Below are 57671 nucleotides of genomic sequence, written 5' to 3'. Positions count from 1 at the left end.
ACACACATTATGCGCCGAAAGCACCACTTAGTATTGTTGAGGGCTCACGTGAGTTTATTCAGCATCTTGTAGATGAGAAAAAGGAAGAAGGATTTAAAGTAGGCGTATTAACGACAGAAGAGTATCAGCATGTATATAGCGCAGATGTTATATTATCTTGTGGTGTTCGAAGTGACTTAGCTAGCGTTGCGACTAAATTATATGATGTACTTAGAACATTTGATGCAAGTGAAGTGGATGTTATTTTTAGTGAATCGTTCCCTAATGAAGGAATAGGAAATGCTATTATGAATCGATTAACAAAAGCGGCAGGACATCATATTATTATTGAATGATAAGGTACGATTAGCAAACAGAATATTTCTCCTTGGATAAGCATATTGTGAAGTAGCACGTCCAAGGAGGGGCATGAATGACGTTTGAACAGCTAATACCTTTAATAATTATGGCATTCGCCTTAGGGATGGATGCGTTCTCGGTGAGTCTTGGTATGGGGATGATGCCCCTAAAGTTAAGACAAATCCTGTATATTGGTATGACGATAGGGATATTTCATATTATTATGCCGTTTATAGGAATGGTACTAGGTCGTTTTTTATCAGAGAAATATGGAGATATTGCACATTTTGCGGGTGCTATTTTATTAATCGGACTAGGTTTTTATATCGTATATTCGACCATTTTACAAAATGAAGAGACTAGAACTGCCCCTATTGGAATTAGCTTATTCGTATTTGCATTTGGCGTTAGTATAGATAGTTTCTCAGTAGGGCTTAGTCTTGGTATTTATGGGGCACAAACAATCATTACAATATTACTTTTTGGCTTTGTTAGCATGTTATTAGCGTGGATTGGTTTATTAATTGGGAGACATGCGAAAGATATGCTCGGTACATATGGTGAGATAGTAGGTGGTATCATTTTGGTTGGATTTGGATTATATATCCTTTTTCCTATATAATTTTATGTAGGAGGGAATTATGAACAAGCTATTGGAATGGTATGTTAAGTTTTTAACCTTCTTTCCTCGATGGCTAAGAATACTTATAATTTGGGGTATTATTTTGCAAATTTCGATGTTAGGTTGGATTAAGTTAATTCGTGAATGGTGAGATGGTTCCTTTCTGTGAATATTTTGTTTGTACTATATTTATTGCACTAAAAATTACAGATATAGAAAGGATGAGATGAATGACGAGATTGAAGCAAGTTTTTGGTGTTATTATTAGTTTTTTTGTTTTTTGGTTTAGTATGCTCGGTGTACAAATGTTTGCTGAGTTTTTAGATATTGAGTCATTGAAATTTGTTGCGGGAAAGACTGAGGCGGCGCGTGCCTTTTACTCTCCGTACCCGTTTTTAATTGTTTTTCTTATTACACTGCTTTCCCTATACTTCTTCGTAATTAAGCTAGGGAAACCGAAAAAAGAAAAACTGCCTACTTTAGAGGAAAAGAAGGAAGAATTACAATGATAAAAATCCCCTGCTAAAAAGCAGGGGATTTTTATGTTTAAGTGATGGCAGGAATCGATTCTGAGCGAGCCGCTTCCGCTTTTAGATATTATCCAGTTCCAGCGGCTAGAATCTCCGGTCATTTCGCTCTCTCGCATGAAGCAAAAAGCGCTTCAAGGTCGAGAGCTCCAATGCCCTGCGATTCTGAGCGAGCCGCTTTCGCTTTTAGATATTATCCAGTTCCAGTGGCCAGCTCTTCGCATCTAAGAACCTCCCGCACGAAAGGTAAAAAGCACCTTTTGTGCGAGAGAACCTTAGCTGGTCAGAGCTAAACGGGCCACTTCCACTTTTAAACTGGCCTAACCAATTCAAATTGTTCTCCTAATTTTGCATAGTTGTGTCCTGCTAGGCGGCTTATTGGTTTGAGTCCTTCTGCGTGAATGCGCCCTTTTTCATATAGATGTTCGGCAACGTGGAAACGAACGACGCGTCCAATTAGTAGATCACAAGCTGGTGAGCCTTCTGTTCCACCAAGTGGAATTGCACGTTCTAATACGCATTCCATTCGAATATTTGCTTCTTTTACACCTGGAACGGAGATGACTTCACTTTCAATTGGTGTTAGTTTTGCTAGTTCAATTTCACTTTCATTTGGCGGGAGATTAGCTGCTGTTTCATTAATTGCTGCTACATATGATTCGTCAGAAATATGTACGACAAATTCACCTTTTTCAATTGCGTTTCGGGAAGTGTCCTTTCTTTCTCCGGCTTTTCGTTGTACAGATACTGAGATAAGTGGTGGATTAGCAGCGACAATATTAAAATAACTATATGGTGCGCCGTTTAATACACCGTCTTTTGTTAAAGAAGTAACGAATGCGACAGGGCGAGGGATGATACTTCCAGTAAGTAATTTGTAATTATCTTTTTCAGTTTGTTCATTTGGATTAATGGATAACATGCTTGTAATCCCCTTTCTAAATATGAATACTTATTGTTTGTTTACAAGATAACGATGAGAAAATCCTGCTGGAAATAATATTTTGTTTCATAAAAAGAACTTACTTCAATTGTAATGAAGTAAGTTCTTTTTCAAGAATCTCAAATCTGAGATAAAAATTAAAGTAAAACGTATGCGCCAGGTCCGATTAAAGCTACACCAACAGCAACAGCGATTAACATTAAGTTATATTCATATCCATTTTGTGTTACCCAGTAACCATTTTTTCCGTGAACAGTGAAGATAGCCATTAACATTGTTCCAACGATAAATAATGAACCAACTACAATGAAAATACCTGATGCGAATAAGAAACCACCTAGTAATTCAGTTGCGCCAGCCATAAATGCCATAAATACACCAGGGCGTAAACCGATTGACTCCATCCAGCCACCTGTTCCTTTTAAACCGTAACCGCCGAACCAACCAAATAATTTTTGAGCGCCATGACCCATGAATGTAATTCCTATAATAAGACGAATAATAAGTAGACCGAAATCCATCATTTTTAAAAACCTCCTAAAAGTTATTAACTTACCTTACGTAAGTAATAATAAAATAGTTACTTACTTTAGTCAAGTTGATTTTGAAAAAAGTTTGAATTAAATTTTACAAATTAACAACAAAAAATAAAATGTGGTAAAGACCTCTAGACAAGTTGGGCAAAAAAAGAGAAAATATAAATAGAAGTTAACTTCTTATTGTTATTCAGACAATCAGAATTGACTGGAATTTTGTGAAGCGCTACAATAAGAGTCTATTAGTAATGACGTAATTTATTTCGAAAGCGTTTTTACAGTATAATATTCGAAGTATGAAGTCTTACATGTATCCCGAGCTTTACTAGGGATTGCCCTATAAACTTTTAGGTAAATTATAAGGAGGACTATCCTATGTTTAAAAAATTATTCGGTCTTGGTTCAAAAACAAATGAAGAAACAATCGTAGCTCCATTAACTGGAGCAGTGAAAAATATTGAAGAAGTACCAGATCCAGTATTCGCTGGTCGTATGATGGGTGACGGTGTTGCAATCGATCCTACTGAAGGTGTAGTTGTATCTCCAGTTGATGGTGAAATCGTACAATTATTCCACACAAAACATGCTATCGGAATTAAAGCGAAAAATGGCACAGAAATTTTAATCCACGTTGGATTAGAAACTGTAAAAATGGAAGGCGAAGGTTTCGAAGCTCACGTTTCTGAAGGCCAAGCTGTAAAAGCTGGAGATAAATTAATCTCATTCGACTTAGAATTAATCCGTGAAAAAGCGAAAAGCACAATTACTCCAATCGTTATTACAAACACAGATGCAGCTGAGTCTATTAAGACAACTGTAGGCGTAACAGCTACAAAAGGTTCAACAGAAGTAATGAAAGTTACAATGAAATAATTGCTGTATAAGAGGAATCCGTTTCGTATGAAATGGATTCCTTATTTTTGTTGCATATTCAGTAGGTATGTTAAAATACTCTGGGCACTTGGAAATAGGGTTTCACATATATGTGGATAAGGCGCATTTTTCTTAGAAAAAATATAAGAGAAATGCGCCTTTTGTATATTCACATTTCTTTTGTTCTATTCTAATGTAAGTTATGATGAGTGGTAAGAAATCGAATATAGGGGTGGGTTTGGATGAAACGAGTATTATTTGTTTGTACTGGCAATACATGTCGTAGTCCAATGGCTGAGGCGTTGCTTCGTCATCACGGAGGAGATAGGTTTGAAGTACAATCTGCCGGTGTTTTCGCCTATCCTGGGAGCGATGCATCGGTACATGCGAAGGAAGCTTTAGCTGAAAAAGGGATTTCAATTGACCATACCGCGCAGCAAGTAAACGAAACTTTGCTTGATTGGGCTGATATTGTCGTAACGATGACAGAAAATCATAAACAAATTGTACTTGGGCATTATCCGAGTGTTGAAAAGAAATTGAATACGTTATATGGATTAACTGAAGGTATAGGCAAGGACATTTCAGATCCATTTGGAGGCTCGCTTTCTATTTATAAAGAAACGTTAGATGAGATGGAAAAACTTGTACAAACTTTACTGAAAAAACATTCGGTAGGTTGATGTTTCGTGTATAATACGATATTGGAGATCACTTCGTCCTATTGAGGTAGCGAGTGTGAAATGAAGATAATTGATTGAAACTTTGGAGGGGTAAAAATGAAAGTAGTAATAGCATCTGATCACGGCGGTATGAATATCCGCAAAGAACTTGTAAATTTATTAGAAGAGTTAAATATTGAATATGTTGATTTAGGTTGTGAATGTGAAGCTGGTTCTGTTGATTACCCTGACTTTGCGTTTCCAGCAGCTGAAATGGTAGCGAATGGTGAAGTGGATCGTGGTATTTTAGTTTGTGGGACAGGCATTGGTATGTCAATCGCAGCAAACAAAGTAAATGGTATCCGTTGTGCGTTAGTGCATGATACTTTCAGCGCGAAAGCAACGAGAGAGCATAATGACACTAACATGCTAGCAATGGGCGAGCGTGTAATTGGTGCTGGTCTAGCGCGTGATATCGCGAAAATCTGGTTAACAACTGACTATGAAGGTGGTCGTCACGAAAACCGCGTAGGAAAAATTAAAACATACGAAACAAAGTAATACATTCTAACTATCAGTAGTGTGAAATATAATTTGGTGAACCAACCTGTGAAAGGAAGAGGCGTAATGACAGAAATCGTAAAGATAAGAGAACAGCTACAAATGTCGCTTTCTGATTTCCAAGAACAAGCTTCATTACAAAGCGGTCAAATTTTTGTAGTGGGTTGTAGCACGAGTGAAGTGCTAGGCGAAAGAATTGGAACATCAGGAACGATGGAAGTAGCAGAGGCGATTTTTTCTGAGTTAAAACAATTTCAAGAGCAAACAGGTATTGAATTAGCGTTTCAATGTTGTGAGCATTTAAACCGTGCTTTAGTGGTTGAGAGAGAAGTAGCGATAAAATATCAATTTGAAATTGTAACAGTTACGCCTGTTAGATCAGCAGGTGGTGCATTGGGGACATATGCGTATCACAATTTGAAAGATCCGGTAGTAGTTGAGTTTATTAAAGCAGATGCAGGAATGGATATTGGTGATACGTTTATTGGTATGCATTTAAAACATGTAGCTGTTCCGGTTCGTACAAGTGTGAAGGCAATTGGAAGTGCACATGTAACGATGGCCAAAACACGTGGAAAACTAATAGGTGGAGCACGTGCTGTTTACGCGGTGGCGGAAGAGACTACCACTTGCAGTTAAATATGAGAAATTAGGAAGTCATATAGTAGCTGTTTATCATAAGATAAAAGGTATGTTGTCTGACTTTATAGTAGAAGAAAGAAAAGACCGATTTTCGGTCTTTTTTTTCTTTTATGATATAGAAAGTCATGTTAGAATGTAGTTGAAAACATGAAGGTTCGAAAGAATTACAACCTGAATTTTCGTTTTTTCTGAATAAATAAGAAAAAACTGTTGGGAATTGATGTAATTCGTTCAGAAAAGGGGGATTTTGGTGGATCATTTAAAACGTCAAGATGAAAAGGTATTTGCTGCAATTGAGGCAGAACTAGGAAGACAGCGTTCGAAGATTGAGTTAATTGCTTCGGAAAACTTCGTAAGTGAAGCAGTAATGGAGGCGCAAGGTTCTGTTTTAACGAATAAGTATGCTGAAGGATATCCTGGAAAACGTTATTATGGTGGCTGTGAACACGTAGACGTAGTAGAAGATATCGCACGTGATCGCGTGAAAGAAATTTTCGGCGCAGAGCACGTAAATGTTCAACCACACTCTGGTGCACAAGCGAACATGGCAGTATACTTCACGATTTTAGAGCAAGGCGATACAGTACTTGGTATGAATTTATCTCATGGTGGTCACTTAACACACGGAAGCCCTGTTAACTTCAGTGGAGTACAATATAATTTCGTAGAATATGGCGTGGATGCTGACTCTCACCGTATTAATTACGATGATGTATTAGCAAAAGCGAAAGAACATAAACCAAAATTAATCGTTGCAGGTGCAAGTGCATACCCTCGTGTTATCGATTTCAAGCGATTCCGTGAGATTGCAGATGAAGTGGGCGCTTATTTAATGGTTGATATGGCACATATCGCTGGTTTAGTAGCTGCTGGTTTACATCCGAATCCAGTACCACATGCACATTTCGTTACAACGACAACACATAAAACGTTACGTGGCCCGCGTGGTGGTATGATTTTATGTGAAGAGCAATTTGCAAAACAAATTGATAAATCAATCTTCCCTGGTATTCAAGGTGGTCCACTTATGCACGTAATCGCTGCAAAAGCTGTTGCGTTTGGTGAAGCACTTCAAGATGATTTCAAAACATATGCACAAAATATCATTAACAATGCGAACCGCTTAGCTGAAGGTCTTCAAAAAGAAGGACTTACACTTGTTTCTGGCGGAACAGACAATCACTTAATCTTGATTGATGTTCGTAACTTAGAAATCACAGGTAAAGTAGCAGAGCACGTATTAGATGAAGTTGGTATTACAGTGAACAAAAATACAATTCCATTTGAAACAGCAAGCCCATTTGTAACAAGTGGTGTACGTATCGGTACAGCAGCTGTAACATCTCGTGGTTTCGGTTTAGAAGAAATGGATGAAATTGCGTCACTTATTGCTTATACATTAAAAAATCATGAAAATGAAGCTGCATTAGAAGAAGTACGTAAGCGTGTAGAAGCGTTAACTAGCAAATTCCCAATGTATCCAAATCTATAATAGATTGAAGAAGACTGCCGAGACTTAATTGTTTTGGCGGTCTTTTTTGTGGACATATATTATTTTTAAAGTATGTATACAAATGATGAATAAATTTTGGCGATATAATGAAGGATACAGCTCCCATAATTGGTAAAGATACTAGATAGATTCATCGTAAAATCATGATTTTGCCAAATTTGCCCTTGAATATTAGTAGCGTTTTCTTTACAATCGTAAATAGTGTAAAAAAGCGTGCAAACGCATGAATATCATCTAAAGGAGAGATTCACATGGGAAAACTGTATGTATTTGATCACCCGTTAATTCAACATAAGATTACATATATTCGCGATAAGAATACAGGTACGAAAGATTTTCGTGAATTAGTGGACGAAGTAGCAAGCTTAATGGCTTTCGAAATTACTCGCGACCTTCCGCTTAAGGACATCGAAATTGAAACGCCTGTAAGCAAAGCGACAACAAAAGTGATCGCTGGTAAAAAACTTGGTTTAATTCCGATTTTACGTGCAGGTTTAGGAATGGTTGATGGAATTCTGAAATTAATTCCAGCAGCAAAAGTAGGACACGTTGGTTTATACCGTGACCCTAAAACATTGCAACCGGTAGAATACTATGTGAAACTTCCAACGGATGTAGAAGAGCGCGACTTTATCGTACTAGATCCGATGCTAGCAACAGGTGGTTCTGCGGCTGAAGCGATTAACTCTCTGAAAAAGCGCGGTGCGAAACAAATTAAATTAATGTGTATCGTTGCAGCTCCAGAAGGGGTAAAAGTAGTACAAGAAGAACATCCTGATGTTGATATTTATGTAGCAGCATTAGATGAGAAATTAAATGACCACGGATATGTAGTACCAGGTCTTGGTGATGCTGGTGACCGTTTATTCGGAACGAAGTAAGACAACTGACGAGCAGGGGAGATTCCCCTGCTCGTTTTTTTTTTGCTGCAAGCAAGTAGGGGAGGGGGAGGATAAATATACATCGTATATACAACATAAGTTGCATACACATCACATATAATATAGAAGTCTTACGTCTGAGGAACACTATATTATGGAAGGAAAGCGTTATATCTCGAAAATATAATAGTGACAAACTTGTGAACATTTCCTTCTATTATAAAGAGAAAACTGTTAGAAATTGCATATATGTAACCAGTATTTAGAAGGGGAACGTTTTCATTTTTGGGAGGAAATGCCTAATACTCAAATTTTTAGATTTTTTACGATTTCTCGTTGACACTGTTAATACCCTATTGTATGCTAACAACGGGGATAGATGGTAGGGCTTTCAGTGACAAAATTACATCTATTCCGTGACGAAAATGTAAACTTTTTGTTTTGTATAGGATTTATGCAAAAAAATGAGTTATTATTAACACATCGTGAATGAGGGTTACATATTGGAGGGATGAATCCTTGCAAAAAAACGATCGCAGCCATATAAAAGCATATGCTTTAATGTCAGGAATTCTTGCTCAGTTAGTCGGTTCTATACTTGTTGGAATCTTTGGTGGGCAGTGGATTGATAATAAGGTTGGAACGTTTCCATTGTTTCTTATTATAGGGTTATTACTCGGGTTAGGAACAGGGGTATACGCAATGATTCGACTCATTCGACATTACTATTCGGGAGAGCAATGATGATAGACGTACATGGACTTGTCCAAAGACAAAAGAAATATATGTACTACTTGCTTGCGCTTCTAGTGCTAGGATGGGGATTTACCTCTTACAAGGATGTATTTCTTGGGCTGATTATCGGAACGATTTTCAGTTTTCTTAGTTTGCGCATCATTGCACGTAGAACAGACAAGCTGTTAGATCGCGTAACAAATGGAGAAAACGTGAAGTTTAAGGCGACAGCTGTAAGTACATATTCAAGATTCGCCACGATTGGGTTATTAATTTTATTTGCAGCCAAATATCAAGAGTTAATTGCGATGTGGGGCTTAGGTGTAGGATTGCTGACAGGATACCTTGTCATGATCATAGATTTTCTTTATTTAGAGTATAAGAGCAGGGAAGAGAGGTGAATTACTAGTGGAACACGGTAAATTAGTTGAATTTCTAGGTTTAACGTTCGATTTGTCATCAGTTATGATGGTTACTGTAGCAGCAGTTATTGTTTTCTTAATCGCTGTTATCGGAACTCGCAGCTTAGCCCTTCGCCCAACCGGGATGCAAAACTTCATGGAATGGGTGTTTGACTTCGTGAAAGGGATTATCAATAGTACGATGGACTGGAAAACAGGTGGACGTTTCTTAACGCTTGGCGTTACGCTTATCATGTTTATCATCGTATCGAACTTCCTTGGTTTACCATTCATGTATTCAGCAACTGAAGCTGGCGAACATATTGCATGGTGGAGGTCACCAACGTCTGATCCAGCAGTTACATTAACATTAGCCGTGATGGTAGTTACCCTCACCCATTATTATGGAATTAAGATGAAGGGTACGAAAGAGTATGTTAAAGGTTATTTCCAACCTATGAAATTCTTATTCCCATTAAAGGTTATTGAGGAGTTTGCTAACACATTAACGTTAGGTCTTCGTTTATTCGGTAACATTTATGCAGGTGAGATCTTATTAGGATTACTTGCTAAGTTAGGCGGGGCATCATTCCTTGGAGCATTAGGTGCGCTTGTACCAATGTTAGCATGGATGGGATTCAGTGTATTCGTTGGATCAATCCAAGCATTTATTTTCGTTATGTTAACGATGGTTTATATGGCTCATAAAGTAAGTCATGACCATTAATATAATTTAAGTAAGAAAAAATTTATTTTTTTATAATACAAAGGAGGACAAATTAAATGAGTTTAGGTGTAATCGCAGCTGCAATTGCAATTGGTTTATCAGCATTAGGTGCAGGTATTGGTAACGGTCTTATCGTATCACGTACAATCGAAGGTGTTGCTCGTCAACCAGAATTAAAAGGCGCACTTCAAACAATTATGTTCATCGGGGTTGCTTTAGTTGAGGCACTTCCAATCATCGGTGTAGTTATTGCATTCATCGTAATGAACAAATAAGGGAGACTCCCCTTACATAGATGGCGAAGAGTGTTTTTCCGAACTTTCTTCGCCATTGCTTTATGAACGAAACGTATGTCTTTTTTTTTCATATGATCAATTTAGATATTTTGAAGGGAGTGAATCCTTGTGCCAACTTTATTATTAGGAGCTGCCATTCCATTTGGAACGATTGCTTATACATTGTTCATTTTCTTAATTCTATTAGTAATGCTACGCAAATTTGCGTGGGGTCCTTTAATGGGAATTATGAAAGAACGTGAAGAGCATGTTACTAATGAAATCGACGCTGCAGAAAGAAGTAACGCTGAAGCGAAGAAGTTAGTAGAAGAACAACGTGAAATGTTAAAACAATCACGTGTTGAAGCACAAGAGTTAATCGAAAGAGCGAAAAAACAAGCTGTAGATCAAAAGGATGTTATTGTTGCTGCTGCGAAAGAAGAAGCAGAATCAATTAAAGCATCTGCTGTACAAGAAATTCAACGCGAAAAAGAGCAAGCGATTGCTGCTTTACAAGAACAAGTCGCTTCTTTATCTGTTCAAATTGCTTCTAAAGTAATTGAAAAAGAATTAAAAGAAGAAGATCAAGTTAAGTTAATTCGCGATTATATTAAAGAAGTAGGAGAAGCGCGATGAGCAATGGGATTGTAGCAAAACGTTATGCTGTCGCTCTTTTTAAAATTGCAAAAGAAAAACACGTATTAGAAATGTTTGAAGAAGAATTACGCCTTGTACAAAACGTTTATGTAAAGAACGGAGAACTACATAGCTTTTTAACGCAACCGAACATTTCAAAAGAGCAGAAGAAAACGTTTCTTGCAAACGTATTCGGATCTGTTTCTGAATCAATTTTAAATACGTTATATATTTTAATTGATAACAAGCGTATTGATATCTTACCTGAAATTGCAGATGAATATGTTGTTCTTGCTAATGAAGAACGTAACGTAGCGGATGCAACTGTATATTCTATTCGTCTTCTATCTGAAGAAGAGAAGCTTAACATTGCAGAAGCATTTGCAAAGAGAACGGGAAAAGATGCAATTCGCGTGAAAAATGTTGTAGATGAAGATTTACTAGGCGGAATTAAAGTACGCATTGGAAATCGCATTTATGACGGAAGTTTACAAGGAAAATTAGCACGTATTCAGCGTGAATTAATGAAGAATAGATAGGGGTGAAGCACATGAGCATCAGAGCTGAAGAAATTAGCGCACTGATAAAGCAACAAATCGAGAACTATCAGTCTGAAATCGAAGTTAGTGATGTTGGTACAGTTATCCAAGTTGGTGACGGTATTGCGCGTGCTCATGGTCTTGATAACGTTATGGCTGGTGAGCTTGTAGAGTTCTCTAACGGCGTTATGGGACTAGCACAAAACTTAGAGGAAAACAACGTAGGTATTATCATTTTAGGACCTTACACAGAAATCCGTGAAGGTGACGAAGTTCGTCGTACTGGTCGCATCATGCAAGTACCAGTAGGAAAAGAACTAATTGGTCGTGTTGTAAACCCATTAGGTCAACCAGTTGATGGTTTAGGCCCAATCAATACAACAAACACTCGTCCAATCGAAAGTCCAGCACCAGGTGTAATGGATCGTAAATCTGTTCATGAGCCACTTCAAACAGGTATTAAAGCGATCGACGCTCTTGTACCAATTGGCCGTGGTCAACGTGAGTTAATTATCGGTGACCGTCAAACTGGTAAAACAGCAGTTGCACTTGATACAATCATTAACCAAAAAGATGAAGATATGATTTGTATCTATGTAGCTATCGGACAAAAAGAATCAACTGTACGTAACGTAGTAGAAACACTACGTAAGCACGGTGCATTAGAGTACACAATCGTTGTAACTGCATCTGCTTCTCAACCAGCTCCATTATTATACTTAGCTCCTTATGCTGGTGTAACAATGGGTGAAGAGTTCATGTACAATGGTAAACACGTATTAGTAGTATATGATGACTTATCAAAACAAGCAGCGGCTTACCGTGAGCTGTCATTACTATTACGTCGTCCTCCAGGTCGTGAAGCTTATCCAGGGGATGTATTCTACTTACATTCTCGCTTATTAGAGCGTGCAGCAAAATTAAGTGATGCAAGAGGCGGCGGTTCTTTAACTGCACTACCTTTCATCGAAACACAAGCAGGGGACGTATCAGCATACATCCCAACAAACGTAATTTCTATTACGGATGGACAAATCTTCTTACAATCTGACCTATTCTTCTCTGGCGTACGTCCAGCGATTGATGCGGGTACTTCTGTATCTCGTGTAGGTGGATCTGCTCAGATTAAAGCAATGAGTAAAGTATCAGGTACACTTCGTCTTGACCTTGCATCTTACCGTGAGTTAGAAGCGTTCGCTCAGTTCGGTTCTGACCTTGATAAAGCAACTCAAGCGAAATTAAACCGTGGTGCTCGTACTGTTGAGGTATTAAAACAAGGATTACACAAACCGTTACGTGTAGAGAAACAAGTTATCATTCTTTACGCTTTAACACGTGGATTCCTAGATGATATCCCAGTAGTAGATATCACTCGTTTCGAAGAAGAATTCCATGCTTGGTTAGATTCTAATGCGACTGACTTATTAGAAGAAATCCGCACAACTAAGAAACTTGCGGATGACGACAAATTTGCAGCAGCAATTAACGGATTTAAAAAAGTATTCGTAGCTTCTGAATAATAATAAAAGTGAAGCCGACTGTTCAGCCCCATCGGCTAAGAGGCGGAACTAGATTAATAAAAGCGGAAGCGGCTCGTACAAGCCGCCGACGCTAGATAATATATAAGGCATCTCAGCCTCTGAGATTGCTGACGGTTATGTAAAGGAAAAGAGTAGGTGCACCTATTCTTTTCCTTCAATCATGAGCAAGAATATCTTGCAACGTAGATTAGGAAGAGGATTCTTACTAATCGTGCCAACTTCCGGAAAAAAGGTGGTGAAAACCTGTGGCATCTTTACGCGATATAAAAGCGAAGATTACCTCGACAAAGAAAACGAGTCAAATTACGAAGGCGATGGAGATGGTATCTGCATCTAAGTTAAACCGTGCAGAGCAAAATGCTAAATCTTTCGTTCCGTATATGGAAAAGATTCAAGAAGTAGTAGCGAGCATTGCGCAAGGAAGTAAAGGAATTAATCATCCAATGCTAAATGCGCGTCCTGTAAAGCGTACAGGATACATCGTTATTACATCTGATCGCGGACTAGCAGGTGGTTATAACAGTAACGTATTACGTACAGTAAGTAACGTAATTCGTGAACGTCATAATATGGATTCAAATCAATATTCAATTATTGTACTTGGACGACTAGGACGTGATTATTTAAAACGTCGCGGCTTTAACATCATTGATGAAGTAGTTGGATTATCTGACCACCCATCATTTACTGATATTAAAGATCTTGCTTCTCGAGCAATTGCGATGTTCGCAGATGGTGCTTATGATGAGCTGTATATTTACTACAACCATTACGTAAGTAAAATTTCACAAGAAGTAACGGAAAATAAAATTTTACCGCTTACTGATGTGGCGTCTGACAAACCGACGACAGCTTATGAATTTGAACCTTCTGAAGAAGAAATTTTAAAAGTATTATTGCCACAATACGCAGAAAGCTTAGTGTACGGTGCATTACTAGATGGTAAAGCAAGTGAGCACGCAGCGCGTATGACAGCAATGAAGAGTGCTACAGACAACGCAATGGAAGTTATCGATTCACTTACACTTTCATTCAACCGTGCGCGTCAGGCAGCGATTACGCAAGAAATTACGGAAATCGTTGGTGGAGCAGCAGCGTTAGAATAGTAATAAAAAGTGGAAGCGGCTCGTCCAGAACAGGAGGGCATTGGAGCTCCTGACGAAGAGGCGTAGTTTGCCTCACAGGAAGGCGCGAAATGACCGACTGTTCTAGCCGCTGGAACTAGATTCAATAAAAAGTGGAAGCGGCTCTTTCAAAAGAGTCGCGTAAGCTAAACTAATAAAAAATTAAAAGCCGACTTCGCTTAGAGAGCTGGCTAATTAAAAGAAAGCTAGGAGGGAACCCGATGAATAAAGGGCGCGTTACGCAAATCATGGGTCCGGTTGTAGACGTTAAGTTTGATGGCGGAAAGCTACCAGAAATCTACAACGCCCTTACGGTAAAACAAAGCAACGAAAACGGAAGCATGAACTTAACATTTGAAGTTGCACTTCATTTAGGTGATGATACAGTTCGTACAGTTGCGATGTCTTCCACAGATGGACTTGTTCGTGGCACAGAAGTAGAAGATACTGGTAAAGCAATCTCTGTACCAGTTGGTGATGCAACACTTGGTCGTGTATTCAACGTATTAGGTGATGCAATTGACTTAGATGGTGAACTTCCTGCGGATGTACACCGTGATCCAATTCACCGTCAAGCACCTGCATTCGAAGAATTATCTACTAAAGTAGAAATTCTTGAAACTGGTATTAAAGTAGTAGACTTACTTGCTCCTTACATTAAGGGTGGTAAGATCGGCCTATTCGGTGGTGCCGGCGTAGGTAAAACAGTATTAATTCAGGAATTAATTAACAACATCGCACAAGAGCACGGTGGTATCTCTGTATTCGCTGGTGTAGGTGAGCGTACTCGTGAGGGTAATGACTTATACCATGAAATGAGCGATTCTGGCGTAATCAAGAAAACTGCGATGGTATTCGGACAAATGAATGAGCCACCTGGAGCACGTCAACGTGTTGCATTAACAGGTTTAACAATGGCTGAGCATTTCCGTGATGAGCAAGGACAAGACGTACTTCTGTTCATCGATAACATCTTCCGTTTCACGCAAGCTGGTTCTGAAGTATCTGCCCTTCTTGGTCGTATGCCATCTGCGGTAGGTTACCAACCAACACTTGCAACAGAAATGGGTCAATTACAAGAGCGTATTACATCTACAAATAAAGGGTCTATCACGTCTATCCAAGCGGTATATGTACCAGCCGATGACTATACTGACCCAGCACCAGCTACAACATTCGCTCACTTAGATGCAACAACAAACTTAGAGCGTCGTTTAACACAAATGGGTATTTACCCAGCCGTAGATCCATTAGCATCTACATCTCGTGCACTTTCTCCAGAAATCGTAGGAGAAGAGCATTATGAAGTAGCACGTCAAGTGCAGCAAACTTTACAACGTTACAAAGAACTTCAAGATATCATCGCTATCTTAGGTATGGATGAGTTATCTGAAGAAGATAAGTTAGTTGTACATCGTGCTCGTCGTATTCAATTCTTCTTATCTCAAAACTTCCACGTAGCTGAGCAGTTTACAGGTCAAAAAGGTTCTTACGTACCTGTAAAAAATACAGTTAGTGGCTTCAAAGAAATTCTAGAAGGAAAATATGATGACCTTCCAGAAGATGCATTCCGCTTAGTTGGTAGCATTGAAGAAGTTATTGAGAACGCGAAGAAAATGATGGCGTAAGGCCTTAGGAGGGACGAAGTATGAAGACATTTCCAGTCAGTATTGTAACTCCTGATGGACCGGTTTACGAAAAAGAAGTAGAAATGGTAAGTGTAAAAGCAGAGAGTGGGGAAATGGGGATCTTACCAGGTCACATTCCAACTGTTGCACCATTAAAAATTAGTGCAGTTCGTCTGAAAAATGGTGGACACACTGATTATGTAGCAGTAAGTGGTGGCTTTATCGAAGTTCGTCCAGATAAAGTAACTGTATTATCATCATCTGCTGAAGAAGCAAACCATATCGATATCCATCGTGCAAATGAAGCGAAGCGTCGCGCTGAGCAACGTATGCAAGACAAACAAGCACATGTTGACTTTAGACGTGCAGAAATGGCATTACAACGTGCTGTGAACCGTTTAAATGTTTCTGATATGAAGTAAAAAAATCCGTAAGGGCCTTGCCTTTACGGATTTTTTTTGTGTATTTTATGGATAATTTTACAAAACTGGTATAATTATATTGATGCTTGTATAAGTAGAAGTGTACAACAATTTATATTTTATGAAGGGGATGAATCAATGATCGGTGAAATGAAACGAGAAGCATTGTACTCTTTAAAGGGGAAATGGGGACTAGGTGTTGGATCAACGATTTTATATTTTATTTTAAGTTATGTCGTTTCGATGGCTGCAATGCTTATATTATTAATTCCAGGAATTATTATATTTTTCTTAGTTGTTAGCTTAGCTGGGTCAGTTGAGGCGGAAACGATGTCAATTGGAGCAGCTATTACATTTGGGATTTTCTATTGCATAATGATTATTTTGAGTAATGCATCTTATGGTATTACCTCATACGGTTACACGAATGTGTTTCTACAAATTAGTAAACGAGAAGATGCTAAAGTAGATTACTTATTCGAAGGATTTCGTGGCTTTAAAAGAATGATGAAAACAATGTGGGCAATGCTTGCGATTTTGTTATATACGGGTACATGGATTCCGATGCTGTTAATAGGCTTATTTGCATTGTTAGGTGAAGAAGGGAATACGTCATTTGCAATAGCTTTCTTCGTACTATTAGCAATTTCAATTGTTGGTATGATTGTGATGTATTTTTCTTATGCACTGACGTACTATGTGATGATTGAAAATCCAGAATATAGTGTTTCGCAGGCGATGAAGGAAAGTAAGAATCTTATGAGGGGTCATAAGTTAGATTTGTTTCTTTTATGGCTGAGCTTCATAGGTTGGGTTGTTTTAGCGCTTCTTACTTTTGGAATAGGATTTCTTTGGCTTAGTCCGTATATGAGTACAACGACAGCACACTTTTATCGCTACATTTCAAAAGGTGAATTTCAATAGGAACATGCTATACTAATAGAATTATTGTGTATAGGAGGCGAGGCTACGCATGATTAGTGATCTAAAAGGAGAAGCACTAGATTCATTAGAAGGGAAGTGGGGATTAGCTGTTGGAGCTACACTGCTCATTTCAATTCTTATCACGGCTTTTAGTTTTAGTGTTGATTGGGGATTTTCTTTAATTTTCGGTTGGCAAAAAACAAATGGTTCACTTTCAACGAATATTCTTACATTTTTTGTTACTGGGCCGTTAACTTTAGGTGGATATTACCTTGGTTTAAATATCCTTCGTGAAAATCAAGCTAGTATCGGTAATGTATTCATTTGGTTTTCAGAGGGAAAGAGATTTCTAAAATCATTTTTATTATATTTATTAGTAAATCTTTATCTTTTCTTATGGACGTTATTGTTCATTATTCCAGGTATTATTAAATCATTTTCTTATGCGATGACATACTTTATTATAAACGATCATCCTGAATATTCACTGAACCAAGCTATTACAGAAAGTCGTCGTATGATGGATGGACATAAGATGGAGTATTTTATTTTATGTTTAAGTTTTATCGGTTGGTTTATATTAAGTTGTATTACATTAGGGATTGGATTCTTATGGTTAATTCCATATTTCTACACAACATCTGCGGCTTTTTACGAAGAGATCGCAGAAGAATATTATGAGAAAAATATTTAGCACTAAAAAACCCCCAGTATGAATTATTTGTTCATACTGGGGTTTTTTTGTAGAAACTTTATAAATTGATTGCTAGTAAGTGGTTTACTGAAATAGTAACCTTGCATATATTTACATTTATGTTTTTGCAGAAACTTAAGCTGTTTTTCGGTTTCAATTCCTTCGGCAACGACTGAAAGATTTAAAGTATTTGCGAGGGAAAGGATTGTAGAAACGATGGCTCGTTCTTCAGGACGATGATCAGCTAATTGTGTAAATTCTCTCGGTACTTTTAATGTGTCGATTGGAAAAATTGATAAATAAGCAAGAGAAGAATACCCAGTACCGAAGTCATCAATGGAAGTTTGGATACCGTATTCTTTTAATTGCTTCAGTCTTAATAACGTTTCTTTCTCGTCAATCATTGCAATTCTTTCTGTTAACTCAAGGGTTACATATTTTGGATCGACTTGCACGTCGTTTAATATTTGTGAAATGTTTTCGATTAATTGATCTTGCCGGAACTCTTTTGCAGATAAATTAACACTTATTTTTAAATTTTGGTAGCCAAAGGTATGCCATATTTTTAATTGGAGACAAGCTTCTTGTAATACCCAATGTCCAAGTGGGACTACTTGTGGCGTCTCTTCTACAATTGGAATAAACTCACATGGTGAAATGTCACCTAATAGCGGGTGTTTCCACCGTATTAAAGCTTCAGCACCGATAATTTTATTTGTTGTCGTATCAATTTGTGGTTGATAAACGAGATAAAATTCTTTGTTTACTAAAGCGATTGGCAAATCTTTTTCAATTCGAGCTTTTCGCTCCATTTTTTTATATAGTTCTTTCGTGTAAAGAGAGCTACCGTTTTTTCCTTTATTCTTTGCTTCGTACATGGCCATATCAGCATGCTGCAAAATGGATAGTGGATCTTCACCTGCTTCAGGATATATTGCAATTCCGATACTCGGTGAGATTTGTAAATGTTGATTTTCGATTTCAAATGGCTCATTCATGGCCGCTACAATCATATCAGCTATTTTTTGGACATCTGGCTTTTTTTTGTAATTCTCGATAAGGATTGTGAACTCATCTCCAGCTAGCCGCGCGAGTTTCATATTTGATGTTGATATTCTTTCGAGCCTTTTTGCTACTGCGATAAGCAATAGGTCTCCTACTCGATGACCGAGGGTATCATTAATAACTTTAAAACGGTCTAGGTCGAGAAACATAACAGCAAAAGACTTTTTCGATACTTTTGCTCGTGCAATTGCCTGTTCTAAATGTTTATGAAATGCACGACGATTTGCAAGCTCTGTTAAAGTATCATGGTATGCTAGGAAATTAATTTGTTCTTGTTGTTGTTTGCTTTCCGTAATATCTTTAATCATTAAATAAACTCCAGAAATTTTCTCCTTTAAAAAGATCGGTACGGCGGTAACGTGCAAGTAGTAAATATCTCTGTTTTTATGGTACGCCCGTATTTCTAAAGAGATAGAATATCCCTTTTTTACACGATGAAAGGCGTTAATCATTTCTTCTAAATCTTCTTCGTATATGAGTGAGTAGTAAGGCTGGTTTAATAATTCATTCGTTTGATAACCGAGTAAAGTAGTACCAGCGTTATTTACTTTGAGAAAATTACCGTACAAATCTAATGTGAAGATTGGATCTGGATGATGCTCGTATAAAGATTTAAACATTTGTTGATTATGATAGAGTTCATTTTTCTGTTCTACTAAATCTTCTGTACGTAGTTCAATTTGTTTCTCGAGTTCTGAGTTGAATTGCATTTGAGCTAGCAATAATATTTTATTTTGTTTTCGAACTAAACTATGACGTATGAGAACGAAAGAGAAAGTTATTATCAGTCCGATTACTATAATAGGCGCAAAAACGTATTCGACTAATATAAAAACAATAAGCATTACTACCGAAATATACGGTAATGATAATCGGATTGCTTCACCAATTTTAAGTGTTAGTAGTACTTGTTCTTGTTTTTCAGGTTCTTTTGTATGGAGAATACAGGCAATTGCTACTAGTACTAAGGTTACTTGATAGAAAGGAGTAACTGTAAACATAGAATACTCTGGTATGAAGTATTTTATATAAGCATAAATCGCATCGGTAGTAGCATATAAAATTAAAGCACTGCCAAGAAGCGCACCAACCTTTTTAGGTAATAAGGATAGTGGTTTGAATAAAAGATTGATTCCTATTAAGAGAAAGAGTAAATCAGCCATTGGATAGGTAAGTTGAACAAATATGTCGATATAGGATGTTGTAAAGATGTGAATGGTTCGTTCAATAAGTAAGTAGTAACTTAAAGTAAATTGGGCTGTAACGATAATACAAATATCACATAGCATAAAAAGTTTTTCTAATAAATCTCGGTTGTAAATGATTTCGTATAGAAAGGCAAAGGCAAAACTAACTAAAAAAAGTAAGTAAAAAAAATCAGACGGATCAACGAACGTATAGAAGTCCTTTACAATTAAACGCTGATAGGCAACGACTATATCACCGATAAAATAAGAGAGAGCTCCAACAGATAATATGATCCAAAATAAACGAGGTAGCCCTTCTTTCATGTTTGAAAAGTAAAGAATATAACTACAAGCGATAATATCAATTAATAGGGTACTCGTTCCGATTAATAGCTGAAAAGGAAATGAGTATTCATATAGAAAAGGCATCGCTACGTAGTGAAGCGTTATGGACAGCAATACAATGCTTATAAGAATACTTACATGTGTTTGTTTTTTCATTTATATCACCTACGGTTCCTTGAAAAGCATATATAAGTTTTATATTTATTTTGCACAATTATAGCAAGTTGTAAAGATAGATTTTAATAATTCTTGTTTCTGTCTCCCAACATATCGACATAGGAATTTGAAGTTTGCTATAATGATTAGAATAGTTGCATTATTTAGAAAAATTTAAAAATAATAATTACTGCAACTAGGACATATTGTTTACTATGTGAACTTGTTCTTAATTTAGGGGGGGAGGGTTTCACAATGGCAAGTGTATATGAAAATAGTTATATGATCGTTTTGATTTTCTTGCTATTAGGTATATTGCTGCCGGTAGTGGCTCTTACATTAGGAAGGATGCTGCGCCCAAATAAACCAAGTGCAGCAAAGGCGACGACGTATGAGAGTGGAATTGAGCCTTTTCACGATGCAAATATTCGGTTTCATGCTCGTTATTATATTTTCGCTTTATTGTTTGTGATCTTTGATGTAGAAACTTTATTTTTATATCCTTGGGCTGTTGCGTATGACAAGCTAGGTTTATTTGCATTAATTGAGATGCTCATCTTTGTTGTAATGTTGCTAGTTGGATTAGCGTATGCTTGGAAAAAGAAGGTGTTACAATGGTTATAAATTTTGAGGAATTACATCCAAATGAGCGAGCAGAATTAGAACGAAATATCTTTTTTTCTACATTGGAACAGTTGAAAGGATGGGCGAGGAGCAATTCTTTATGGCCGATGACATTCGGACTGGCGTGCTGTGCAATTGAAATGATGGGAGTAGGCTCATCACATTATGATTTAGATCGATTTGGGTCATTTTTTCGAACTTCACCAAGGCAATCGGACGTCATGATTGTATCGGGAACAGTAACGAAGAAGATGGCTCCTATTGTTCGGCGTTTATATGATCAAATGCCTGAACCGAAATGGGTTATTGCGATGGGATCTTGTGCGACAGCAGGTGGTCCGTATGTAAATTCATATGCTGTTGTGAAAGGTGTAGACCAAATCGTACCAGTTGATGTGTATATTCCTGGTTGTCCCCCAAATCCGGCTGCTTTAATTTATGGAATTAATAAATTAAAAGAAAAAATTCGTTACGAAGCAAAGACCGGGAAGCAGGTGACGAATAAATGAGTAATCCAAACAAAGATTTAGAGGATTTGAAAAAAGAAGCAGCTAGGCGTGCAAAAGAAGAAGCGAGAAAACGCCTTGTAGAGAAACACGGGGCGGAAATAAGTGAGCTTGAGGCAGAAGATCAAGAAAAAGAGAAAGCGCTACCAAAAAATGAAGATATTACTATAGAAGAAGCAAAGCGACGTGCGGCAGCGTTAGCGAAGCAGAAAAGAGAAGGAACAGAAGAAGTAACGGAAGAAGAAAAAGCGAAAGCGAAAGTGAAGGCGAAGGCAGCAGCGGCAGCAAAAGCAAAAGCGGCAGCGTTAGCGAAACAGAAAAGAGAAGGGACAGAAGAAGTAACGGAAGAAGAAAAAGCGAAAGCGAAGGCAGCAGCGGCAGCAAAAGCAAAAGCGGCAGCGTTAGCGAAGCAGAAAAGAGAAGGAACAGAAGAAGTAACAAAAGAAGAAAAAGCGAAAGCCAAGGCGAAGGCGGCAGCAGCTGCAAAAGCAAAAGCGGCAGCGTTAGCGAAACAGAAAAGAGAAGGGACAGAAGAAGTAACGGAAGAAGAAAAAGCGAAAGCCAAGGCGAAGGCGGTGGCGGCGGCCAAGGCAAAAGCGGCAGCATTAGCGAAGCAGAAAGCCTCGCAAGGTGATGGGGATTCGGGAGATGAAAAGGCCAAGGCAATTGCAGCGGCAAAAGCGAAAGCAGCAGCGGCTGCAAGAGCGAAGACAAAGGGAGCTGAAGGTAAGAAAGAGGAGGAGCCGAAGCAGGAAGAACCGTCCGTAAATCAACCGCATTTAAATCAGTATGTTGAGGCTATTAGGGAGAAGTTAGGAGAGGGTGCATTAGTAGATTCCTATATTAATAAATTGTCAAAGGATGTGCCAACTCTTGTGGTGGATCCCGCAAAATATTATGAAGTGATGGAGTCACTGCGATTCCATGAGGGACTTGCTTTTGATTATATGTCAGAGCTACATGCGACGGATTTTGTGACACATATGGAAGTGTATGTTCATTTGTTTTCATATGGCAAGAAACAATCGGTAGCGGTGAAGGTAAAACTAGACCGGGAAGCGCCGCAAGTCGAGTCTGTGACAGCGCTTTGGAAAGGGGCTGACTGGCCGGAGAGAGAAGCGTACGATTTGCTAGGCATTGTATTTAAAGGGCATCCGAATTTAACGCGTATTTTAATGCCAGATGATTGGGTAGGATATCCGCTTAGAAAAGACTATGAACCGTATGATGTGGAGGTGTAGCTATGATCCGCACGGAAGAGATGCTTTTGAATGTAGGACCTCAGCATCCGAGTACACATGGTGTGTTCAGGCTCGTAATTAAGATTGACGGGGAAATTATTAAAGAAGCTACACCGGTTATTGGGTATTTGCATCGCGGGACGGAAAAGATTGCTGAGAGCTTACAGTATACGCAAATTATTCCTTATACAGATCGAATGGACTATTTATCAGCCATGACGAATAATTACGTCATTTGCCATGCTGTAGAGACGATGATGGGGCTTGAAATTCCAGAGCGTGCCGAATACTTGCGAGTACTTGCGATGGAGCTAGGAAGAATTGCAAGCCATCTCGTTTGGTGGGGGACGAATCTTCTTGATATAGGAGCGGTCAGCCCGTTTCTGTACGCGTTTCGTGAACGAGAGATGATTATAAATTTATTAAATGAATTATGCGGGGCACGGCTTACTTTTAACTATATGAGAGTTGGTGGTGTGAAGTGGGATGCGCCAGATGGTTGGATTGAAAAGGTGGAAGAGTTTGTTCCGTATATGAGAGAGCAATTGGCAGGTTATCATGATCTTGTTAGCGGTAATGAGATTTTCTTAAATCGTGTGAAAGGCGTTGGTATATATAGCGCGGAAGAAGCGATTTCGTATTCTTTAAGCGGAGCAAATTTGCGGTGCACTGGAGTAAACTGGGATCTTCGCAAAGATGAGCCATATTCGATTTATGATCGTTTTGATTTTGATATTCCTGTTGGAAGTGTGGGAGATGCTTGGGATCGCTACGTTTGCCGAATGCAAGAAATCGAGGAGTCTTTAAAGATTGTTGAGCAAGCAGTTCAACAGTTCCCGAAAGATGGAGCTGTGCTGGCAAAAGTACCGAAAATTATTAAGGCACCTAAGGGAGAAGCGTTCGTACGTATAGAATCGCCGCGCGGAGAGATTGGTTGTTATATCGCAAGTGATGGAAAGAAAGAGCCGTACCGTTTGAAGTTTCGTAGACCATCTTTTTATAACTTGCAAATTTTACCGAAGTTATTAAAAGGTGAAAACATCGCTAATTTAATTACGATTTTAGGTGGAGTTGATATTGTACTTGGGGAGGTTGATGGCTAATGATTGAGACGCTCTTACAATCACCTTCAAGCTGGACGAATTTCTTCATTTTTTTCGGATTAGCGGTGCTTCTACTATTTGCAGTCCTTGGCTTCGTTACATATGGAATCTTGGCAGAACGGAAAGTGATGGGGTTTATGCAAGGGCGGATTGGACCAAACCAGGTTGGAGGCCGATTCGGTTTACTGCAAACGGTAGCTGATGTTTTAAAACTATTATTGAAAGAAGATAGTATTCCGAAAGCAGCAGATAAACCGCTGTTTATATTAGCGCCTGTCATTGCATTTGCACCAGCATTTATGGTGCTTGCAGTTATCCCGTTCACTGATAAATTTCAATTTGCAGATATTGGAGTCGGGCTACTTTATTATATTGCTGTTTCCGGTATTACGACGATAGGTGTTGTAACTGGGGGATGGGCATCGAATAATAAATATTCCCTTTTAGGAGGGATGCGTGCGGCGGCGCAAATGATTTCTTATGAGATTCCGCTCGTAATGAGTGTAATTGGTATCGTTTTGTTAGCTGGTAGCCTGAATTTAAATGAGATTGTAGCGGCGCAGGAGAAGGTTTGGTACATTTTCGTACAGCCAATTGGCTTCGTCGTTTTCTTAATCGCAGCAGTTGCAGAGTTAAATAGGACGCCATTCGATTTGCCAGAAGCGGAGTCAGAACTTGTTTCTGGATACCATACGGAATACTCAGGTTTTCGCTGGGCGTTTTTCATGCTTTCAGAGTACGTATATTTCTTCGGGATGGCATCGTTAATTACAGTGCTCTTTTTAGGAGGATGGAATCCAGTCATGTTTCTTGGATTTATCCCAGGTGCCGTATGGTTTGCTTTGAAATTTAGCAGTGTAGTCTTTCTATTAATTTGGTTCCGCGTTACGTTCCCGCGTATAAGAGGTGACCAGTTAATGGAGTTTGGGTGGAAAGTATTATTGCCGATTGCACTTGCAAATATTTTCTTAACGGCATTGATTAAGGAGTTATTCTTCTAATCTATGAGGGGGGTGCCAGTAAGAGATGAAAGGACTATTTAAAGGATTAAAATATACATTAAGTAATTTGAGCAAGAAGAAGGTAACGTATGATTATCCAAATCAGCCGTTGCCGTTGCCAGACCGTTTTCGGGGGATTCAAAAATTTTATCCGGAGAAATGTATTGTTTGTAATCAATGCTCTAACATTTGTCCGACAGACTGTATTCAGTTAACAGGAAAGAAACATCCAGATCCTACGAAAAAAGGAAAAATTATCGACACGTATGATATTAATTTTGAAATTTGTATTCTTTGTGATTTATGTACAGAAGTTTGCCCGACAGAGGCAATTGTCATGACAAATAACTTTGAACTCGCGGAATATTCACGTGATGACTTATTTAAAAATTTGCAGTGGCTTGACGAAAACGACGAAAACGTCAGGAAGGAGAATAAGGCATGAATGGCGAGTTTGTAGCATTCTTTATACTATCCTTGTCTGCAATTATCGGCGGTGTTCTTATGTTGAACTTAACGAAAGTTATGCACATGATGCTAGCTCTCGTTCTGACATTTCTCAGCATTGCAGGTTTGTATTTTCTTTTATCAGCTGAATTTATAGGCGTTGCACAAATTTTACTTTACTCTGGTGCAATCACAATTATTATGATTTTCGGCATTATGTTAACGAAACATAACGCGGAAAATGAATCGCGTCTTACTCTTCGAAAATGGATTATCTTCTTTGCAGTTGTAGTATTTGGAGCGGTTATGTATTTCGCTGTTAATAATGTTGATTTTGCAAATGAAAGCACACAAGGAAGTTTACCTCTCCATGAAAACAACACACTTCAAATCGGTACGCTTCTCTATTCAAAATATATTATTCCATTTGAACTAACTTCAGTTATTTTACTTGTAGCACTCGTTGGCGCGATTATACTTGCGAAAAAGGACGAGAAAGAGGAGGATTCCAATGAGTAGCGTTCCGGCTTCTGCATATTTAACACTTGCGATTATTTTGTTTTGCATCGGTCTATTTGGAGCTTTAACAAAGCGGAATACAGTAATCGTATTAGTTTGTATCGAATTAATGCTGAATGCTGCCAATTTAAACTTAGTGGCGTTTAGTAAATTAGGCCTATTTCCGAATTTAACAGGTCAAATTTTCTCACTGTTTACGATGGCTGTAGCGGCAGCAGAAGCGGCGGTAGGACTCGCTATTTTAATTGCTTTGTATCGTAATCGTACGACAGTTCAGGTAGATGAAATGGATACGCTCAAAGGATAGCATTGTGACCGAAAAAGGGGGAAGGAAACAATGATCGATTATGCATGGCTCATACCGCTTTTCCCACTCGTTTCGTTTTTGTTACTTATTATATTCGGGAAGAAAATTAGAGAAGGAAGCAGCGTACTTAGTATTTTTTTCGTCTTTCTCTCCTTTGTACTTGCGGTACTTGTGTTAATAGAAAGGTTTTCAGAAGCAAGCGTGAAGCATAAGTGGGTGTGGCTTAGAGCTGGAGATGTGGATATATCATTCGGCTTTGAGGTGACTGCATTAGGAACTTTAATGTTATTTATCGTTACGCTTGTGAGTCTGCTTGTACATGTGTATTCGAAAGGTTATATGAAAGGTGATGAACGATTACCAACCTTTTACGCATATTTAGGACTCTTTACATTTGCGATGTTAGGGCTTGTTATATCAACGAATTTATTACAGCTTTATATATTTTGGGAATTAGTTGGCCTTGGCTCATTTTTACTTATCGGTTTTTATTTCTTTAAAGAAGAAGCGAAGGCTGCTGCAAAAAAGGCTTTTATTATGACCCGTATTGGAGATGTTGGTTTATTTATCGGGATGATTTTAATTTTTTGGTACGTAGGTAGTTTTGAATATGACGCAATATTTAGGGCGATTTATACAGGGGATTTACCTCCTTACATGATTACGATAACAGCGATATTAATTTTTATCGGGGCGATGGGGAAATCAGGTCAGTTCCCGCTTCATACGTGGTTGCCAGATGCAATGGAGGGGCCAACGCCTGTTTCGGCACTTATTCACGCCGCGACGATGGTTGCAGCAGGCGTATATTTAGTAGCGACGATGTTCCCTCTATTTTCAGCAAGTACAGTGGCGATGCAGACCGTGGCAATCGTTGGAGCTTTCACTGCAATCTTTGCGGCCTCTATCGGTCTCGTGCAAACAGATATAAAGAGAGTACTTGCTTATTCTACAGTTAGCCAGCTTGGATATATGATGCTTGCGTTAGGTTCTGCAGGTTATGTAGCCGGTGTCTTCCATTTAACGACACATGCTTTTTTTAAAGCACTACTATTTTTGGCAGCAGGAAGTGTAATTCATGCAGTGCATACGCAAAACATTAATAAAATGGGCGGTTTACAGAAGAAGATGAAAGTAACTGGTACGCTATTTCTAATAGGTACCCTTGCCATTAGCGGTGTTCCGCTCCTTTCCGGTTTTTTCAGCAAAGATGAAATTTTAGCGGCGACTTGGATGAATGGCAATTACGTTTTATTTACTTTAGCAGTAATTGCGGCGTTTTTAACAGCGTTTTATATGTTCCGCCTATACTTTCTTGTCTTTACCGGAGAAACGAAGACGAAGGAAGATGTTCATGAGTCGCCCCGCGTTATGACGTATCCAATGATTGTTCTCGGCGTTCTCGCAGTAGTGGCAGGATATATAAATACACCATGGTTCGGTACGTTTCTCGGAGATTGGTTGACGAAAGATGTAGGGTTCAAGGTTGAAGAAGCGCATGGGCCAGTTTGGATTATGATTGTTGCGACGCTCGTTTCATTTGCGGGAATCGCTCTTGCGTATTTCATATATGGCAAGAAATCAATTTCTAGAGATTGGGCTGGGGGTACGGAAACCTCGCTTTATAATCTTTTGAAAGAAAAATATTATGTGGATGAACTATACAACATGACGGTGATCCCTATTACAAAAGGAATCGCTCATGTGCTTCGCTTATTTGAAGTGTATGTAGTCGAGGGAATTGCAGTTTTAATTGGAAGCGTAGTTAAAGGTACAAGTAATCTTGGGTCGAAACTTCAAAACGGGAATGTACAAGTGTACGGTACTGTAACGGCGGTTTCGCTCGCTGTACTCGTCATTATTTTGCTCTATACAGGAGGGGATTTACGATGAATGATTTGTTGTTAACGTTCTTCATTTTTTCCCCGCTTTTAGGAATTTTATTGCTTGTATTAACACCGAAAAAGGAATTGCGTACAGTGCGGGCGCTTGGCTTATTTGGGACGGCACTTCCATTTGGAATCGCTATCGTCCTCGCTTGTACATATGCTTCTGGAAAGAGCTTGTCACTATTTGATGAAAAGGTGAAATGGATTAAGTTCGGAGATTTTACAGCGGTGGATAAAAGGTGGTTTTCTATTTATTACGAGCTCGGTATTGATGGTTTGTCGCTTGTTATGATGGTGCTGACGGCTCTTCTAGCGATGCTCGCAGCAATTGCAGCCTTTTCTATTAAAAGAAATTTAAAAGCATTTTATATGCTGTTACTCATGCTAGAAATAGGGATGCTCGGCGTCTTTGCTGCTCAAAATCTAATGTTGTTTTTTATCTTCTTTGAAATTACGTTGCCACCAATGTTCTTATTGATTGGGAAGTGGGGGAAATTATCGAGCGAAAAGGCTGCGTATAGTTATTTAATATATAACGGTATTGGCTCAGCTATTTTGCTCATTGTTTTCTCAATTTTGTTCGCGAAAACAGGTACAACAAATATTGTGGAGCTGAAAGAGATATTAAGAAGTGTAAGTGCAGAAGGAGAACTCATCATCCCAAGTAGCTTGCAGCTTGGTGTATTTATTTCCATAATGATTGCCTTTGCAATTAAACTACCTGTTTTTCCGTTGCACCGTTGGATGGTCAATGTGCACATAGAAGCGCATCCAGCTGTAGTTATGCTTCATGCTGGTGTTTTGCTAAAGATTGGAGCGTACGGTATTATTCGCTTCGGAAAAGGGCTATTCCCGGAATATTTTCACGATGTTGCAACGCTAATTGCGATATTAGGTGTAATTAATTTATTGTACGGTGCCTTTTTAGCGCTCATCCAAACGGACTTTAGGAAAGTACTGGCTTACTCTAGTATTTCGCATATGGGAATTGTGTTAATGGGACTTGCGTCACTTAATGCACCGGGTACACAAGGGGCGTTATTCCAGGTTGTATCGCACGGTTTAATTGCAGCCTTACTGTTTTTCTTACTCGGTGTTATAGAACAACGTTTCGGAACATCAGAAATTACAGCGCTTGGTGGACTCGCAAAAAGTGTCCCAGTACTTAGCGGCTTCTTCTTAGCAGGAGGAATGGCATCGCTTGGATTACCAGGGATGTCTGGGTTTGTTAGTGAATTTCTTGCCTTTCTCGGTTTATTTCAAGGAGAGCCCGTCATTGCTGCAGTCGGTGTGATTGGCATCATTTTAACCGCTGTATATGTATTAAGGGCGACACTTCAAGTGACATTCGGAAAGAAAGAGTGGGAAGCAAAATCTGATATACATGGATGGGAGTATGTCCCTGTTTTACTACTTATCTTTTGTATTATTGCAATTGGAGTTATGCCAGAGATACTAGGGGATCCGCTTCAAAATACATTGAAAACATTGGGGGTGAAGTAGGATGGATATGAATACGTTACTTAGCTTATCGTGGCATCTAATGGTGCCAGAATTTATTATTCTCGGGGCCGCCATCCTTCTGTCCATATGTGATTTGTTTTTTAAGCTGAACCATAGATATGTAGCTCTTGGTGCGATCGCTGCCATCGTATTAGCAATTGTGTCATTAATTACGCTATATAGCGAACCAGCTGGAGATATTTTAAATGGATCGTTTGTGTTAGATGGATTTTCAAAAGGGTTTAAAACGTTGTTATTAGGCGCCTCAGCTCTCATTTTATGCATCGCAATGAGCGATGATAAGAAGAATCCGATTGAAGATAAGGGCGAATATTATTACTTATTTTTAATGGCACTTCTTGGTGCGATGTTCATGGCTTCTAGTGTTGACTTTATCACCCTTTTCGTTGGTTTAGAGTTACTTTCACTTTCTTCTTATATTTTAGTAGGAATACGAAAAAAGAACCGTGCATCAAATGAAGCGGCAATGAAATATGTCATTAGCGGAGGAATTGGAACGGCGATCACGCTCTTCGGAATGAGTTATTTATACGGTATTACAGGTTCAACTAACATTGTAGATATGCAAAAGGTACTCACTGGGGAGCTCGCTAGTGGTATTCAGTTATTGCTAGCTCTGGCATTTCTTTTATTGCTAGTCGGTCTCTCATTTAAAATTGCCACAGTGCCGTTTCATATGTGGGCACCTGATGTGTATGAAGGAGCGACTACACCTGTTACTGCCTTTCTTGGAACGATTTCTAAAATTGCTGGGTTCCTACTCATTATTCGTTTGTTCCTTATGGTTTTTGCAAGTGTATTAATACAAGGAGATATGCAATCTTTATATGGGCATATGAGTATATATATTGCGGTGCTAGCAAGTATTACGATGATTGTTGGGAATGTAGTCGCGTTAAAACAATACAACGTAAAACGTTTATTTGCTTATTCAGGCATTGCGCATGCTGGGTATTTGCTCGTTCCACTTGTGGCATTATCACCATTTACGCTGGATAGCATGTGGTTTTATATGTTGGCATACATGCTTATGAATATAGGCGCGTTTGCCATTATCCACGGTTTAATCTTACAAAACGATAAGGAAAATATAACGATTTTCACCGGATTATATAAGAAATCACCATTTGCAGCGATCATGATGACAATCTTTATTTTATCGCTGGCCGGGATACCAGGGACGGCTGGCTTCATTGGAAAGATTAACATCTTTTTAGGCGCGCTTCATGTAGAGCCAGCACATTACGTACTAGCTTCGATTATGATGGGTACGACAGTTGTTTCATTCGTATATTATTTCCGTATTTTACAACAAATGTTTTTCCGCACCGGAGAGACAGAAGAGAGGATACGGTTACCATTAAATATAAAGGTTGTTATGAGCCTTTGTGCAATTTCGATTGTAATACTAGGGATTATGCCGATGATTGGGTACAATTTCTTTTATGAATATTTTCCATTAATGAAAGATTTCTTCTTCTTAGGGAACGTGGTACAATAGTGAAAATAAAAGGTGTGGAGTCAGTACTCTGCGCTTTTTATTTTGTGTTAACTTGTAATGTAGATATACGTTTTTTGAAAGAAAATCACGATGTAAAATGTAAGATGTCTATGTGCATTTGAAAAAGTGTGGCTCCTACTTATTATGGTATCGTTTTTATATTCTTTCATAAGTAGTAGCTGAGTAAAAAGGGGTCGATTTTTTGGCACAACTTTTAGGGCAACAAGCACTGATTGCCATTGTTTCGCATTTATTGTTTATTACCATTACGTGGTGGGCTTTGCAAGGTATTCACATTGAGCGTTTAATGAAGTCCGGAAAAGTGCTGCAGACGCGAGTATTACTCATCTTAATTACAATTGCAATTGGGACATCTGTAAGTAACTTTTTCCTTGATTATTTAGGCTATTCGAAGAGTTTAACGTATTTAGTAAAGTAAGTGTATAGAACCTCAAATCTCCGTTAACAATGGGGATAGGAGGGGATGAAATTGAAGCTTAAAGCCATTCTTATTGTTGCACTTAGTGTTGTTTTATTTTTGGTTGGATATAGAGAGATGAAACCGATAAGCGATGAACAGAAAATGGAGAGCATGATTAAGGCTTTAGAGAAAAATGATGCTAAAGTAGAAAAATGGTCATGGTTAGCTAGAGAAACAAAAACAATTTCTAATATACATACGTTTCAAAAGTTGTTAAACGATGTGAAGGACAAGGCAAATATTCAAAAGTGGGAAGTAGAGCAATCTCCAGATGGATATAAAGCTACATCCTATAAAAAGTTTGCTTCTCATGAAGAACGAGTAGTAGTAACTTGGAGTAAAGAAAATACTAAAGAAAACACTTTCATTATCTTTGAAGTAAGTGGGGCGAAATGGGACCCGAAGTATGTTCAAAAAGTAAATAAAATTTTTAGTGAAAAACCTATAATTTACACTTGTGTTCAAGGTGTACTGAATGATAAGATTGAAGGTGTTTTGCAAAATAAAACCAATCAGGTTTTGAAAGATCTTTCAGCAAGAGCGATCGAACAAGTAGAAGAAAGAGCATTTGTGTCAGTCTCCGCATACAATAAAAAGTGGGATGACGCTCTTTCAACAAATAGAGAGAAAATAAATGTGCAAATAGCAATACGTTCTACAGACAACAAAGATACAATTGTGGTTGGCACACCGATCATAACTTCTGAGTATTGAGTGAATAGATACTGAAAAAAGGACACGGAGGGGAATAATTTGGAAAAGATCATCGTCCGTGGCGGAAAGCGGTTAAACGGCACAGTGCGTGTTGAGGGCGCAAAAAATGCTGTATTACCTATAATCGCTGCAGCCCTATTAGCGAGTGATGGAAAGAATGTACTATCTGAAGTACCAGTTTTGTCTGATGTATACACAATTAATGAGGTATTACGTCATTTAAATGCTGAAGTCGTATTTGAAAATAATCAAGTAACAATCGATTCTTCTAAAGAACTAAACATTGAAGCACCATTTGAATATGTACGTAAAATGCGTGCATCTGTTCAAGTAATGGGACCATTATTAGCACGTAATGGTCGTGCTCGTATTGCACTTCCTGGTGGATGTGCAATCGGTTCACGTCCAATTGACCAACATTTAAAAGGCTTCGAAGCAATGGGAGCAAAAGTACAGGTTGGTAACGGTTTTGTTGAGGCATATGTTGAGGGAGAACTAAAAGGAGCTAAAATCTACTTAGACTTCCCAAGCGTAGGCGCGACAGAAAACATTATGTCTGCAGCTACATTAGCAAAAGGGACAACAATTCTTGAAAACGCAGCGAAAGAACCAGAAATCGTTGACTTAGCTAACTTCTTAAATGCGATGGGAGCGAAAGTACGCGGAGCTGGAACTGGAACGATTCGTATCGAAGGCGTTGATAAATTATATGGTGCAAACCACTCTATTATTCCTGACCGTATTGAAGCGGGAACATTCATGGTTGCAGCAGCAATTACTGGTGGAGACATCTTAATTGAAAATGCTGTACCTGAACATTTACGCTCAATTACAGCGAAAATGGAAGAAATGGGTGTTAAAATTATTGAGGAAAACGAAGGTGTACGTGTTATCGGCCCAGATAAGTTAAAAGCGGTTGATATTAAAACTATGCCTCACCCAGGTTTCCCAACAGACATGCAATCACAAATGATGGCATTATTACTACAAGCTGATGGAACAAGCATGATTACAGAAACGGTATTCGAAAACCGCTTTATGCACGTTGAAGAATTCCGTCGTATGAATGCTGATATTAAAATTGAAGGTCGTTCTGTTATTATGAACGGTCCAAACAGCTTACAAGGTGCTGAAGTAGGCGCAACTGATTTACGTGCTGCAGCTGCATTAATCTTAGCTGGTTTAGTATCAGAAGGTTATACTCGTGTAACTGAGTTAAAACATCTTGACCGTGGTTATGTAGATTTCCATAAGAAATTAGCTGCATTAGGTGCAACTATTGAACGTGTAAACGAAAAAGTAGAAGAAGTGAAAGAACAAGAAGTTTCTGATCTTCACGCTTAATTGAAATAGTCTCTATGTCTTTTGACATAGGGGCTATTTTTTTTGGGTTATTACTGTTATAGTCAATAAATTCTATACTTATGCACGTACCAGTAAAAATATTTAGAAAATTTCCGTTTTATGCTCTTCCCCTTAAGTGTGTTCTAAAAGAAAGAGTTGTTCCATAAGAATGAATGGAGTAAAGCTTTTATATTGGGGGAAAAATAGGATGAAATTTTCAAAGCCACTTTTTATTACAGTAGCGCTCTTAATAGCGCTCGTTATCATTGTACCTGCAGCCCTTGTTATCCCATTTGCGAAAGCAAAAGTAGGGGAAGAAACGGCCTCTAAAACTCCTCCAGCGATAGAAAGTATACCAGCTCCAGGAAAAGTAGATACAGCGGTTCAAGTTGCTGTATATCGTGAGAAACAAAAGAAGGTAGAATCATTACCTATGGAGGAGTATGTGACCGGTGTAGTAGCTTCTGAGATGAATGCCAGTTTTGAAATAGAGGCACTAAAGGCACAGGCATTAGCAGCAAGAACATTTGTAGTACAACGTATGCTAAGCGGAGGAAAGAAAAATAATGCAGACGTGACAGATACGGTGAAAGATCAAGTGTACAAAAGCAAAGATGAATTGAAGAAGCAATGGGGCAATAACTACGAAAATAATTTGAAGAAAATCGAAGAAGCTGTTTCGAAAACAGCAGGACAAGTTTTAACGTATGATGGAAAACCAATTTCAGCATCCTTCTTTTCAACGAGTAATGGTCGAACAGAAAATGCAGCTGACTATTGGGGAAATGATTATCCGTACTTGAAAAGTGTAGATAGTCCGTGGGATCAAGCCTCTCCAAAGTTTACGAGCGAGCAAACATTTACAGTAGCTGATTTTCAAAAACGTCTCGGTGTGAAAGTGCTAGCAGACGGGAAGGTTGGAAACATTAAAGACCTTACGGAAGGAAAGCGCGTAAAGGATGTAGCTTTTCAAGGAAAAACATTAACGGGAAAAGAAGTTCGTGAAAAGTTAGATTTACGTTCTTCTGATTTCACGTGGAAACAACAAGGGGATAAAATCATCGTTACGACGAAAGGCTTCGGTCACGGCGTTGGTATGAGTCAATACGGGGCGAACGGCATGGCAGCAGAAGGAAAGAAATATACAGATATCGTCGCCCATTACTATAAAGGCGTTGAAATAAAGACGATGAATGATTATGAAGGAAAATTGATGGTGAAGAAATAGGTGTCAGAACTCTGGCACCTATTTTTTTCTGTTTAAAATATCATAATTTTCCATTAACTGTTTGGTATAATAGGATAAAAAGTATTTGGGGGAGACGAAATGGCGCTACTGGAGTTGAAACAGTTAGGGAAAACGAACCAGTTACCGGCAATAGAGCTAAAGGTTGAAAAAGGGCAATGTGTTGTTTTGCAATGCAATAACCATACAGCTAAAGTGTTGCATCGTATCATTATTGGTGAAGAAGAAGCTTCAACTGGCAATGTGCTATTTGAAGGTAAAGCGATTGGAAAGAAAAATTATTCTCGCATCGGCTTTTGTTTTTTGAAAGATGAGGCATATGATCGTTTGAAGGTGAAGGAATACTTTAAGTTTTTACTAGGTCTTTATGAATCGAATATGAGTACGGAAGAAATTGTACAATATGTTGGTCTTTTAGATAAGTTAAACGTTAAGATAGAAAAACTATCATTTTCAGAGAAGCGTCGTCTTCATATTGGACGAATTATGATTCATAATCCGGATCTAGTCATTTTGGAAGAGCCAGAGCAAAATGTAGATACAGAGAGTACGGTTATTATTCGAAAAGCAATCATGAAAATGAAAGAACAAGGAAAGGCAATCTTTATTACGTCATCATTTCTATCGGATGCCCTTTCGTTAACAGAGGATGTATACATATTAAACAACGATGGTGTGAAAAAGATAGAAATTGAGCAAGAGGAAGTGGAAGAAGTCGATGAAGAAAAAGTCATTCAAATGATTCCGCAAATGAAGTTAGAAAGAATACCTGCGAAAGTGAACGATAAAATCATTTTACTTGATCCGATGGAAATTCATTTCATTGAAACGCAAAACGGAGTAACACATATTCACGTTCGTGAAGGGGATTTCGTATGCGCCTTAACATTAAGTGAACTAGAAGCGAGATTAACAGGTTTTGGTTTCTTTAGATGTCATCGCTCGTACCTTGTAAATTTACAAAGAGTACGAGAAGTGATTACTTGGACTCGTAACAGTTTTAGCTTAATTTTAGACGACGAAAGAAAAAGTTCAATTCCACTTTCAAAAGGACGAATGGATGAATTAAAAGGCGTGATTGGGCTATAAAAAGTGCTCCAATAAGCTCAACATGCGATTCATTCACCGGTAAAAATACTCCTTTTACCGGTATTTTACTGCGTAAACCCTTTGTTTTTCATATGATTGAGTCAAGAAAAGCGAAACAAACGAACGAAAAGCGCTAAAGCGACTTTCATCTATAAAGAAGAAAAACAAAGGGGATGAAGAAATGACATTGGCAATTGAAATGAAAGATGTAATGAAAAGTTTCAGTGGAAAAACGGCACTTCGAAATGTAAATATTGAGGTGAAGCAAGGAGAGATATTCGGATTCCTCGGACCGAGTGGATCTGGTAAGACGACAACAGTAAAAATTTTAACTTCTCAATTGCTTCATAGTGTTGGAACGGTAAGAGTATTAGGGAAAGATATTACAGGACCAAGTAGCATCGATTACAAACGAATTGGTATTTTAACAGATAACAGCGGCTTATATGAAAGACTTAGCATTTATGATAACTTACTATTATTTTGTGACTTATACGATTGTAAAAAAGAACGAATCAATGAAGTACTAGCACAAGTAAATTTATTAGATGATAAAAAAACACCAGTAAAGAAACTATCAAAGGGAATGAAGCAACGCGTCACACTAGCAAGAGCAATCCTTCATAAACCAGATATTCTCTTCTTAGACGAACCAACATCTGCACTCGATCCAGTAAACGTACAAAACATTCATAAAATCTTAAAAGACTTAAATGAAGAAGGAACGACGATTTTCTTAACGACTCACAACATGGATGAAGCAGAAACGCTTTGTAACCGCATTGCCTTCCTTTGTAGCGGAGAAATTGTAGCGCTTGATACGCCAGAGAACCTGCGCTTACAATACGCTAAGGATCAAATACAGGTCGTATTAAAAGATAAACAAAAAGAAGTAGTGCAAAAAGATGAATTAGGCGCAAAACGTATTTCAGAATGGATGAAAAAGGGCGAACTGTTATCTATTCATTCACACGAACCAACGCTAGGCGATATCTTTATTGAAGTTACTGGGAGGGGATTATAATGACGTTTTCAATGAGAAGATTTTCAGCTATTTTTCGGAAAGAAGTCCAAGATTTTAAGACAAATTCACAAGTGTTATTAATGGCATTTTTACCAATTATACTTTCATTTTTGTTTAGCAGATTTGGAGTAGGAAAGGAAATGTTAGGCACTACTACTATAATGGCCTTCCTATTTGTCGCAGGATTTGTTCAATCTATGGTAATTGCAGAAGAAAAAGAAAAACATACACTGCGTGTGTTGATGTTATCCCCAGCATCTTCTGTTGAAGTTCTTCTTGGAAAGAGTTTATTAACATCGGGTCTGACGATGGTCATTTGTATTGCAAATTTATTCATTTTAGATCAGTTAAATATTAATCTTCCATTGGTAGGATTGGTATTCTTATGTGGAACTATTTTGTTTATCGTGCTTGGAACAATGATTGGATTACTTGCATCTTCTGTACCACAAACATCTTTAATTGGTATGCCTATTTTAATGACGATGTATTTAGCTGTACAATTTGAGCCGATGGTTGAAAATAAAGTAATTAAGACACTAATTGAGTATCTTCCAACATCTCATATTGTAAAAGCAATCAAAAGCTTAGTAGATGGAGCTGGGTTTAGTAGTATTAGTGGGCATGTATTAAATGTTGGAGTGTGGCTTATTATTGCGCTTATTGCGTGTTTAATCGTATATAAGAAGAAACAAATGGACTAAAAACTGAGCCGAAACGCTCAGTTTTTTCTTTTTTCTATCATTTCCTCGGAAATTTTACAGTTCTTATACATATTTTTACAAATTTTGTCGAAAAGTAATTAGTTATACGTTGTATAGGATACGTGAATATTGTTCAAAATGATTGCTGAGGTGATGATGGAATGCGAGGAAGAAATAATAAAAAGTCGCAAAAGGTAGTACATTTATTTCAAAAAAGATGGGTGTTTCCGGCACTATACATTGCTTGTGCAGCGGTAATCTTAATGGTTGCGCTATGGTTCCAAGGAGCTAATCCGAAGAAGACTCCAAACCACGATCAAGCAACACCGTATACACAATCGGAAGATCCAGCAGTACCAGTAACGAAATCTTCAGAAGTAGTGAAAATGCCAGCTGCCGCGAATGCGGAAGTAGTCGTACAAAAGAAATTCTATGAAGATGCAGCAACTGAGGCGGAACAAGAAAAAGCACTTGTCTTTTATAACAACACATATTCCCCAAACAAAGGAATTGACATTGCTGCGAAGAATGGAAAAGAATTCAATGTTGCCGCTGCTTTAAGTGGTACAGTAACGAAAGCTGAAAAAGATTCACTTCTTGGTTATGTTGTAACAGTTGATAGTGGAAATGGTGTAGCGGTATCTTATCAAAGCTTAGGCAGTGTGAAAGTAGAAAAAGGTGCAAGAGTTGCACAAGGTGAAGTATTAGGAACATCCGGTCTAAGTGCAATGAATAAAGAGGCAGGCTCTCACGTTCACTTTGAAGTACGTAAAGACAATGTGGCTGTGAACCCTGAACGTTACTTAAATAAATCAGTAACAGAAATTAAAGCTGATGCAGGTGCTGCAAAGGCTACGAATGCTTCTGGTAAAAAAGCTGATGACAAATCTCAAAAAGAAGAGAAGTCAACGAGCACGAAACCAGAAAATAAAACAGAAGACAAGTCTCAAAAAGAAGAGAAATCAACAAGCGGTTCAACTAGTGACAAAAAAGAAGAACCGAAGAAAGAAGAAAAATCAACAAACGGTTCTACAGAATCATCTAACGATTCTTCTTCACAAGAATAAGAAAGTGAAAAAATCAGTTCTCATCAAGAGAATTGATTTTTTTATTTTTATCCCGCATTAACGGGCAGTAAGACCCCTACTTCAAAATTCAGTGAAAGCTAAGAAGTTAGGTCGGGGATCAACTGCCCGTAAAAGCCCGATTGGTTCAACTAATAATCAGTGGGAAATGGCACCCACTGATTAAAGTTTCACTTTATATAAAAATACTCAATTTCGAGAAAAAAGTTGTAAAAACAAGGAAAAATGACGAGATTCTCGAATATATATTACAAAAGGGAGGGGATACTGTGTCATTTTTGTTTGTTCTGTCGACTGCTATTATTTTATTGTTTGTTTTATTCACTTTATATTATTATATTGCCGGTAAGAAAGAGGTTCCCCACCATCAGTTGTTAGAAGAAGAATTGGAACGAGAAGAATGACGCCTTTTATACAAGGTGTCATTTTTTTTTGCCATAATAGTCAGTTTTAACGTATTTCTCACAAAAAAACGTAATTTTTCTTAACTTAGTCCGCAAAAATAGTGAACATGTAGCATATATCAGTAGTGCGGGCAATACAATGGTATAAACCAAAGCAAAGAGAGTGTTTGAGGTGAGAAATCGTGAATCATTTCATTATAAATCCAAGAATGTTTAACGCTTACAAACAGCACTCACACTTACTTCTTAGTCATATGCAGCGAGGCTCATTTCACCCTTCTCACATCCAAATTAGGGAGGCGAGTGGTGTGCACGATTACATCAAAGAGAGAACTATCAAGATTGGTAAGTATATCGTGGAGACAAGAAAGACAGTGCGTGTCATTGCAAAGGAATTTGGGGTATCAAAGAGTACAGTCCATAAAGATTTAACAGAACGTCTACCAGAGATTAATCCAGAGCTCGCAAATGAAGTAAAAGAAATTCTTGATTATCATAAGTCTATTCGTCATTTAAGAGGTGGAGAAGCAACAAAACAAAAGTATAGAAAAGAAGATGTAGAGAAGCCTGTACGTCAATAATGTTACAGTAGCAAACATTCCGTTCACATTCGGTAATATTTTTCAGAAGAATTCTTTTTGCGAATATTACGTTTCTGTTAAATTTATGATAAAATCAGAAATTAGGTGAAAAGAATTCGGGTGTAACCTGATTTTGAATATCGAGGAGGAAAAAACGGGAATGTTTGCGCGAGATATCGGAATTGACCTAGGTACGGCTAACGTATTAATTCATGTTAAAGGTAAGGGTATTGTATTAAATGAGCCATCTGTTGTGGCCATTGATCGTAATAGTGGTAAAGTATTAGCAGTCGGTGAAGAAGCGAGAAGTATGGTGGGACGTACGCCTGGTAATATTGTAGCAATTCGTCCACTTAAAGATGGTGTAATCGCAGATTTCGAAATTACAGAAGCAATGTTAAAGTATTTCATTAACAAATTGGACGTAAAGAGCTTCTTTTCAAAACCTCGTATTTTAATTTGTTGTCCAACAAATATTACATCAGTAGAACAAAAAGCAATTCGTGAAGCTGCTGAACGTTCAGGTGGTAAAACAGTATTTTTAGAAGAAGAACCAAAAGTAGCCGCAGTTGGTGCTGGTATGGAAATCTTCCAACCAAGCGGTAACATGGTTGTTGATATTGGTGGAGGTACAACAGATATCGCTGTACTATCTATGGGTGATATTGTTACCTCTTCCTCTATCAAAATGGCTGGCGATAAGTTTGATATGGAGATCTTAAACTATATTAAACGTAAGTATAAGCTATTAATCGGAGAACGTACTTCAGAAGATATTAAAATTAAAGTTGGTACAGTATTCCCAGGTGCACGTAGCGAAGAACTTGAAATTCGCGGACGTGACATGGTAACAGGCTTACCACGTACAATTACAGTATGCTCTGAAGAAATTACAGAAGCATTAAAAGAAAATGCAGCTGTTATTGTACAAGCTGCAAAAGGCGTATTAGAGCGCACACCACCAGAATTATCTGCAGATATCATCGACCGCGGTGTTATTCTAACAGGCGGTGGAGCTTTACTACACGGTATCGACATGCTTCTAGCAGAAGAACTAAAAGTACCAGTATTAATTGCTGAAAACCCAATGCACTGCGTTGCGGTTGGTACAGGTATTATGTTAGAGAATATCGACAGATTACCAAAGCGTGCTTTGAGATAATTTGAAAGAACTAAGGCTAATGCCTTAGTTCTTTTTTTCGTTTTTATATTTTTTTATTTTGTTTTTTTGCGAAAATGGAAGGAAAATAGAGAAATATGAAGGAAACAGGTAAAATATTCATATATATGGTTAAATTTAATATTTCCTTAATTGAAAACGTTTATAATATAATGAGTCGAATACGACATTAAGGCAAATAATGTTTCAATACATATTGCCTTTCCCTAATTTGGGCATACACTCTTTTCCACCTCCGTGTCAGTTGCAAAAATGTGCAACTATTTTAATGGAATAGAGTGTGTGCATTTTTTTTTAGGAAGTCGTGCTAAATATAAAATGTTACTTTGTAATGACAAACAATAAACAAAATGGGATAATAGCAATATGTCCAAGTGGTAAGACCAATATTACAAAAGGGGCGATTGTTACATGCTAAATATAGAACAAATTAAAGAAATCATTCCTCACCGCTATCCATTTTTACTTGTTGATAAAATATTAGAAGTAGATGAAGGTAAAAGAGCGGTTGGGATTAAAAATGTATCCGCAAACGAAGAATTCTTTAACGGACACTTCCCTGACTATGCAGTTATGCCTGGTGTACTTATTGTAGAAGCATTAGCACAAGTCGGAGCAGTTGCAGTATTAAAGAAAGAAGAAAACCGCGGAAGACTTGCTTTCTTTGCAGGTATCGACAATTGCCGTTTCAAAAAACAAGTACGCCCAGGTGATCAGCTTCGTCTAGAAGTAGAAATGACACGCGTACGCGGCCCGATTGGAAAAGGAAAAGCAATCGCAACAGTAGATGGTGAAGTTGCATGTGAGGCAGAAATTACATTTGCGATTGGTGATAAAAAAGAATAGATAGTACTAAAAAATCTCCTTGTAAAAAGACAAGGAGATTTTTTTAATTTCTGCTATATAACGATGAAACGATAATATACAAACTAATCAGAAAATAACTTGTAAATAGATGGCAATTACCATATACTTACTTTATTATTTATCTAGAAAACAGGATAAGTGATAAAGGTAATAAAGAAATAAGGGCATTGTCATATTGTTAAGGTACTTAAATAAGACAAAGTAGAATGTTATTGATTATGATGAAATGTGGGGAAATCAGCAAGAATATTAATTAGACGTATGAAATCGAGCATAAGAGAGAGAAAAGGGAAATGTCGCATTTCACAAAAGGAGATTATGAATATGTTCGGGAGAAAGAAAAGAAAACCATTACGACAATTAATTACACATAAAGAGCCTAAATCGCGTATTACAGAACAATACCGTAACATTCGTACAAATATTGAGTTTACATCTGTAGATAATCATGTTCGTTCTATTATTGTTACTTCAGCAGATCCAGGTGATGGGAAAACAACAACAATCTCAAACTTAGCAGTTGTTTTCGGACAACAAGGAAAGAAAGTTTTATTAATTGGAGCTGACTTGCGTAAGCCGACGCTACAAAACTTATTTGCCATTCATAGTTCAAATGGGTTAACGAACTTATTATCAGGACAAGCAAAACTTATGCAATGCATTCAAAAAACAGATATAGAGAACGTATATTTAATGGCAGCAGGTCCAATCCCGCCAAACCCAGCAGAACTATTAGGGAGCCAGGCAATGGACGAGGCATTAATAGAAGCATATAACATGTTTGATATTATATTAATCGACACACCACCTGTCCTTGCGGTTACAGATGCACAAATACTTGCGAATAAATGTGATGGAATCGTACTCGTTGTACGAAGTGAAAAGACGGAAAAAGATAAAATCGTAAAAGCGAAACAAATACTAGATAAGGCATCTGGAAAAATACTTGGAGTCGTTTTAAACGATAAAAGAGAAGAAAAAGAGCAGTATGGTTATTACTAAAATAGAAAAAAGCCAATAAGAAATACTTGTTGGCTTTTTTCTCATTTTGAAATTTATTTCTCAAGTTACATAGCATAAAAACATGATATGATAAATAATTTGGAAAATGATTGGAATGTGTTGTCATATTTAAGATTATTTTGTAAGATTAAACTTGTTTCTTGTGAACAAATATAGAACTGAATTATTAAAAATAAAAAATGTAAGATTTATATGTTATAATTTTTCCTATGTGTAAATTTTAGAAAGTTGGAGGAACCTATGGAAGAAACAATTAGTCTAAAAGAGTTATTTCATATCTTAAAAAAACGTTTAGCAATGATCCTCGTAATTGCCTTTGGTGCAGCTATTGTAAGTGCTATCATTAGCTTTTTCTTCATGACACCAATCTATCAATCTTCGACGCAAATTCTCGTTAATCAGAAGAAGCAAGAAGGGGCAATGTTCCAAGCCGGTGAAGTTCAAACGAATATTCAATTAACGAATACATATAAGGTTATTATTAAAAGTCCAGTAATCTTAGATCAAGTAAATGAAAAATTAAATTTAAATATGACAGCTCAAGTGCTAACAGGAAAGATTAATGTTGCGAATGAAAAGGATTCACAAGTAATCTCTGTAACAGCTGAGGATAAGGATCCCAAATTAGCTCGTGATATTGCGAATGCAACTGCAGATGTATTTAAAGGTGAAGTTGCAAAAATTATGAATGTTGATAACGTAACGGTATTATCTAAAGCAGAAGTTGCAGAAAATCAATCTCCGATTAAACCACTTCCAATGTTAAATGTGGCAATTGCTTTCGTTGTTGGTTTAATGGCTTCATTTGGTCTTGCATTCTTATTAGAATACTTAGATAACACGGTTAAAAAAGAAGAAGATGTAGAGAACTTACTTGGCTTACCAGTATTAGGAATTGTAGCTCGTATGGATGAAGAAACAATGAACGTGAAATCACACGCTCCATCATCAAGAAAAGTGAGGGGACAAACAATTGGCTCTTAATTTATTTAAAAAGAAAAAGAATCATCGTCAACGTCGTCAATTAATTGCTCATCAACAACCGAAATCACCAATTTCAGAACAATATCGTAATATTCGAACGAATATTGAATTTGCAGCCATTGATACGAATTTACATTCATTAATGGTCACGTCTGCGAATCCAAGTGAAGGGAAAACGACAACGACAGCGAATATGGCAGTTGTGTTTGCTCAACAAGGAAAAAAAGTGTTATTAATTGATGCAGATATGCGTAAACCAGCAATGCATCAAATGTTCCAAGTAGATAACATTTTTGGACTTACGAACGTACTAACAAATAGTGAACGTTTAGAAAAATGTGTACAAACGACATCTGTAGAAAATCTACACTTTTTAGCTTGTGGTCCAATCCCACCAAACCCGGCCGAATTATTAGGTTCGAAATCAATGAAAGAACTTCTTGGACAAGCATACAGCATGTACGATCTAGTTATTTTTGATATGCCGCCAATTTTAGCTGTAACAGATGCGCAAATTATGGCAAATGTATGTGATGCTTCTATTCTTGTTGTTCGTAGTGAATCAACAGAAAAAGAAACGGCAGTAAAAGCAAAAGGACTATTGGAGTCTGCAAAAGGTAAATTGTTAGGTGTCGTTCTAAACGACCGTGAACGTGAAGAAGGCTTATATTATTATTACGGTGCAAACTAATTAAAAGAGTGAGATATGGTTGAAACATATCTCCTTTTTTCCCTTGAATATGAGTGATATCTCATATTCAAGGGAAAAAAGATCTTTATAGGAGAGAGGGAGGATGAAACAAATGATAGATTTACATTGTCACATTTTACCTGGTATCGATGACGGTGCACAGACAGTAACAGATAGTTTAGCGATGGCACAACAAGCCGTTTCAGAAGGAATACATACCATTGTTGCAACACCACACCATCAAAATGGAAAATATGTAAATGAACGTACCTCAATTATTCATCACGTAAAACAACTAAATGATGAACTACAACAACATAATATTCCACTTACTATTTTACCGGGACAAGAGGTCAGATTATATGGGGATTTATTAGAAGACTATGAAGCTGGTAAAATTGTTACTTTAAACGAAACAAATAAATACATATTCATTGAATTTCCATCTAATCATGTACCTCGTTATGCAGAACAACTACTATATGAATTGCGCGTAAAAGGAATGATTCCAATTATCGTTCATCCGGAACGTAATGCCGAGTTAATCGAGCGGCCAGATAAGTTATATAACCTTGTAAATAAAGGGGCATTAACGCAAGTAACGGCAGGTAGTTTATTAGGGAAATTCGGTAAAAAAATCAAAAAGTTTTCACTTCAACTTGTAGAACATAATTTAACACATATGGTTGCTTCAGATGCACATAACATAACGTCAAGAGGATTTCATTTAGCGGAAAGCTATGAACTAATTGAGAAAGAATTCGGAATGAATGTTATGAGTGATTTAAAAGAGAATCCGTACTTATTAATTAGCGGGAAGGCAATTTACAAAGAAGATCCAGAACAAATTCGTCGTAAAAAATTGTTTGGTATTTTTTAAATAAAGAATTGGTGATGTCTCCTAACCGTTATCAATGGGGGCACTCGGTCGTGCTGTGGGTAGAAATTTTTATTTCGAACCTACCTTAGACGCTTGTCGTCGGGAGTATGACGTGAGGATGGGTTAGATGCCCATAATTTATTTATGTTAGAAACTCTACTTATGGAGTTGTAAAGACGACCCTATAAGTAGGGTTTTTGTTATTGTTACATATGGATATAATAATATGTTTGGGGGTACTAGATTTGAAAAAAGTAAGAAAAGCAATTATTCCAGCTGCGGGACTGGGGACAAGGTTTTTACCGGTAACAAAGGCAATGCCGAAAGAAATGTTACCAATTGTTGATAAACCGACAATTCAATACATAGTAGAAGAAGCGATAGAATCAGGAATTGAAGATATTATTATTGTTACTGGAAAAGGAAAGCGAGCGATTGAAGATCATTTTGATCATTCATTTGAACTAGAACAAAACCTTTTAGAAAAAGGAAAGTATGAAATGCTTGAAAAGGTACAAGCTTCTTCAAAAATTAATATTCATTACATAAGACAAAAGGAACCAAAAGGCCTGGGACACGCAGTATGGTGTGCACGTAAGTTTATTGGAAATGAACCATTTGCGGTATTACTTGGTGATGATATTGTGCAAGCAGAAACACCTTGTTTACGTCAATTAATGGATCAATATGAATGTACACAGTCGTCAGTTATTGGTGTACAAACAGTACCTGAAAACGAAACACATCGTTACGGTATTATCGATCCAGTTGAACAAAGCGATCGCCGTTATCAAGTGCGTCAATTTGTTGAAAAACCAGCAGAAGGTACGGCACCATCAAATTTAGCAATTATGGGGCGTTACGTATTAACACCAGAAATCTTTATGTTGCTTGAAAATCAACAAACAGGTGCGGGTGGAGAAATTCAATTAACAGATGCAATTCAACGATTAAATGAAGTTCAACGTGTATTTGCTTATGATTTTGAGGGTACGCGTTACGATGTCGGGGAGAAGTTTGGATTTATTAAGACGACGATTGAGATGGCGCTACAAAATGAAGAATTAAATGTAGAGTTAATGAAGTATATGAAGGAACTTGTAAAAAAGGAAGAGGTACATTCATAAGAGAATGTCCTTTTTTATTATGAGTAAGATAAGAATTATATAAAGAAGGGAACATGTATATTGAGTTATCGAAAACGGCTCTCATTATTAATTTTATTAGATTCATTTATCGTATTAACTGCCGTGTATTTAAGTTATTGGTTTATACATCCAAATGTATTAAACAAAATTCCTATGACAGTAGTTATTAGTTCTATTACATTATTGTGTAGTCATCATGTTTTTGCTGCTATTTATAAGCTTTATAATAAGGCGTGGGAATATGCGAGTATTGGTGAATTAAAACAAATATTTAAAGCAATTACGCTATCAATTTTAGTAACAGCAATTGTTCAACAAATTATAAATCATGATATTTATGTTCGAATTTTAGCGATCGCATGGATGTTACATTTATTATTGATTGGCGGTTCTCGCTTCGTATGGCGTATGTTCCGTGATACATATATTGCAAAAGCAAATGATAAAAAACGAACATTAATTATTGGTGCAGGTTCAGCAGGAACAATGGTAGTACGTCAATTGCAACATAATAAAGAAGCAGATTTATATCCAATTGCGTTTGTCGATGATGATAGAAACAAACAAAAATTAGAAATTTATAATGTGCCGGTTGTTGGTACAACAAATTATATTCAAGAAATTGTAGAAGATAATGATATAGAACATATTATTATCGCGATCCCTTCATTAAATAGAGGGCAAATAAATGAAATCTTTGAGAAGTGTAGAAAAACGAAGGCGAAAACTCAAATTGTACCAATGCTTGAAGATCTTTTAGATGGAAAACTCTCTGTTAATGAATTCCGTGATGTACAAGTAGAGGATTTATTAGGGAGAGAACCAATAAAGCTAGATGATGCAGGCATTGGAGAAAAGATTACAGACAAAACGATTTTAGTAACAGGTGCCGGTGGATCAATTGGATCAGAAATTTGTCGCCAAGTGATGAAATATAAACCAGCTAAAATTGTTCTTTTAGGACATGGTGAAAACAGCATTTATAATATCGAAATGGAAATGAGAGTTACCTATAAAGATACAGTTGAAATTACAACAGAAATTGCTGATATTCAAGATCGTCATAAAATCTTTGAAATAATGAAAAAGCATCAACCGTATATTGTATACCATGCGGCTGCACATAAGCATGTTCCTTTAATGGAGCGTAATCCAGAAGAAGCTGTGAAAAATAACATTTTTGGTACGAAAAATGTAGCTGAAGCGGCAGATACGTTTAAAGTAAATACGTTTGTAATGGTTTCTACAGATAAAGCTGTAAATCCAACAAATGTAATGGGAGCTACAAAACGATTTGCAGAAATGATTGTGCAGCATATGGCATCGGTTAGTACTGGTACACGTTTTGTTGCGGTTAGGTTCGGTAATGTCCTAGGGAGTAGGGGAAGTGTAATTCCTCTGTTTAAGAAACAAATTCAAAAGGGTGGACCTGTAACAGTTACTCACCCTGATATGATTCGTTACTTTATGACAATACCAGAAGCTTCAAGATTAGTTATTCAGGCGGGTACACTGGCTAGGGGCGGAGAATTGTTCGTGCTAGATATGGGGGCCCCAGTAAAGATTGTGGATTTAGCTAAAAATTTAATTACCCTTTCAGGTTTTTCTATTGAAGAAATTGGAATTGAATTTACTGGATTAAGACCAGGTGAAAAAATGTACGAAGAGTTATTAAATGAAGGTGAAATTCATCCAGAACAAATTTTCCCTAAAATTCATATAGGAAAGGCTGTTTTAATTGATCAAGGGATTTTAAGGCAGTTTATGAATGACTTTGAAGGAATTAGTAAAGAAGAAATAAGAGAACGACTATTAGATATTGCAAATAATAAAGTAAATCTTAAAAATTAATTCAAGGGAAGGAAGTTTTAAAAATGGGAGACAGAATATTTCTTTCATCACCACATATGAGTGACGAAGGTTATGAAATGCATTATGTGAAAGAAGCTTTCGATACAAATTGGATTGCACCACTTGGGGAAAATGTAAATGGATTTGAAAGAGAATTAGCTATGAAAGTAGGATCTAATGCAGCGGCTGCACTATCTTCTGGAACAGCTGCAATTCATATGGCATTAAAAGCAGCTGGAGTAGGAGAAGGTGATGTTGTTTTTTGTCAAACACTTACATTCTCAGCTACAGCAAATCCAATCATTTATCAAAATGCTACTCCTGTTTTCATAGATAGTGATTATGAAACTTGGAATATGTGTCCTAAAGCATTAGAAGAGGCTTTTAAAAAGTATCCAAATGTAAAGGCAGTTATAGTAGTTCACCTTTATGGTCTTTCGGCAGATATGGATAAGATTGTTGAACTTTGTAAAAAATACGATGTTACTTTAATTGAAGATGCTGCTGAATCTTTGGGAACTTATTATAAAGGTAAACATACAGGTAGTTTTGGAGAGTATGGTATTTTTTCTTTTAATGGTAATAAAATCATTACTACTTCTGGTGGCGGTATGCTTGTTTCTAATGATGAAGAAAGAGTTTCAAAGGTAAGGTTTTGGGCTACCCAAAGTAGAGACCAGGCAAGACATTATCAACACAGTGAATTAGGATTTAACTATCGTATGAGTAATGTAGTTGCTGGAATTGGTAGAGGGCAACTTAAAGTATTAGATCAAAGGGTTCAAAAGAAAAGATACATATTTGATTTTTATAAGAGAGAACTAGGAAATCTTGAAGGAATTGAATTTATGCCTAGTAATGAGTGGAATGAACCAAACTATTGGCTAAGTTCTATGACACTAAACGGTAAGATCCGTCCAATAGATGTGATGGAAGCCCTTGAAAAAGAAAATATTGAATCTAGACCGGTTTGGAAGCCAATGCATATGCAGCCGTTCTTTGAGAAATATGATTTTGTTGGTACAGATGTATCAGAAAAACTTTTTGAGAATGGTATATGTTTACCAAGCGATACGAAGATGACAGAAGCAGATTTAGAAAAAGTGGTGAAAATTATTAAAGGGTTGTGGATAGCATAATGAGGAGTTCTAAAGTTGGCATCTATGGCAGGTTTATAAAAAGGCCGATGGATTTTATACTGTCTTTAATTGCTATTATAATGCTTAGTCCAGTATTCCTTATAGTGGCTTTTCTTGTAAAAACAAGATTGGGTAGTCCAGTATTATTTAAACAAGAGAGACCGGGATTAAATGGAACTATTTTTAAAATGTATAAATTTAGAACAATGACAGATGAAAAAAATGAAAATGGTGAGCTACTACCTGATAGCGTAAGGCTTACTAAGTTCGGTAAATTTTTACGTTCGACATCACTTGATGAATTACCGGGGCTGTTTAATATTTTTAAAGGTGATATGTCAATTATAGGACCAAGGCCTTTATTAGTTCAGTATTTACCACTATACAATGAACATCAAAAGCGTCGTCATGAAGTTAGGCCTGGATTGTCAGGGTTAGCGCAAGTCAATGGTCGGAATGCTATTAGTTGGGAAGAGAAATTTAATTATGATATTGAGTATGTGGACAATATGAATTTTATTATGGATTGGAAAATTATTCTCTTAACTATTAAGAAGGTTTTCATTAGAGAGGGGATTAATTCTCAAACGGCAGCTACTATGGAGCCATTTAAAGGGAATAGTAAAGGAAGCATAGAGTTATGAACACAAAACTTCTTATAATAGGTGCTGGTGGTCATGGAAAGGTTATAGCTGACATTGCATTAAAGATGAAAAAATGGGGATATATAGCTTTTCTTGATGATAGTGAGAATGTGAAAATTTCAATGGGGATAGAAATAATTGATAAATCCACAAGTGTTTCGAAATACATAGAGGATTATGACATCTTTGTTGGCATTGGGAATAATGTTGTACGCAAAAAGGTCCAGGAAGAACTTGAGGATTTAGGAGCAATTATACCAGTCTTAATTCATCCAAGTGCAATTATTGGAGAACAAGTTTATTTAGGAGCAGGAACTGTAGTTATGGCAGGTGCTGTTATTAACTGTTGTACCAAAATTGGAAAAGGAAGCATTATTAATACTGCTTCTACAATAGATCATGACAATAAAATTGATGACTATGTTCATATATCACCAGGTGCGCATTTAGCTGGTACAGTAAGGGTTGGATCGGGTACTTGGTTAGGTATTGGGAGTGTAGTAATTAATAACATTAATATTACTAACGATTGTAAAATAGGTGCGGGAGCTGTAGTAATTAGAGATATAGCCGAAGCGGGAACATATGTAGGGGTTCCTGCAAAAAGGATGGACGAATAGAACAATTAAGGGAGAAGGTAAATGGAGCTGTTATACAAATATCTATTTTATATAAGTGGATTTATTATAGTTTGGGCGATGGTTGGTTATCCTATATCATTAAAATTAATTGGAAGGTTATATAAGAATCGAAATCTGGAAAAGAATTACTCTCATGAGCCGACAGTAACTGTTATGGTAGTTGCTCATAATGAGGAAAAAGTAATTTTAGATAAACTTAATAATATTTTAGAGTTAGATTATCCTAAAGATAAAATCGAATTCTTAATAGCTTCTGATAATAGTACAGACAAAACTAATGAAATTGTTAGGGAGTTTATTAAAGAAAATCAAGATAGAAAAATAAGAATTTATGAAGTGAAAGCTCGAAAAGGGAAAACAAATGCACAAAATGAAGCACAAAAAAATGTGAAAACAGAGTATTTAGTTATGACCGATGCAAACTCTATGATGGATAAAAAATCTGTTAAAGAACTTATGGCAGCATTTACGTCAGAAGAAATTGCATATGTTTCGGGAAGATTAATGATTGTTAATCAAGGGTCTAGTGATGTAAGTAATGCTGAAGCGAGTTATTGGGATAGCGACATGGTAATGCGTGAAATTGAAGGGCGAATGCAAACTATAACAGCTGGTAATGGGGCTTTATATGCATGTAGAACTAAGGATTATTATGATTTTAATCCAATACAATGTCACGATAGTGCAATGCCACCATTGTATGCACTTCAAGGGAAAAGGGCGATTGCGAATCATGATGCGATTGCTTGTGAAAAAGCTGGTGAGGTTATTGAAGATGAATTTGGTCGCAAAGTAAGAATGAACCGAATTATTTTGAAACATATTTTACCAGATGTAAGGATACTGAATATATTTAAGTATAAATGGTTCTCTTATTTTTATTTTGGACATAGAACATGTAGGTATTTACTATGGATTGCACATCTTATAGTACTAATATCCAATGCATTATTGGTAACAGAATCTTGGTTTTATTTAATTACATTTATTGGACAAGTGCTATTTTATCTCATGGCGCTGATAAAAGTAATAACTAAGACAAACAATAAGTATGTAACGTTAACTTATTATTATTGTGTAACGATAATTGCACAATGGTTCGGTGTCTATAATATATTGACTGGAAAAGCAAAACCGTTTTGGGAAAAAGCTGAGAGTACAAGATAGATAAAGTTTTCAATTGTAGGATATATGTTATTGGAATAAAGTGAGTATTTTATTTATCTAGTTTAGGGTGTGAAAATATGTGTGTTCAGGTATTAGTTTCTACAATGAATAGATCAAATCCTGTTGGTTTGTTTGAGAAGATGAATATATCATCGGATGCAGTAATAGTAAATCAGTGTGGGTATGAAAAACAAGAAGCTTTATGTGTACAAAGTCATAAATTAACTTATGTGTGCAGTGAGGATGTAGGATTAAGTAAAAGTCGCAATAAGGCAATATCTAATTCGCAGGATGAAGGTATTGTTTTATTAGCGGATGATGACCTAATATATGTTGATAATTATAGTGAATTAATCCAGAAGACATTCGATGAAAATCCAGATTATGATATTATTAGATTTCAGGTGGAAGGAATTAACAGACCATTCAAAACATATGAAAATCAAAGTAAAAGATTAGGATATCTTAGTTCCTTAAAAACTTCTTCTGTCGAAATTGCATTTAGAGTCGAAAAAATTAAAAAAGCAAACATTCAATTTAATGAGCAATTTGGAGCGGGTTCCATTTATAGGATGGGAGAAGAAAATATATTTTTATATGAATGTTTAAAAAAGGGGTTAAAAATTAAATATGAACCAATTAAGATTGCCGATTTATATATTGGTGAATCTTCTTGGTTTACAGGATTTAACAAAAAATATTTTTATGACCGGGGCGCAATATTTAGTGCTCTATCACAAAGGTGGGCAGCGGTACTTATATTACAATTTGCATTTAGACACTATCACAAATATAAGTCTAATATGACTGTAATTCAAGCAATTAGAGAAATGTTCAATGGTCATCAAGAATATAAGAGGAAATTGGGAGAGAAGTGATTTGAGGTTATTATTTGTAGGAGATCTTATTGGTAATGTTGGTCCAGCAAATGTTAATAAAGCATTAAAGAAAAATTTACCTAATAGTACTATGTTTTTAGAAAAACGTTCAATAATTGGTAGGGTTTTTGAGCTTGTTGTTAAAATAAGAAAAGCAGATGCAGTTCTCTTTTCTGGAATGTCTAAAATAAATATTATAGGATTTAGAATTTCTAAACTGTTAGGTATAAAATCTGCGTATTTAATGCATGGATGTCGTAATATAGAAGGAAAAATTAACGGGAATTATAATCAAAATGATGTTGATGTCGAAAATAAGGTATTAGAATTAGCACCTATAATTATTTGTGTTTCCGAAAATTTTATGTATTGGATGAAAGAAAATTATCCTCAATATGAAGATAAGCTAACCTATGTCAATAATGGGATCGATTGGGAAAACCTTACTGCAGCTAAAAAAACAAGTATAGAAAGAGAAGAAAATACTTTAATGGCAGTTGGGGGAGGGGTACCATTAAAAAATATTAAATCAATTTGTAAAGCAATTGATTTAATTAATCAAAAAGATCAAATGAATCTTCAGCTTATTGTTATAGGAAACGAAGGAAAGGATCTTGAAGAAATTCTTTCGTTTCCTTTTGTTCAATATTATCAAAAGGTGCCACACGAGGAAATGCCTTATTATTATCAAAGGGCAAAGCTATTTGTACAAAATAGTAGTTTCGAGACTTTTGGACTTGCACCTATTGAGGCCTTGGTTAATGGATGTAATTTACTTGTATCTAAGGAAACAGGTGCTAAATCGATAATTCCGCACTTAGAAGATAATGATATTGTTTACGATAATTACAATGTGAATGAGATTTCAAAAAAAATAAAGTTTTTACTTGCTAATAGCAATAATAAGAAGTTGATTAGTAGTATGAATCCAAACGTAACATCTGTGGAATTTGCGGCTATTCAAATAGTGGATACACTCAAAAAATAGCTATATAAATAAGTTCGAGGTGATTATGATAAAACTGTACTTAGGGAAATGAATTATTAAATCAAAAACTACATAGGGTACAAAATATTGGTGCGATTAATATCTTTAATAGTGTTAGTAAATATTTACATTATAATAGTTGGATTATAAGGACTGAGAGCATAAATGAATTATTTAAAACAATTTATCAGGACATCAGGAGTATTTTTTATAGGTAATACATTGACTAAATTGATAGGAATTTTTTTGTTACCGTTATACACCTCAAGAATAAGTCCTGAATCTTTTGGGTATTACGATTTAACTATTTCTTTAATTAATTTAGTAATTCCGATCATATTCTTTCAAGTGTGGGATGGGATTTTTCGTTTCACCTTTGATTATGAGAAACTAACAGATAAATATGCTGTAATTTCAAATGGAATTACAATTCAAATTTTTGGAGCATTTTTATATAGTATTACGTTTTTTATTATAATTAATGCTATTGATTATAATATCCATTATAAATATTTAATTTTTATTCAAGGGGTATTATTTGCTTTTCAGTATTATTATAATTTTGTGGCTAGAAGTTTTTCAAAGAATACTTTGTTAGTAGCGACAGGTTTACTGAATAGTATTATTAGTATTTTGATTAATATAATTTTAATTGTAATTTATGATATGGGAATTGAGGCATTATATATTTCATATATTGTCGGAACGTTACTTCAAATTGTGATATTGGAAATAAAAGTTAAAATCATAAGTAATTTTAAAGTGAGTACAATTTCCCTTTCTCTAATAAAGAAGCTAATACTTTTTTCTTTACCGCTCTGCTTAACAACTATATCGTATTGGCTTTTAAGTGGTCTAATTAGGATCGTAATTAGTAATAAATTAGGGATGCATGAAAATGGGTTATATGGGATTACTAATCGTTTATCTAGCATAATGGTATTAGTGGTTAACTCTTTTCAATTAGCATGGTATGAAATGTCATATTCTATGGGGAAAGAGGAAAATAAAAAAGAATATTATAGAAATAGCTTGAATTATATATTAAAAGTTATTTTATATGTGGGTTCAATCTCGCTAATTATTATTAAACTTATATTTCCATATATGATTGCAGAACAGTATCATGAAGCGCTAACAATAATTCCTATTACATTTATAGGGGTATTAATTAATTCATATGCAAGTTTTGCAAGTACTCTATTTTTAGCAGAGAAGGAATCAAGTAAGTTACTAATGCCTACTCTAATTAGTGCGATTGTTAATATAATTGGATTAGTTGTATTAACTAATATTTTTGGATTAATAGGTGCAACACTCTCTCTTACAATAGCTTTCTTCATTAATGGCTTAATAATTACAATTAAATTAAAGAATCAATACAATATTAGTCTAGAAGCTTCCACATTGTATGGAGGAATAGTTACTTTAACTATCTCCACTTTTGTGTTTTATTACTACGAAGGAGTATACCTGATAGTTTTTGTATTAATTTTAGCGGTTATCTTAATTTATATTTTTAAAAACATTATAATAAAGGTTTTAGATTTATTAAGAACAACTAGATAAAAAGGAATGCTAAGAATTACGAAGAATTCTCCTTCTATCTAGATTTTTTATAGTAATTGGTTATATGAAAATAGAGATTAGAGAGGATAGAAGATGAAATATACCATTTTTACTCCAACATATAATAGGGAAGAGGAGTTAGGGAGTTTATACGATTCCTTAAAGAAACAATCATTTCGAGATTTTGAATGGTTAATTATTGACGATGGATCAACTGATAAAACAGAGCAAAAAGTTAATGGTTTTATAAAAGAAGGTAACATATCTATTAGGTATATTAGACAAAATAATGGAGGTAAGCATCGGGCTTTTAATAAGGCAATTGAAGAATCCAAAGGGGAGTTTATGGTTTGTGTAGATTCAGATGATTTTTTAAAGGACTATGCCTTAGAGAAAATTGATAAATACTCTAAAATAAATAATAACGTAATGGCAATATGTTTTTTATGTGTAGATCCACAAGATAATGTTATAGGAAGTAGTTTTCCTAAGAGTAACTCAACATTTAATTTAATTGAATTAATTTATAAGTATAGGATGAGGGGAGATAAACTGTGGGTATTTAAACACGATATATTAAGAGAATATAGATTTCCTGAATATAAAGGAGAGAAATTTGTTACAGAGGGCGTACTAACACTCCAAATGTCACTCAAATATGAAGTTTTAGCTGTCAATGAAGCATTACAGGTTTGTGAGTATAGACATGGGGGATTGACTGCTATTGGTAATAAACAACTGTTCAGAAAAAACTCTAAAGGTGCAAAAGCGTATTATAAATTATTACTACAAATAGCCCCTAATTATAAATACAAATTATTCTATTTATATAATTACCTATTATATAGCGTCTCTGGGAGAAATATATGATAAATCAGGTTAAGCTATTAGCGAAGTTCATACTTTTAAAATATAAACACAAATCAGCTAGTATTAATTCTTTTCAGGTAAATCGTAATCTTAAGATATCTAAGGGAGCTAGAATTAATAAAGGTGTAATAATTGGCGAGAATGTTTCTATCGGCGAATACTCATATATTAATAATAATTCTATAGTGTTTAATTCGGATATTGGGAAGTTTTGTTCTATAAGCTATAATTGTATGATAGGTTTGCCTAATCACCCTATTAAAAATATTAGTACGTCCCCATTTATATATTCTAAAAATAATATTCTTAATATTCCAGGGAGTTTTGAGGAGTTAAATATTCAAACGGTAATTGGCAATGATGTTTGGATTGGTGCCAATGCAATAATAATGCGAGGTGTATCAATAGGAAACGGTGCAATTATAGGAGCTGGATCAGTTGTAACTAAGGACATCCCAGCTTACGCTATTGCAGTAGGTAATCCAGCTAAAGTCATTAAAATGAGGTTTGAGAAAAATCATATAGAGTTTCTAGAGGAAATGAAGTATTGGGATAAGTATGATACTCAAAACAAAGAACTTGCACATTTAGTATTAAATAGGGAGAAATGGATAGAAGATGTGAAGTGACATTTTTAAATTATTGTTTTAGGATGAATTAAGATACGAGGCGGTTTTAAAAGAATAAACTCTATAGATATTAAGAAGTAAGGGTGTGTTTCGAATAAATGAAAATTACAATAGCTGGAACAGGATATGTTGGTTTATCTAATGCAATTTTATTAGCTGAGCATAATGAAGTAATAGCACTTGATATTATTCAAGAAAAAGTGGATATGATTAACAATAGAAAATCTCCTATCATAGATACTGAAATTGAAGAATTTTTAGCAACAAAAGAACTTAATTTAATAGCTACTACTGATAATTATAGAGCATTTAGGGATGCAGAATATGTTATTATTGCAACACCGACAAATTATGATCCAGATAAAAATTATTTTAATACAAGAACTGTTGAGGCTGTAATTGCTAATGTTTTATCTATTAATCCAGAAGCTATAATGATAATAAAGTCAACTGTTCCAGTAGGATATGTAGAGAAAATAAAGGAGAAATTTGAAACGGATAATATTATTTTCTCGCCAGAATTTCTAAGAGAAGGTAGAGCTTTGTACGATAATCTATATCCGTCACGTATAATTGTAGGGGAAAAATCGGATAGAGCAAAGAAATTTGCTGGATTATTAGTTCAAGGTGCGATCAAAAAAGATATTCCGGTATTATTTACAAATTCAACTGAGGCTGAAGCAATTAAAT

Annotated in this window: 65 protein-coding genes (2 of these 65 only partly in view); 62 read left to right on the top strand and 3 right to left on the bottom strand. The window is 36.4% G+C overall.

The genetic code is table 11. From position 1 onward, the window contains the following. From N2V79_RS26140 to N2V79_RS26125, 4 genes are all read left to right on the top strand, one after another. Positions 1–335, top strand: the 3' portion of a protein-coding gene (locus N2V79_RS26140; protein WP_050844751.1) for an L-threonylcarbamoyladenylate synthase. 706 nt of this gene lie to the left of the window's left edge; the window shows 335 of its 1041 coding nt (coding positions 707–1041); the start codon falls outside the window, past its left edge; its stop codon occupies positions 333–335. A gap of 77 nt (positions 336–412) precedes the next feature. Then, the gene (locus N2V79_RS26135) at positions 413–961 is read left to right on the top strand and encodes a manganese efflux pump MntP (RefSeq protein ID WP_000142475.1); all 549 of its coding nucleotides are present in this window, start codon (positions 413–415) and stop codon (positions 959–961) included. A 19-nt stretch (positions 962–980) separates the two neighbouring features. Beyond that, a complete protein-coding gene (locus N2V79_RS26130; RefSeq protein WP_023523564.1) occupies positions 981–1112 on the top strand; it encodes a hypothetical protein in 132 nt (43 codons plus the stop codon). 79 nt (positions 1113–1191) lie between these two features. Continuing rightward, on the top strand, positions 1192–1470 hold the full coding sequence (locus tag N2V79_RS26125) for a DUF3935 domain-containing protein (RefSeq protein ID WP_023523563.1): 279 nt from the start codon (positions 1192–1194) through the stop codon (positions 1468–1470). A 328-nt stretch (positions 1471–1798) separates the two neighbouring features. On the opposite strand, the gene N2V79_RS26120 is transcribed toward N2V79_RS26125, so the two are convergent. Both N2V79_RS26120 and N2V79_RS26115 read right to left on the bottom strand, forming a co-directional pair. Continuing rightward, complete coding sequence (locus N2V79_RS26120; RefSeq protein WP_161114172.1) at positions 1799–2410, bottom strand: flavin reductase family protein; 612 nt, start codon at positions 2408–2410, stop codon at positions 1799–1801. A gap of 158 nt (positions 2411–2568) precedes the next feature. Further along, entirely contained in the window at positions 2569–2955 is a 387-nt protein-coding gene (locus tag N2V79_RS26115; RefSeq protein ID WP_000968616.1) for a DoxX family protein, read from the bottom strand. Positions 2956–3342: 387 nt separating this feature from the next. Between N2V79_RS26115 and N2V79_RS26110 the strand changes: the two genes are divergently transcribed. The 19 genes from N2V79_RS26110 to N2V79_RS26020 all read left to right on the top strand — a co-directional run bounded on the left by N2V79_RS26110 (position 3343) and on the right by N2V79_RS26020 (position 17745). Further along, complete coding sequence (locus N2V79_RS26110; protein ID WP_000473666.1) at positions 3343–3840, top strand: PTS sugar transporter subunit IIA; 498 nt, start codon at positions 3343–3345, stop codon at positions 3838–3840. 242 nt (positions 3841–4082) lie between these two features. After that, positions 4083–4523, top strand: coding sequence for a low molecular weight protein arginine phosphatase (locus N2V79_RS26105; protein ID WP_000832375.1), 441 nt, complete (start codon positions 4083–4085; stop codon positions 4521–4523). A 96-nt stretch (positions 4524–4619) separates the two neighbouring features. Continuing rightward, entirely contained in the window at positions 4620–5063 is a 444-nt protein-coding gene (gene rpiB, locus N2V79_RS26100; RefSeq protein ID WP_000869539.1) for a ribose 5-phosphate isomerase B, read from the top strand. 66 nt (positions 5064–5129) lie between these two features. Beyond that, positions 5130–5702 (top strand): TIGR01440 family protein, encoded by a 573-nt coding sequence (locus N2V79_RS26095; protein WP_340720316.1) that lies wholly within the window; start codon positions 5130–5132, stop codon positions 5700–5702. Positions 5703–5955: 253 nt separating this feature from the next. Then, on the top strand, positions 5956–7197 hold the full coding sequence (gene glyA / locus N2V79_RS26090; protein ID WP_000349806.1) for a serine hydroxymethyltransferase: 1242 nt from the start codon (positions 5956–5958) through the stop codon (positions 7195–7197). A 272-nt stretch (positions 7198–7469) separates the two neighbouring features. Continuing rightward, entirely contained in the window at positions 7470–8099 is a 630-nt protein-coding gene (upp, locus tag N2V79_RS26085) for a uracil phosphoribosyltransferase (RefSeq protein ID WP_000517539.1), read from the top strand. Positions 8100–8478: 379 nt separating this feature from the next. Next, positions 8479–8592, top strand: coding sequence for a DUF4024 domain-containing protein (locus N2V79_RS26080; protein ID WP_000232962.1), 114 nt, complete (start codon positions 8479–8481; stop codon positions 8590–8592). 26 nt (positions 8593–8618) lie between these two features. Then, positions 8619–8843 carry an AtpZ/AtpI family protein gene (locus N2V79_RS26075; protein WP_001171223.1) on the top strand — a complete coding sequence of 75 codons (225 nt, stop codon included), beginning with the start codon at positions 8619–8621 and terminating at the stop codon, positions 8841–8843. Then, positions 8843–9235, top strand: a complete 393-nt coding sequence (locus N2V79_RS26070; protein WP_000567600.1) for an ATP synthase subunit I — start codon at positions 8843–8845, stop codon at positions 9233–9235. Before N2V79_RS26075 ends, N2V79_RS26070 begins: the two co-directional genes overlap by 1 nt. Positions 9236–9242: 7 nt before the next feature. Continuing rightward, on the top strand, positions 9243–9962 hold the full coding sequence (atpB, locus tag N2V79_RS26065) for a F0F1 ATP synthase subunit A (protein ID WP_000399870.1): 720 nt from the start codon (positions 9243–9245) through the stop codon (positions 9960–9962). A gap of 56 nt (positions 9963–10018) precedes the next feature. Further along, positions 10019–10237, top strand: a complete 219-nt coding sequence (atpE, locus tag N2V79_RS26060; protein ID WP_000052064.1) for a F0F1 ATP synthase subunit C — start codon at positions 10019–10021, stop codon at positions 10235–10237. Between the two features lie 129 nt (positions 10238–10366). Beyond that, positions 10367–10873, top strand: a complete 507-nt coding sequence (gene atpF, locus N2V79_RS26055) for a F0F1 ATP synthase subunit B (protein WP_001142615.1) — start codon at positions 10367–10369, stop codon at positions 10871–10873. Next, the gene (gene atpH / locus N2V79_RS26050) at positions 10870–11412 is read left to right on the top strand and encodes a F0F1 ATP synthase subunit delta (RefSeq protein ID WP_000064682.1); all 543 of its coding nucleotides are present in this window, start codon (positions 10870–10872) and stop codon (positions 11410–11412) included. Before atpF ends, atpH begins: the two co-directional genes overlap by 4 nt. A gap of 11 nt (positions 11413–11423) precedes the next feature. Beyond that, positions 11424–12932, top strand: coding sequence for a F0F1 ATP synthase subunit alpha (gene atpA, locus N2V79_RS26045; RefSeq protein WP_000027521.1), 1509 nt, complete (start codon positions 11424–11426; stop codon positions 12930–12932). A 266-nt stretch (positions 12933–13198) separates the two neighbouring features. Then, positions 13199–14059, top strand: a complete 861-nt coding sequence (gene atpG / locus N2V79_RS26040) for a F0F1 ATP synthase subunit gamma (RefSeq protein WP_000157703.1) — start codon at positions 13199–13201, stop codon at positions 14057–14059. 239 nt (positions 14060–14298) lie between these two features. After that, complete coding sequence (gene atpD, locus N2V79_RS26035) at positions 14299–15705, top strand: F0F1 ATP synthase subunit beta (protein WP_001032596.1); 1407 nt, start codon at positions 14299–14301, stop codon at positions 15703–15705. Positions 15706–15725: 20 nt separating this feature from the next. Next, a complete protein-coding gene (atpC, locus tag N2V79_RS26030; RefSeq protein ID WP_000847215.1) occupies positions 15726–16127 on the top strand; it encodes a F0F1 ATP synthase subunit epsilon in 402 nt (133 codons plus the stop codon). Positions 16128–16265: 138 nt separating this feature from the next. Continuing rightward, positions 16266–17051, top strand: a complete 786-nt coding sequence (locus N2V79_RS26025) for a DUF975 family protein (RefSeq protein ID WP_327904814.1) — start codon at positions 16266–16268, stop codon at positions 17049–17051. Positions 17052–17100: 49 nt separating this feature from the next. Beyond that, a complete protein-coding gene (locus tag N2V79_RS26020; protein WP_023523558.1) occupies positions 17101–17745 on the top strand; it encodes a DUF975 family protein in 645 nt (214 codons plus the stop codon). Positions 17746–17768: 23 nt separating this feature from the next. Here N2V79_RS26020 and N2V79_RS26015 read toward each other — a convergent pair whose 3' ends face one another. Then, positions 17769–20498: a putative bifunctional diguanylate cyclase/phosphodiesterase gene (locus N2V79_RS26015; RefSeq protein WP_144465596.1), complete on the bottom strand. Its 2730-nt coding sequence runs from the start codon at positions 20496–20498 to the stop codon at positions 17769–17771. 255 nt (positions 20499–20753) lie between these two features. Here N2V79_RS26015 and nuoA point away from each other — a divergent pair, with 255 nt between their 5' ends. The 39 genes from nuoA to N2V79_RS25820 form a co-directional block, all read left to right on the top strand. After that, entirely contained in the window at positions 20754–21122 is a 369-nt protein-coding gene (nuoA, locus tag N2V79_RS26010) for an NADH-quinone oxidoreductase subunit NuoA (RefSeq protein ID WP_000179273.1), read from the top strand. Beyond that, a complete protein-coding gene (nuoB, locus tag N2V79_RS26005) occupies positions 21113–21631 on the top strand; it encodes an NADH-quinone oxidoreductase subunit NuoB (protein WP_000236331.1) in 519 nt (172 codons plus the stop codon). Before nuoA ends, nuoB begins: the two co-directional genes overlap by 10 nt. After that, on the top strand, positions 21628–22869 hold the full coding sequence (locus tag N2V79_RS26000; protein WP_340720315.1) for an NADH-quinone oxidoreductase subunit C: 1242 nt from the start codon (positions 21628–21630) through the stop codon (positions 22867–22869). Before nuoB ends, N2V79_RS26000 begins: the two co-directional genes overlap by 4 nt. Before the next feature lie 2 nt (positions 22870–22871). Beyond that, on the top strand, positions 22872–23972 hold the full coding sequence (gene nuoD, locus N2V79_RS25995) for an NADH-quinone oxidoreductase subunit NuoD (protein ID WP_000621434.1): 1101 nt from the start codon (positions 22872–22874) through the stop codon (positions 23970–23972). Continuing rightward, on the top strand, positions 23972–24973 hold the full coding sequence (gene nuoH / locus N2V79_RS25990) for an NADH-quinone oxidoreductase subunit NuoH (protein WP_000573426.1): 1002 nt from the start codon (positions 23972–23974) through the stop codon (positions 24971–24973). The genes nuoD and nuoH overlap by 1 nt, the downstream gene beginning before the upstream one ends. Before the next feature lie 25 nt (positions 24974–24998). After that, complete coding sequence (gene nuoI / locus N2V79_RS25985; protein ID WP_000677191.1) at positions 24999–25418, top strand: NADH-quinone oxidoreductase subunit NuoI; 420 nt, start codon at positions 24999–25001, stop codon at positions 25416–25418. Then, positions 25415–25939, top strand: a complete 525-nt coding sequence (locus tag N2V79_RS25980) for an NADH-quinone oxidoreductase subunit J (RefSeq protein WP_340720314.1) — start codon at positions 25415–25417, stop codon at positions 25937–25939. Before nuoI ends, N2V79_RS25980 begins: the two co-directional genes overlap by 4 nt. Next, the gene (nuoK, locus tag N2V79_RS25975) at positions 25932–26246 is read left to right on the top strand and encodes an NADH-quinone oxidoreductase subunit NuoK (RefSeq protein WP_000100079.1); all 315 of its coding nucleotides are present in this window, start codon (positions 25932–25934) and stop codon (positions 26244–26246) included. The genes N2V79_RS25980 and nuoK overlap by 8 nt, the downstream gene beginning before the upstream one ends. Positions 26247–26276: 30 nt before the next feature. Then, positions 26277–28139, top strand: a complete 1863-nt coding sequence (nuoL, locus tag N2V79_RS25970; RefSeq protein WP_340720313.1) for an NADH-quinone oxidoreductase subunit L — start codon at positions 26277–26279, stop codon at positions 28137–28139. Beyond that, a complete protein-coding gene (locus tag N2V79_RS25965; RefSeq protein WP_053563318.1) occupies positions 28136–29638 on the top strand; it encodes an NADH-quinone oxidoreductase subunit M in 1503 nt (500 codons plus the stop codon). The genes nuoL and N2V79_RS25965 overlap by 4 nt, the downstream gene beginning before the upstream one ends. A gap of 7 nt (positions 29639–29645) precedes the next feature. Continuing rightward, complete coding sequence (gene nuoN, locus N2V79_RS25960) at positions 29646–31160, top strand: NADH-quinone oxidoreductase subunit NuoN (protein WP_053565464.1); 1515 nt, start codon at positions 29646–29648, stop codon at positions 31158–31160. 202 nt (positions 31161–31362) lie between these two features. Next, entirely contained in the window at positions 31363–31599 is a 237-nt protein-coding gene (locus N2V79_RS25955; RefSeq protein WP_000057889.1) for a DUF1146 family protein, read from the top strand. A 51-nt stretch (positions 31600–31650) separates the two neighbouring features. After that, positions 31651–32355 (top strand): YwmB family TATA-box binding protein, encoded by a 705-nt coding sequence (locus tag N2V79_RS25950; protein ID WP_000767913.1) that lies wholly within the window; start codon positions 31651–31653, stop codon positions 32353–32355. A gap of 39 nt (positions 32356–32394) precedes the next feature. Further along, the gene (murA, locus tag N2V79_RS25945; protein ID WP_000411275.1) at positions 32395–33699 is read left to right on the top strand and encodes a UDP-N-acetylglucosamine 1-carboxyvinyltransferase; all 1305 of its coding nucleotides are present in this window, start codon (positions 32395–32397) and stop codon (positions 33697–33699) included. 208 nt (positions 33700–33907) lie between these two features. Next, entirely contained in the window at positions 33908–34927 is a 1020-nt protein-coding gene (gene spoIID / locus N2V79_RS25940) for a stage II sporulation protein D (protein WP_000672651.1), read from the top strand. Positions 34928–35026: 99 nt separating this feature from the next. Beyond that, positions 35027–36034, top strand: a complete 1008-nt coding sequence (locus tag N2V79_RS25935) for a LytTR family transcriptional regulator DNA-binding domain-containing protein (RefSeq protein WP_029443658.1) — start codon at positions 35027–35029, stop codon at positions 36032–36034. A 181-nt stretch (positions 36035–36215) separates the two neighbouring features. Further along, positions 36216–37058 (top strand): ABC transporter ATP-binding protein, encoded by an 843-nt coding sequence (locus N2V79_RS25930; protein ID WP_095689966.1) that lies wholly within the window; start codon positions 36216–36218, stop codon positions 37056–37058. After that, positions 37058–37762: an ABC transporter permease gene (locus N2V79_RS25925; protein WP_078400607.1), complete on the top strand. Its 705-nt coding sequence runs from the start codon at positions 37058–37060 to the stop codon at positions 37760–37762. The genes N2V79_RS25930 and N2V79_RS25925 overlap by 1 nt, the downstream gene beginning before the upstream one ends. Before the next feature lie 161 nt (positions 37763–37923). Then, complete coding sequence (locus N2V79_RS25920; RefSeq protein ID WP_001214922.1) at positions 37924–38829, top strand: M23 family metallopeptidase; 906 nt, start codon at positions 37924–37926, stop codon at positions 38827–38829. A 287-nt stretch (positions 38830–39116) separates the two neighbouring features. Continuing rightward, positions 39117–39251 carry a hypothetical protein gene (locus N2V79_RS25915; RefSeq protein WP_000008903.1) on the top strand — a complete coding sequence of 45 codons (135 nt, stop codon included), beginning with the start codon at positions 39117–39119 and terminating at the stop codon, positions 39249–39251. Positions 39252–39559: 308 nt separating this feature from the next. Further along, positions 39560–39832: a sporulation transcriptional regulator SpoIIID gene (gene spoIIID / locus N2V79_RS25910; protein ID WP_000544012.1), complete on the top strand. Its 273-nt coding sequence runs from the start codon at positions 39560–39562 to the stop codon at positions 39830–39832. A gap of 160 nt (positions 39833–39992) precedes the next feature. Further along, complete coding sequence (locus N2V79_RS25905; protein ID WP_000457978.1) at positions 39993–40994, top strand: rod shape-determining protein; 1002 nt, start codon at positions 39993–39995, stop codon at positions 40992–40994. Between the two features lie 429 nt (positions 40995–41423). Then, positions 41424–41858, top strand: a complete 435-nt coding sequence (gene fabZ / locus N2V79_RS25900) for a 3-hydroxyacyl-ACP dehydratase FabZ (RefSeq protein ID WP_000931959.1) — start codon at positions 41424–41426, stop codon at positions 41856–41858. Between the two features lie 345 nt (positions 41859–42203). Continuing rightward, on the top strand, positions 42204–42881 hold the full coding sequence (locus tag N2V79_RS25895) for a CpsD/CapB family tyrosine-protein kinase (RefSeq protein WP_153592364.1): 678 nt from the start codon (positions 42204–42206) through the stop codon (positions 42879–42881). Positions 42882–43142: 261 nt separating this feature from the next. Beyond that, complete coding sequence (locus N2V79_RS25890) at positions 43143–43886, top strand: YveK family protein (RefSeq protein WP_086398018.1); 744 nt, start codon at positions 43143–43145, stop codon at positions 43884–43886. Further along, positions 43876–44577 (top strand): CpsD/CapB family tyrosine-protein kinase, encoded by a 702-nt coding sequence (locus tag N2V79_RS25885; protein ID WP_086398019.1) that lies wholly within the window; start codon positions 43876–43878, stop codon positions 44575–44577. The genes N2V79_RS25890 and N2V79_RS25885 overlap by 11 nt, the downstream gene beginning before the upstream one ends. 112 nt (positions 44578–44689) lie before the next feature. Continuing rightward, a complete protein-coding gene (locus N2V79_RS25880; protein ID WP_070757792.1) occupies positions 44690–45457 on the top strand; it encodes a tyrosine-protein phosphatase in 768 nt (255 codons plus the stop codon). Positions 45458–45702: 245 nt separating this feature from the next. Then, entirely contained in the window at positions 45703–46584 is an 882-nt protein-coding gene (gene bpsC, locus N2V79_RS25875; RefSeq protein WP_340720312.1) for a UTP--glucose-1-phosphate uridylyltransferase BpsC, read from the top strand. Between the two features lie 60 nt (positions 46585–46644). Further along, complete coding sequence (locus tag N2V79_RS25870) at positions 46645–48456, top strand: polysaccharide biosynthesis protein (RefSeq protein ID WP_265938479.1); 1812 nt, start codon at positions 46645–46647, stop codon at positions 48454–48456. A 23-nt stretch (positions 48457–48479) separates the two neighbouring features. Next, positions 48480–49595: a DegT/DnrJ/EryC1/StrS family aminotransferase gene (locus tag N2V79_RS25865; RefSeq protein WP_151527124.1), complete on the top strand. Its 1116-nt coding sequence runs from the start codon at positions 48480–48482 to the stop codon at positions 49593–49595. Continuing rightward, on the top strand, positions 49595–50239 hold the full coding sequence (locus N2V79_RS25860; protein WP_278003031.1) for a sugar transferase: 645 nt from the start codon (positions 49595–49597) through the stop codon (positions 50237–50239). The genes N2V79_RS25865 and N2V79_RS25860 overlap by 1 nt, the downstream gene beginning before the upstream one ends. After that, a complete protein-coding gene (locus N2V79_RS25855) occupies positions 50236–50859 on the top strand; it encodes an acetyltransferase (RefSeq protein ID WP_265938480.1) in 624 nt (207 codons plus the stop codon). The genes N2V79_RS25860 and N2V79_RS25855 overlap by 4 nt, the downstream gene beginning before the upstream one ends. Positions 50860–50880: 21 nt before the next feature. Next, a complete protein-coding gene (locus N2V79_RS25850) occupies positions 50881–52047 on the top strand; it encodes a glycosyltransferase family 2 protein (protein WP_340720311.1) in 1167 nt (388 codons plus the stop codon). Positions 52048–52124: 77 nt separating this feature from the next. Next, positions 52125–52925: a glycosyltransferase gene (locus tag N2V79_RS25845; RefSeq protein WP_265938482.1), complete on the top strand. Its 801-nt coding sequence runs from the start codon at positions 52125–52127 to the stop codon at positions 52923–52925. A 1-nt stretch (position 52926) separates the two neighbouring features. After that, complete coding sequence (locus N2V79_RS25840; RefSeq protein ID WP_340720310.1) at positions 52927–53913, top strand: glycosyltransferase family 4 protein; 987 nt, start codon at positions 52927–52929, stop codon at positions 53911–53913. A 165-nt stretch (positions 53914–54078) separates the two neighbouring features. After that, a complete protein-coding gene (locus N2V79_RS25835) occupies positions 54079–55482 on the top strand; it encodes a lipopolysaccharide biosynthesis protein (protein WP_265938484.1) in 1404 nt (467 codons plus the stop codon). Positions 55483–55575: 93 nt separating this feature from the next. After that, on the top strand, positions 55576–56352 hold the full coding sequence (locus N2V79_RS25830) for a glycosyltransferase family A protein (protein ID WP_265938485.1): 777 nt from the start codon (positions 55576–55578) through the stop codon (positions 56350–56352). Then, positions 56349–56981, top strand: coding sequence for a CatB-related O-acetyltransferase (locus N2V79_RS25825; RefSeq protein WP_265938486.1), 633 nt, complete (start codon positions 56349–56351; stop codon positions 56979–56981). The genes N2V79_RS25830 and N2V79_RS25825 overlap by 4 nt, the downstream gene beginning before the upstream one ends. Positions 56982–57079: 98 nt before the next feature. Next, a protein-coding gene (locus N2V79_RS25820) for a nucleotide sugar dehydrogenase (RefSeq protein WP_265938487.1) crosses the window boundary here: on the top strand, positions 57080–57671 show its 5' portion. Its footprint extends 575 nt past the window's final position; only the first 592 of its 1167 coding nucleotides appear in the window; its start codon is at positions 57080–57082; its stop codon lies off the right edge, out of view.

Source organism: Bacillus sp. CH_70, from assembly GCF_038007045.1.
Lineage (GTDB): Bacteria > Bacillota > Bacilli > Bacillales > Bacillaceae_G > Bacillus_A > Bacillus_A cereus.
Note: the sequence above shows the minus strand (reverse complement) of the source record. Positions and strands in the feature narration are given on the sequence as shown.

What these genes read in the sequence shown, in the direction of transcription:
- atpC (WP_000847215.1), top strand. Translation starts at nt 15,726, where the DNA reads ATGAAGACATTTCCAGTCAGTATTGTAACTCCTGATGGACCGGTTTAC.
- N2V79_RS25850 (WP_340720311.1), top strand. Translation starts at nt 50,881, where the DNA reads ATGGAGCTGTTATACAAATATCTATTTTATATAAGTGGATTTATTATA.
- nuoB (WP_000236331.1), top strand. Translation starts at nt 21,113, where the DNA reads ATGGTTATAAATTTTGAGGAATTACATCCAAATGAGCGAGCAGAATTA.
- N2V79_RS26110 (WP_000473666.1), top strand. Translation starts at nt 3,343, where the DNA reads ATGTTTAAAAAATTATTCGGTCTTGGTTCAAAAACAAATGAAGAAACA.
- N2V79_RS26015 (WP_144465596.1), bottom strand. Translation starts at nt 20,498, where the DNA reads ATGAAAAAACAAACACATGTAAGTATTCTTATAAGCATTGTATTGCTG.
- N2V79_RS26095 (WP_340720316.1), top strand. Translation starts at nt 5,130, where the DNA reads ATGACAGAAATCGTAAAGATAAGAGAACAGCTACAAATGTCGCTTTCT.
- N2V79_RS26135 (WP_000142475.1), top strand. Translation starts at nt 413, where the DNA reads ATGACGTTTGAACAGCTAATACCTTTAATAATTATGGCATTCGCCTTA.
- N2V79_RS26115 (WP_000968616.1), bottom strand. Translation starts at nt 2,955, where the DNA reads ATGATGGATTTCGGTCTACTTATTATTCGTCTTATTATAGGAATTACA.
- N2V79_RS26025 (WP_327904814.1), top strand. Translation starts at nt 16,266, where the DNA reads ATGATCGGTGAAATGAAACGAGAAGCATTGTACTCTTTAAAGGGGAAA.
- N2V79_RS25830 (WP_265938485.1), top strand. Translation starts at nt 55,576, where the DNA reads ATGAAATATACCATTTTTACTCCAACATATAATAGGGAAGAGGAGTTA.
- N2V79_RS26130 (WP_023523564.1), top strand. Translation starts at nt 981, where the DNA reads ATGAACAAGCTATTGGAATGGTATGTTAAGTTTTTAACCTTCTTTCCT.
- spoIID (WP_000672651.1), top strand. Translation starts at nt 33,908, where the DNA reads ATGAAATTTTCAAAGCCACTTTTTATTACAGTAGCGCTCTTAATAGCG.
- nuoN (WP_053565464.1), top strand. Translation starts at nt 29,646, where the DNA reads ATGAATACGTTACTTAGCTTATCGTGGCATCTAATGGTGCCAGAATTT.
- N2V79_RS26070 (WP_000567600.1), top strand. Translation starts at nt 8,843, where the DNA reads ATGATAGACGTACATGGACTTGTCCAAAGACAAAAGAAATATATGTAC.
- N2V79_RS25965 (WP_053563318.1), top strand. Translation starts at nt 28,136, where the DNA reads ATGAATGATTTGTTGTTAACGTTCTTCATTTTTTCCCCGCTTTTAGGA.
- N2V79_RS25835 (WP_265938484.1), top strand. Translation starts at nt 54,079, where the DNA reads ATGAATTATTTAAAACAATTTATCAGGACATCAGGAGTATTTTTTATA.
- nuoA (WP_000179273.1), top strand. Translation starts at nt 20,754, where the DNA reads ATGGCAAGTGTATATGAAAATAGTTATATGATCGTTTTGATTTTCTTG.
- atpD (WP_001032596.1), top strand. Translation starts at nt 14,299, where the DNA reads ATGAATAAAGGGCGCGTTACGCAAATCATGGGTCCGGTTGTAGACGTT.
- N2V79_RS25825 (WP_265938486.1), top strand. Translation starts at nt 56,349, where the DNA reads ATGATAAATCAGGTTAAGCTATTAGCGAAGTTCATACTTTTAAAATAT.
- nuoI (WP_000677191.1), top strand. Translation starts at nt 24,999, where the DNA reads ATGAAAGGACTATTTAAAGGATTAAAATATACATTAAGTAATTTGAGC.
- N2V79_RS25880 (WP_070757792.1), top strand. Translation starts at nt 44,690, where the DNA reads ATGATAGATTTACATTGTCACATTTTACCTGGTATCGATGACGGTGCA.
- N2V79_RS25895 (WP_153592364.1), top strand. Translation starts at nt 42,204, where the DNA reads ATGTTCGGGAGAAAGAAAAGAAAACCATTACGACAATTAATTACACAT.
- upp (WP_000517539.1), top strand. Translation starts at nt 7,470, where the DNA reads ATGGGAAAACTGTATGTATTTGATCACCCGTTAATTCAACATAAGATT.
- atpH (WP_000064682.1), top strand. Translation starts at nt 10,870, where the DNA reads ATGAGCAATGGGATTGTAGCAAAACGTTATGCTGTCGCTCTTTTTAAA.
- N2V79_RS25855 (WP_265938480.1), top strand. Translation starts at nt 50,236, where the DNA reads ATGAACACAAAACTTCTTATAATAGGTGCTGGTGGTCATGGAAAGGTT.
- N2V79_RS26125 (WP_023523563.1), top strand. Translation starts at nt 1,192, where the DNA reads ATGACGAGATTGAAGCAAGTTTTTGGTGTTATTATTAGTTTTTTTGTT.
- atpA (WP_000027521.1), top strand. Translation starts at nt 11,424, where the DNA reads ATGAGCATCAGAGCTGAAGAAATTAGCGCACTGATAAAGCAACAAATC.
- nuoL (WP_340720313.1), top strand. Translation starts at nt 26,277, where the DNA reads ATGATCGATTATGCATGGCTCATACCGCTTTTCCCACTCGTTTCGTTT.
- N2V79_RS26080 (WP_000232962.1), top strand. Translation starts at nt 8,479, where the DNA reads ATGGTAGGGCTTTCAGTGACAAAATTACATCTATTCCGTGACGAAAAT.
- N2V79_RS25925 (WP_078400607.1), top strand. Translation starts at nt 37,058, where the DNA reads ATGACGTTTTCAATGAGAAGATTTTCAGCTATTTTTCGGAAAGAAGTC.
- N2V79_RS26105 (WP_000832375.1), top strand. Translation starts at nt 4,083, where the DNA reads ATGAAACGAGTATTATTTGTTTGTACTGGCAATACATGTCGTAGTCCA.
- rpiB (WP_000869539.1), top strand. Translation starts at nt 4,620, where the DNA reads ATGAAAGTAGTAATAGCATCTGATCACGGCGGTATGAATATCCGCAAA.
- N2V79_RS25865 (WP_151527124.1), top strand. Translation starts at nt 48,480, where the DNA reads ATGGGAGACAGAATATTTCTTTCATCACCACATATGAGTGACGAAGGT.
- N2V79_RS25845 (WP_265938482.1), top strand. Translation starts at nt 52,125, where the DNA reads ATGTGTGTTCAGGTATTAGTTTCTACAATGAATAGATCAAATCCTGTT.
- N2V79_RS25905 (WP_000457978.1), top strand. Translation starts at nt 39,993, where the DNA reads ATGTTTGCGCGAGATATCGGAATTGACCTAGGTACGGCTAACGTATTA.
- N2V79_RS25920 (WP_001214922.1), top strand. Translation starts at nt 37,924, where the DNA reads ATGCGAGGAAGAAATAATAAAAAGTCGCAAAAGGTAGTACATTTATTT.
- N2V79_RS26000 (WP_340720315.1), top strand. Translation starts at nt 21,628, where the DNA reads ATGAGTAATCCAAACAAAGATTTAGAGGATTTGAAAAAAGAAGCAGCT.
- nuoH (WP_000573426.1), top strand. Translation starts at nt 23,972, where the DNA reads ATGATTGAGACGCTCTTACAATCACCTTCAAGCTGGACGAATTTCTTC.
- N2V79_RS25890 (WP_086398018.1), top strand. Translation starts at nt 43,143, where the DNA reads ATGGAAGAAACAATTAGTCTAAAAGAGTTATTTCATATCTTAAAAAAA.
- N2V79_RS25860 (WP_278003031.1), top strand. Translation starts at nt 49,595, where the DNA reads ATGAGGAGTTCTAAAGTTGGCATCTATGGCAGGTTTATAAAAAGGCCG.
- nuoK (WP_000100079.1), top strand. Translation starts at nt 25,932, where the DNA reads ATGAGTAGCGTTCCGGCTTCTGCATATTTAACACTTGCGATTATTTTG.
- N2V79_RS25980 (WP_340720314.1), top strand. Translation starts at nt 25,415, where the DNA reads ATGAATGGCGAGTTTGTAGCATTCTTTATACTATCCTTGTCTGCAATT.
- nuoD (WP_000621434.1), top strand. Translation starts at nt 22,872, where the DNA reads ATGATCCGCACGGAAGAGATGCTTTTGAATGTAGGACCTCAGCATCCG.
- atpE (WP_000052064.1), top strand. Translation starts at nt 10,019, where the DNA reads ATGAGTTTAGGTGTAATCGCAGCTGCAATTGCAATTGGTTTATCAGCA.
- N2V79_RS26120 (WP_161114172.1), bottom strand. Translation starts at nt 2,410, where the DNA reads ATGTTATCCATTAATCCAAATGAACAAACTGAAAAAGATAATTACAAA.
- fabZ (WP_000931959.1), top strand. Translation starts at nt 41,424, where the DNA reads ATGCTAAATATAGAACAAATTAAAGAAATCATTCCTCACCGCTATCCA.
- N2V79_RS25930 (WP_095689966.1), top strand. Translation starts at nt 36,216, where the DNA reads ATGACATTGGCAATTGAAATGAAAGATGTAATGAAAAGTTTCAGTGGA.
- N2V79_RS25935 (WP_029443658.1), top strand. Translation starts at nt 35,027, where the DNA reads ATGGCGCTACTGGAGTTGAAACAGTTAGGGAAAACGAACCAGTTACCG.
- N2V79_RS26020 (WP_023523558.1), top strand. Translation starts at nt 17,101, where the DNA reads ATGATTAGTGATCTAAAAGGAGAAGCACTAGATTCATTAGAAGGGAAG.